The organism is Methylophilus sp. Q8 (assembly GCF_000800115.1).
Taxonomy (GTDB): domain Bacteria; phylum Pseudomonadota; class Gammaproteobacteria; order Burkholderiales; family Methylophilaceae; genus Methylophilus.
This window is the reverse complement of sequence record NZ_JUHE01000001.1, coordinates 515,700-573,370: the sequence shown is the minus strand read 5'-3', so window position 1 is coordinate 573,370 and position 57,671 is coordinate 515,700. Positions and strand designations below refer to the sequence as shown.

Here is a 57,671-nt window from a genome sequence, read left to right as displayed (position 1 = left end):
TTTTGTGTCACTTTCCATGCCAGTGCGTGCTCACGACCGCCAGAACCAATCACTAAAATTTTCATTTTGTATTACCTAATTGAGTTTGAGCCACAGAGGACACAGAGATCACAGAGGAAAACATGATTAAAGAAGTTCTCTGTGATCTCTGAGCCCTCTGTGGCTATAGAATTAATGTCTAAAGTGGCGAATACCAGTCACTACCATGGCCAAGCCACGTTCGTCTGCGGCGGCGATGACTTCTTCGTCGCGCATGCTGCCGCCTGGATGAATGACGCAGCTGGCACCCGCGTCGGCCAGCACATCGACGCCGTCACGGAACGGGAAGAAGGCATCTGAAGCGACCACGGAACCTTGCAGGCTCAGGCCTGAGTTTTGTGCCTTGATGGCAGCGATTTTGGTGCTATCGACACGGCTCATCTGGCCAGCGCCCACGCCCAAGGTCATGCCATTGCCACAGAAAACGATGGCGTTGGATTTCACATATTTGGCTACATTCCAGGCAAACAACAGGTCTTGCAGTTGTGCCGGGGTCGGTTGCAGCTTGGTGACGATTTTGATATCGGCCAGTTGTAAATCGTGATTGTCTGCTGATTGCAGCAAAATGCCGGAGCCTACGCGCTTGGAGTCAACCGCGTTACGGCCCTGTTCCCAGGCAGTATTGCCGCCTTGCGGTAAAGCAATTTTCAACACGCGCACATTGGCTTTGGCCGTGAAAATGGCCAGCGCTTCTGGTGTAAAGTCCGGTGCGATCAGTACTTCTACAAACTGTTTAGACACGGCTTCGGCGGCTGCACCATCCAGCGTACTGTTAAAGGCGATAATGCCACCAAAGGCCGAGGTCGGGTCAGTTTTGAAAGCCTTGCTATAGGCTTCCAGCGCGTTCGCGCCCAATGCCACGCCACATGGGTTGGCATGTTTCACAATCACGCAAGCCGGGCCAGTGAAGGATTTTACGGCTTCCCAGGCGGCATCAGCATCGGCGATATTGTTATAACTGAGCTCTTTGCCTTGTAACTGTTGCGCGGTGGCCAGGCTGCCCGGTGCCGGGTACAAGTCACGGTAGAACGCCGCTTGCTGGTGGCTGTTTTCACCGTAACGCAGATCCTGCACTTTGACAAAATTGCTGTTCATCTGGCCAGGGAACTGGCTCAACACTGGCTTGCCAGCGGATTCTGTTTCAGTAAAGTCGATGGCGGACAGATAGTTGCTGATCGCTGCGTCATATTGTGCAATGCGGTTAAACGCAGCCACAGACAATTGAAAGCGTGTTGCTTTGGAGACGGCACCGTTATTGGCTTTCAGCTCATTGACGACTTCAGCGTATTGCGCCGCATCGGTCAACACCGCCACGTCATTCCAGTTTTTGGCCGCGGAACGCACCATGGCCGGGCCGCCGATATCGATGTTTTCAATCGCATCTTCTAATGTGCAGTTGGCTTTGGCAACGGTCGCTTCAAACGGATACAGGTTCACCGCCAGCAGATCAATATTCTCAATGCCATATTGTTGCATGGCCGCTACATGTTCAGGCAAATCGCGACGACCCAGTAAACCGCCGTGTACTTTCGGGTGCAAGGTTTTGACGCGGCCATCCAGCATTTCCGGGAAGCCGGTAAAGTCACTGACTTCCTTCACGGGGATATTGTTGTCACGGAACAGTTTGGCGGTGCCGCCAGTAGAAAGAATTTCTACACCAAGCTGGTGCAGGGATTGTGCCAGTTCAAGCACACCGGTTTTATCGGAAACACTGATAAGCGCGCGTTTAATCGTCATAATGAATTTGAGTGGAATTGCGTGATAAAGAAAATGAAAAGGCCTGATGATGAAATGTCATCAGGCCCGGTGTAGTTTATTCCAGACCGTAGGCGGCCATTTTTTTTCTCAGGGTATTGCGGTTAATGCCCATCATGTCGGCAGCTTTACTCTGGTTGCCACCGACCTTGTTTAATACGTATTCCAGCATGGGTTTTTCGACACAACCCAGTACCATGTCGTAGATGGCATGCGGCGGTTGCCCATCGAGATGCGTGAAATAGTCGTCCAGTGACTCGCGCACAGCGAGACTCAATTTACTATCGTTTTGCATTATGCTGCCAACTCCTCATCACCGTTCTCCTCGTTGTCGACATAGACCAGTCGGTCATTCTTCGCTTTGAGTTCGGCAAAAAAGTCGTTAATAGCTTGTAATTGTAATTCTATGGTTTGCAGCGTATTCATGTTGTGGCGGAAAGCAGCCGAGCCTGACAAGCCTTTGGTATACCAGGAAATATGCTTGCGGGCGACGCGCATGCCGGTGAGGTCGCCGTAGAAGTCATACAGGTCATGCAAATGCTCCAGCATCACCTGGTGAATTTCATCTACAGTGGGTGCCAGCATATGTTCGCCGGTGTTCAGGAAATGCTCTGTTTCACGGAAAATCCATGGACGGCCTTGTGCGGCGCGGCCAATCATCACCGCATCGGCTTTGGTGTAGTCGAGCACAAATTTGGCTTTTTCTGGCGTGGTGATGTCACCGTTAGCAATCAATGGAATGTTGATCGCCTGTTTGACGGCAGCAATCGTATCGTATTCTGCGTCGCCATGATAAAGATCGTTACGGGTGCGGCCATGAATAGTTAGTGCCTGCACGCCAAGATCCTCGGCCATTCTGGCAATCTGGATCGCGTTTTTGTTTTGTCTGTCCCAGCCAGTGCGGATTTTGAGGGTCACCGGTACATCAACGGCATTGACCACCGCCCTGAGGATCTGTGAGACCAATGGCTCATCACGCAGCAGGGCAGAACCTGCCATCACGTTACAGATTTTTTTGGCCGGACAGCCCATATTGATGTCGATGATTTGCGCGCCATTGTCGACGTTGTGTCTGGCGGCTTCGGCCATCATGGCTGGTTCGGCCCCTGCAATCTGTACTGAAATCGGGCTGACTTCGCCTTCGTGGTTGGCGCGGCGTTTGGTTTTTTCACTGCCATACAATAAGGAATTGGATGTGACCATCTCCGACACGGCCAATCCGGCGCCCATTTTTTTGCACAGCATACGGAAAGGCCTGTCGGTCACGCCCGCCATGGGTGCGACAACCAGATTGTTTTTCAGTATGTGTGGGCCGATTTGCATGTGATTGATAAATCAGTGAAAAGACCGACTATTTTAACTGCAAATCGCGGATCAGGGAATCCGTAAACAGGAATTTTTGCTTATTTTTTACGCAGCTTGATATGTGTGTCTATGAGTTGCAAGGCGTGGTCACGAAATAAAGTGCCTTCGGTGTCTTTCACCCACATATGCAGCAGGCCGGAGAAGAACAGGTGCGAGTCCATGGCAAGTTCGGCGGCGGTCAGCTGAATGCCAACCTGGCCAATTTCCTGGGCTTTGGCATAAGCCTGTTCCATTTTGTGCACCAGTCCGCTACAGTTACTTAAAATTGATTTCAATACATCGGCAAACTCATCGACATATTCGCATTTGGTCATCATGACTTCATAGGTCGCACGCGTGGTTGGGTCATCGTCCAGAATGAGAATGGTGCTTGCCATATATTTGCGGATACGGCCCAGCGGGTCACTATTGGCTTCCTCGCTATTGCCGAGCAGGGTATCGTCCATGCGGTCAATCAGAGGGAGATAGACCTCTTCGCGCATCGCGTGAAACAGTTCAGCTTTATTTTGAAAGTGCCAGTAGACGGCGCCACGTGTCACGCTGGCGTGTGTGGCAATTTGTTCCAGGCTGGTGCGACTGACGCCCTTTTGCAGGAACATTTCTCGCGCAGCATCAATAATGCGCTGGCGGGTGATTGCGGCATCCTCTTTGGTTTTACGTACCATAAGTTTCTATCGCTCTTTCATATTCATTAAAGTTTCTTGTAGGTTGTGTATTTTACCAGTTGTGACCGCTGACTCGTTTTTGGCAGCTTGTACGGCAAATTTTTTGCAAAACCCATTTACATACATTCGTGTTTGTATATAATATACATCCAAGATTGTATGTAATCAAGTCTATTTTAAAAATTTTTAGAGGATAACATGTTGATTTCACAGACTATCCAGCCTCGTCGTACGCTGCTTGTGCTTGCTTTGGGCGTTGTACTGAGTGCTTGCGGAAAATCATCCAACGAACAAACCCCTGCGGCGGGCGGCATGCCAGCCATGCCAGTGACTGCACAAACAGTCACGGCAGAAACGGTGCCAGTGCAAACCGAAGTCGTGGCGCAAACCGAGGGTGCCAAACAAATTGAAGTCCGTCCACGTGTGGGCGGTATTGTCTTGAAGCGTTTGTATCAAGAAGGGGAGTCGGTAAAAGCCGGTCAGGATATGTTTCTGATTGACCCGGTGCCTTTCCAGCTGCAAGTTGAACAAGCCAGGGCGCTGATTGCACAGCAAAAAGCCCGTATCGAACAAACTGCACGTGAAGCGCTGCGTTTAAAAGGCTTGCTGGAAACTAAATCCATCAGCCAGCGTGAATATGATAACGCGGCTTCTGATAACACTGTCGCTTCTGCGACCTTGTTGCAATATCAGGCGCAACTGCGTGAAGCGGAGTTAAACCTGTCATACACCCATGTTAAAGCGCCTGAAAGTGGTATAGCGGGTCGTTTTGTCTTATCCGAAGGTGCGCTGGTGAATGCGAATACCAGTTTGCTCAGTACTATCGTGCAAGTATCGCCAATTTGGGTACGTTTCAGTTTGTCTGAGTCTGACTTGCTGGCATTGGGCGGTCATTTGAGCCCGGGCCGTGTGCAAGATGTGAGACTGATTCTGGCTGACAACAGCGAGTATCCGCAATCGGGCAAAATTAACTTTTCTGCCAGCCAAATCGATCCGGCATTAGGCACGCAACAACTGCGGGCCGAGTTCCAGAACCCTGACCGTGCATTGTTGCCAGGGCAGTTTGTCCGCGTGCGTTTGATCACGGGCAAGCGCGATGGCGTCTTCCTGATTCCGCAAACAGCGGTGCTGACTGGTCAACAAGGTAAATTTATCTTTGTGGCCGAAAAAGACAAAGAAGGCAAAACCGTCGCGGCTGTGCGTCCTATCGTGGCGGGTGGCTGGTTCAATGATCGCTGGATCGTACTTGATGGCTTGAAAGCCGGTGACCAGGTGATTGTTGATAACCTGATCAAAGTCCGTCCGGGTGCACCTGTGGCGCCGCATGCGGCAGATGCTGCACCTGCCGCGCCAGCTAAAAGCTAATTTGGTCATAGCCTTATTTGCTAAATGCTTAGTTTGTTTTTGATTTAATCATGTTATCTGGGGCCTGAGTTCAATATTCAGGCCCGTCTCAGGGAAAACGATATGACCCGATTTTTTATCACACGGCCGATTTTTGCCAGCGTGCTGTCTATCATCATCGTGTTGGCAGGGTTGGCAGCGGCATTTAAATTGCCGATTGCGCAATATCCGCAAATTGCGCCGCCAACTGTGCTAATTACGGCCAGCTATCCTGGTGCCAGTGCTGAAACACTGTCTAAAACCGTGGCAGCACCGATTGAAGAGCAGTTAAGCGGGGTGGAAAACCTGCTGTACTTTAACTCCAGTTCTGACAGTAGCGGTACTTTAACCATTACCGCCACGTTTGATATTGGCACCAATGTTGACCAGGCGACTTTTAACGTCAGCAACCGCGTTAACATTGCTTTGCCGCGTTTGCCGGAAGATGTACGCAGAACCGGTGTCGTGGTGCAAAAGCGCTCCAACGATATTCTGTTGGTGGTGATGCTGATCTCCAAGAAAAAAGAACATGACCGTTTGTTCTTGAGTAACTACGCCACGCTGAATGTGCTGGATGAGTTCAAGCGCATCAAAGGCGTGGGCGATGTCACTATTTTTGGTGGCCAGGATTACTCCATGCGCGTCTGGTTGCGCCCTGATCGTATGGCGCAGCTGGGTGTGTCTACCAGTGATATTTCTGCCGCGATTGGTGCACAAAACGCGCAGTATGCTGCCGGTAAAATTGGTGCCGAGCCTGCCACGCCGAATCAGCAGCTGGCGTTTACGGTAACAGCCAAAGGGCGCTTAATTGAGCCTGAAGAGTTTGGTAATATTATTATCCGTGCGCAAGGCCCGAACGGCGTCTTGCGCCTGAAGGATGTGGCGCGTATTGAGTTGGGCGCACAAACCTATAACGTGGCTTCTGCACTGAATGGGCAGCCTGGTGTAGCGTTACCTATCTTCTTGCAAAGCGGCGCCAATGCGCTGGAAACTGCCGAAGCCATCAAGGCCAAAGTGGACGAACTGAAGCTGAAGTTTCCGGAAGGCATGGATTACAACATTCCTTACGACACCAGCGACTTTGTGAAAGCCACCATCAAGGAAGTGTTTCATACCTTTGGTGAAGCGCTGATCCTGGTGGTGCTGGTAGTGTTCCTGTTCCTGCAAAGCTGGCGCGCGACGCTGATCCCGATGATTGCCGTGCCAATTTCGATTGTGGGTACGTTTGCCGGCCTCTATCTGTTTGGATTCTCAATCAACCTGCTGACGCTGTTTGCCATGATTCTGGCGATTGGTATCGTGGTGGATGATGCGATTGTGGTGCTGGAAAACACCGAACGCTTGATGAAGGAAGAAAACCTCAATCCTTTACATGCGGCGATCAAATCTATCGCCCAGGTACAAGCGGCGGTGGTGGCGATTGTGCTGGTGCTGTGTGCGGTGTTTGTGCCGGTGGCTTTCCAGGGTGGTATCGCCGGTGAGTTGTATCGCCAGTTTGCGGTCACGGTGGCTATTTCTGTGGTGATTTCAGGCGTGGTAGCGTTGACGCTGACGCCAGCCCTGTGCGCCATGATTTTGAAAAATGGTCACCATGAAAATGCTTTTTTCAGGAAATTTAACCGTGGCTTTAGCCGCTTGACCAACCTGTACACCGGTACCGTTAACCTGACCCTGCATCACAAGATTATTGGTGCCGTGGTGTTTGGGGCCATGGTGGTGGTCATGATTTTCCTGTTCCGTGCAGTACCGGGTGGGTTTGTACCACCAGAGGATCAGGGCTATGTGATCAGTATCGTCGTGATGCCAGATGGTGCAACCTTGAAGCGTACGTCACAAACCACGGAAAACATCCGCGCGACTATCGCTAAAGATCCGGCAACGGCGCATGAGTTTGCGGTGAACGGCTTTGAATTGCTGACAGGCGCGAACAAAACCAATGCTGCGACCATGTTTGTGCGTATGACAGACTGGGATCAACGCACCACCAATGCTGATCAAATGGTGGGTAAATTGATTGGCATCGGCATGAGTCAGCCAGATGGCTTGAGCTTTGCCGTGAACCCGCCTGCGATTCGTGGCTTGGGTTCTGCCGGTGGTTTTGAAGTGTATGTACAAAGCCATGGCGATACCGATCCGATCAAGTTAGCGCAGGTCATGAATAACTTTATGGATGCGATGCGTGCGAGTCCGCAATTGACCGGTATTAACAGCTTCTTCCGGCCGACCGTGCCTCAGTTGTTTATTGAGGTTGATGAAGCCAAAGCGCTGTCACAAAACGTGAAAATTGCGGATATTTACGCCACCTTGCAAAGCACCATGGGTTCGCTCTACGTCAATGACTTTAACCGTAGTGGCCGTACCTATCGTGTGCAGTTGCAAGCGGAGGCTGAGTACCGCATGAAGCCGGAAGACTTGGGCAAAGTGTATGTGCGTAGCCAGCCAACGGCCGAAAATCCGGATGGCAATATGGTGCCTATGTCGGCATTGGCGAAGGTCAGCAATATTGTCGGTGCCGAGCAACTTGAGCGTTATAACGGCCTGCTGTCTGCCAAAGTGTTTGGTAGCGGTGCGCCTGGTGTGAGCTCGGGTGATGCGATCAAGCTAGTGGAAAAAATTGCCAAGGAAAATCTGCCAGATGGCTACCAGATTGCCTGGACTGGCCAAGCCTACCAGGAGAATCGTACTGGTTCCGCTGCGCTGGTAGCCTTTGCCTTCGCGACCATTATGGTGTTCCTGATCCTGGCCGCGCAGTTTGAGACCTGGGCATTGCCATTGGCGGTGATTATGGCGATTCCATTTGCGATGACAGGTGCGTTGATTGCCGTGCTGACACGTGGCATGAACAATGATATCTACTTCCAGATTGGCTTGATTACACTGATCGGCCTGGCGGCGAAAAACGCCATCCTGATTGTGGAGTTTGCGTCACAGAAAATGGAAGAAGGCATGCCGTTGGCTGAAGCGGCACTGGAAGCAGCCCGTCTGCGTTTCAGACCGATCGTGATGACGTCGATGGCGTTTATGCTGGGGATTATCCCGCTGGTATTCGCGACCGGTGCAGGTGCGGCAGCCCGACAGTCTATGGGTACTGGTGTGTTTGGCGGTATGTTGCTGGCAACGTTTATTGCCACCATCTTTATCCCGTTATTCTTTACCTGGTTGACCAATGAGAAAAAGGTTCGTCACCATGGGCACATTGTAGAAGAGGAATCGGTATGAAACCGACAATGAAAATTGCATTAAAACCGTTACAGCGATCATTGCTGCTGGGGTTGTTGACCTTGTCCATGACCGGTTGCCAGATGCTGGGTGATTTGTATTCGCGTCCTGCACCGCAGTTGCCAGACCAATATGGCGCTGCGGGTGCTGACACACTCAGTACCGAGCAGCAACTGGCGTTGCAGCAATGGTGGACACTGTTTAATGACAGCCAGTTAAACCAGCTAGTAGACACTGCGCTGGCCAAAAATAATAACGTGCAACTGGCTGTAGCACGCATTGAAGAGGCTGACGCGCAAATGCGTGAAATCGGCGGTAACTTGTTGCCTACCGTCACCGCAACCGGTTCCGGTTTACGTAACCGTGTTACCGAGTCCGGTGTGTTCCCGGTGTTTGGTAACAACCCGCGTAAAACCTACAAAGTCGGCTTGAACGGCAGTTATGAGCTGGACCTGTGGGGCAAACTGCGCCGTGCCAATGAAGCTGCGCGTGCGCAACTGCTGGCAACGCGTTATGCCAAAGAGGCGGTGACTTGGTCGTTGTCCAGCCTGGTGGCCAATCATTACCTGATGATACGCAGTTTGGATGCGCAATTGCTGGTCAATACGCAAAACCTGAAAACCGCACAGGACAGCCTGGATCTGGCCAAACGTCGGGTTGAAGGTGGTGTGTCTACCATTCTGGACGCACATCAGGCGGAGCTGGTCGTCACCACGCTGCAAACGCAGACGCTGGAATTGAAGCGCTTGCGCGCCTTGAGTGAGCATCAGATCGGTTTGCTGACCAATGATCTTGGCCTGAAAATCGCGGCGGGTGACCTGATGGCGATGCCAACCCCACCAGTCGCGCCAACCGGTCTGCCTTCAGCCCTGATGGAAGCACGTCCGGACGTGCGCCAGGCAGAGCAGGACATGGTGTCAGCCAATGCCAACATTGCCGTGGCACGCGCCGCGTTTTACCCAAGTATCTCGCTATCTACCACTTATGGTGGTGAAAGTATCGCGCTGAATAACTTGCTGAAATCGCCTGCACGCGTCTGGTCACTTGGTTTGGATATCAGCATGCCGATTTTCAACGGCGGCCGCTTGAATGCACGTCTGGATCAGGCGACAGCGCAGCAAAAACAAGTACTGGCAACTTATCAGAACACCTTGCAAACTGCGTTTACCGAAGTTAGCGACGCACTGGTGAATGCGCAACAATACCGTGAGCAAGAAGCCTTGGCCGAGTCCAAGGAAAAAACCACTGGCAATATTCTGCGCGTGGCGAAAAACCGCTATGAGGCAGGCTATACCAGCTACCTGGAAGTGCTGGATGCACAGCGTAACCATAATGAGGCTACGCAGGCTGTGGTGCAGAGCCGCCAGAATACGCTGACCGCGTCGGTGGACCTGTTCAAGGCACTGGGCGGTGGCTGGAAGCCTGAAAGTGTCACTGCCGAGGCTGAGGAGGCTAAGAAATAATGTCCTAAACAGTCATTCTTTGAGTATGTGTGAGCTAGCCGGGGTAACGAGAGATCGTGACCCCGGTTTTTTATTGGCTAGGCAAAACCTGGCGACAGCCTTAAGATGCCTGCATGACGACACCTTCATTAAAGCATATCGCCTTTGCCAGTTTTATCGGCACCGCCATCGAGTTTTATGATTTTTATATTTATGCCATGGCCGCTGCGCTGGTGATCGGGCAAGTATTTTTTCCTGCCAGTGATCCGGCCATACAATCGCTGAATGCGCTGCTCACCTTTGGCCTGGCTTTTATTGCGCGGCCAGTAGGCGCATTATTATTTGGCCACTTTGGTGACCGTATTGGCCGTAAGTCGACACTGGCTGCTTCATTGCTGGTAATGGGGAGCGCCACTTTTTTGATTGGTCTGCTACCAGGCTATGCCAGCTGGGGCGTCTGGGCGCCAGTCGTGCTTTGCTTGCTAAGGTTCGCACAAGGTATCGGCCTGGGGGGCGAATGGGCGGGGGCGGCCTTACTGGCCACCGAGTATGCGCCTGCAAACAAGCGTGGCTGGTATGGCATGTTTCCGCAACTGGGGCCGTCGATCGGTTTTCTGCTGGCCACGTTGACATTTTTAGCCCTGAGTCTGGGCCTGAGCGAAGCCCAGTTTGAACAATGGGGTTGGCGTGTGCCGTTTATCATCAGCGCGGCGCTGGTGATGGTGGGCTTATATGTCAGGTTTAAACTGGCTGAAACGCCGGTATTTGCACAGGCGCAGTCCGCACAGCATTTACACCGCTGGCCGTTGAAAGCCTTGTTGCTGCAACATGGGCGCGCCATTGTATTGGGCGCGCTGGCCATGGGCGTGTGTTATCACCTGTTTTACACGGCAACGGTGTTTTGCCTGAGCTATGGCACACAGACCCTGCATATCGCGCGGCCAGTATTTTTGGGCATGTTATGCGTGGCCGTCATCGGCATGGCACTGGCGACACCGCTTGCGGCCTGGTGGGCAGACCGTGTTGGCAGGCGCCCGGTGCTGATGTGCGGGCAAGTACTGGCACTGTTGCTGGGCTTTGCACTGGCGCCACTGTTGGGGAGCGGCGACTGGTTATGGATATTGCTGTTTTTATTCTCAGCGTTGTTTTTGATGGGGGTGACGTTCGCCCCCATGGGCGCATTTTTGCCCGAGCAGTTCCCGGTCGCCGTACGCTATAGTGGTGCCGGCCTGAGTTACCAGTTGGGCGGTATTTTAGGCGCGTCTTTTGCGCCAGCGATTGCGCAATCCCTGGTGCAGCAGGGAGGCTTACCTTGGGTGGGCGCCTATATGTCGCTGATGGCGCTTATCAGCCTGTTAGCGGTGTGGCGAATGACATCGCCTGCAGCGCTGCAAGACGTCACTGCGTAGGCGTGGCGAGCAGGTATAATGCAGTTTTTTTCACGGTGATACGGCATGTTTATCCATCCGGGCTTTAACCCCATCGCATTGCAAATTGGCAGTTTCGGTATTCATTGGTATGGCCTGATGTACCTGGTCGGCTTTTTTGGCGGCTTGTGGCTGGGGCAATACCAGGTCAAGCGCTTGCGCAAGCTGGATTCGGCCTCCCCCTGGCAGGAACGTGACCCGGACGATATGCTGTTTTACATTGCGCTGGGTGTGGTGTTTGGTGGTCGTTTGGGCTATGTGCTGTTTTATCAACCGGCTTATTTTCTGCAACATCCGCTGGAGATTTTTGCCTTGTGGCAGGGCGGTATGTCGTTTCACGGCGGCTTTATTGGCGTAATGGTGGCAATGGCGCTGTTTGCGCGCAAGCGTGGCGTGATTTGGTTGCAACTGATGGATTTTGTAGCGCCTTTAGTGCCGATTGGCCTTGGCGCGGGGCGACTGGGTAATTTTATCAATGCCGAGTTATGGGGGCGTCCGACCAACGCCGATTGGGGCATGGTGTTTCCTGCGGTGGATCAGGTGGCCCGCCATCCGTCGCAGTTGTATGAATTTGCGCTGGAAGGCATTGTGTTGTTTCTGGTGTTATGGACGTTCGCGGGTAAAAAACGCCCCATCGGCGCAATCTCTGCCTTGTTCCTGCTCTGTTACGGCAGCTTCCGGTTTATTGTCGAATTCACCCGTGAGCCGGACAGCTTTCTAGGCTTGTTGTCTCTGGGCCTGAGTATGGGGCAGTGGTTATGCGTACCCATGATCCTGGTCGGGCTGGGCATGATGCGTTGGGCCTACCGTAAACCCTAATGGCCAGGCGTCTCTGGCTGGGTCGCCAATTCTAGTGCACTCAGCCAGCGTATGGCATATTCACGCGGCTGTTCGGCATCGCCGCACATTTCCAGGCTGGGCTGCAAGCCGCCACAAAAATCCGGGCGCTCGGGTTGACCAAACAGTTTGCACCTGAATAAGTCGTCCAGTTGAATGCAGGCCACCCCCGCCGGTTTACCATCAGGCATACCGGGGATCGCACTGGTAATCGATGGTGCAATACAACATGCACCGCATTGCGGGCGGCAATCCATCGCGATTTATACCTCTACCCAGGGGTAGCCAAGCGCCGACACGCCAGCTTTCAGGTCTTGCATGGCCTGTTTGACCAATGCACTTTGTCCTTTCATGCCGACCTCAGTGGTGCGACGCTGATTGGTGCGCGGCAGGCTGAACAATTTCAGCATGGGATACTGGCTTAACATCTGGTGCATTAAATCAATCAGGTCACTTTCCCCCGCCTCGGTGACAACGATGGCTTGTTCCAGGTAGTCTGCCGTATGAAACAGGTCGCTGTAATACGTCTCGAGTACCCATTCCACCATGGGGTGGGCCATTTCAGGAAAGCCCGGCACAAAGTAATGCTGATTCAGGCTGAATCCGGCCACGCGATTAATTGGGTTGGGAATCAGGTCGCAGCCTTGTGGAAAGTCGGCCATCAGCACCCGCTTAGGGTAAGCGCCTGCGCCATACTGCGCCTCGATATTGGCAACGGCGCCTGCATGGCGCTCAATCGTCACGCCTGCGGCTGCGGCCGCACATTGCCGCGTATGGTCATCCGGCGTGGCACCAATACCGCCAAAACTGAACACGACATCACCGCGAGCCATACTGGCTTTGAGGTGACTGGTGATCTGGTCGGGGATATCACCAATAAAATGTGCCCAACTCAATTGCAAACCGCGGGCTGACAACAGCGAAATCACTTTGCCAAGATGCGCATCCTGGCGTTTGCCGGACAGGATTTCATCGCCAATGATATAAATGCCGAACTGATTCATGGTTAATTTGCGTAAATGTGTTTTGAAAGTGTTTTTCAAGGTCATCATAATACCAGTGAGCGCTTTTAAATTTATGTCACTGTGATGCATGCACACTAAATTCAATTAGCGCCAGCCGTGAGCGCTCAGATACGGTAATCGATCCGCGCTCCACACCCTGATAAAGTCACCATGCGTGATTGGATACCAGCAATTGACGAACTTTTTGTTTGAAGTTGTGAGTCCAGCAGGTTCTATCATTCTGTCCCGTTACGAGGGATGGATGGTGGTGTTGTCTTATTTCATTGCTGCAATAGCCTCTATATTGGCCATGTACCTGGCTGATCTGGCCCCCCAATTCCAGTTAAAAAGAGACCAGAAAATTGCGCTATTGAGCGGTGCCACGGTATTAGGCGCGGCGGTCTGGAGCATGCACTTCCTCGGTATGCTGGCATTCGAGCTTTGCGTCACCGTTAAATACGATCCGCTCATCACTTTGCTCTCTATCTGGCCTGCTTTTGTCGCTTCCTGGGCTGCCATGCGCTGGATCTCACGCGCTGAAAAAGGCGTTAAGCATTTATGGTTAAGCGGCATGATTATTGGACTGGGGATTGGCATCATGCACTACAGCGGCATGTTGGCCATACGTACCGCCGCGACCATGACATTCAAACCATGGTGGGTCCTGATTTCTGTGGTGGCTGCCGTGTTGCTTGCGGTGCTTGCATTATGGTTTGGCCAGCAATGTGAACGATTGCAACGGCTGCGTGCCTGGCGTCATGTCGTCAGCGGGCTGGTGATGGGCGCGGCCATTACGATTATGCATTATATCGGGATGGCGGCTGCAGCATTCGTGGGGGTAGCCGAGTTTGTCCGGCCCGTGCCGACGGTCGATCGCTGGTATTTGTCGACGCTGGTGACATTGGGCACGATGATTTTGATCGGTGCTGCTATTGCGCAAAATATGCTTGCCAGGCAGCGCCAGCTTGCCCGTGATTTGCAGTTCAAGGAACACCAAATGCGGGTCATCTTTCAAAATGCGATTGATGCCATTGTGATTACCGATGCCAAAGGGTTTATCAAAATGGTCAATCGCGCGTTTGAAGGCATGTTTGGCTATCAGGCACAGTTAATTATCGGTAAACATATCTCAAAAATGATTCCCGACTGGAAACAATTAAATGCCTATGCCAGAAAACGCAGGCAGCAAGATACTTCTGAAAAAATTGTGGCGGAACGTCATGGATTTCATGCTGATGGCCATGAAATCCCGCTGAGGATTGCGCTGACGCGGGTCATGGAATATGAGTCGAATTTTTGCATCAGCTTTCTGATGGATATGACGGCGTTTCACACGCAGCAAAATGCGCTGGAAAAACTGCTGACCGAAGATCCATTGACCGGATTGTTTAACCGGCGTGGCCTGCTGAGCCTGATGCGCGGTATTGCCAGTGGCGCCCACGCACACAACGTCAGCCGTGGCATGATCTTGCTGTTTCTGGATTTAGACGGCTTTAAGTCAGTCAATGATACGCTGGGGCATGCGGCAGGGGATGAAGTCTTGATTACGGTGTCGCAACGTATCCCGAAAGTATTGCGCGAAGACGATATGGTGTGCCGGTTTGGGGGTGACGAGTTTGTGATTCTACTCACATTTACTGACCATCCACGCGTCCTGGCCACCAGGATTGCAGAGAAACTGATCGAATCCATTCAACAGCCGATCCGCTTTCAGTCCGGGCAGGAAATCACGGTGGGTTGCAGCATAGGTGTGGCATTTGCATGGCCACGGAAAAAAGAAGAGATTGAGGCCTTGCTTGAAAAGGCAGATGCCGCCATGTATTTGGCTAAAAAAGGTAATGCTGGAAAAGTAGTCTTTTCCAGCATTTAGTATTTAGTCTGGTACTGCGTGATGCGTCTAGGCGGACCTGAGCAAGCGTGAAATGAAAATCAGGAACACCGCGCCGATAGTGGCCACGATAATACTACCCACCATGCCGCCGCTGGCACTGAGGCCAAGCAAGCCAAACAGCCAGCCGCCAACGACTGCACCGGCGATGCCCAAAATCAAATCCCAGATCAGGCCAAAACCATCGCCCTTCATAATCAAACCGGCCAACCAACCTGCAATAATGCCAACTACAATCGTCCAAAGCATGTGAATCTCCCTTGTTGTTGTGATGAAATCGTATGCTAACCAGAACTTCTGGTGTGATCTGTCAGCGGGCGCAGTAAACGTCTGTCAGAAAAGACTGGCAAACGTGGGTGATTGGCCAGCGTTATTTTTTCAGGCCAACCAGCACCATTGCCACACCGGCCACGAGGACGATGATGCTGAGTGCTTGCGGAATCTCGACATCTTTAGTGATTTCCGCACTGGCTTCTAACGAGCCGATTTTAGCCACGGTTTCTTTGCTCTCGTAACTAAAGCCTTTGAACACTAATCCGGCCGTACCAAGTGCTATCAAAATAATACCGATCATAAGCGACGATTTCATCGCGAGTCCCCTGTGTGTGATGGATGTATTACCTTAACATATGGCGTGCATTTAATGCGCGCTTTCCCAGTTGCTACCGCTGCCCACTTCGGCCAGTAAGGGCACATCCAGTGTGGCGACATGCTGCATCAGTTTGGGCAAGGTGGATTTCACCAGTTCAAGTTCGGCCTCCGGCACTTCCAGTACCAGTTCATCGTGTACCTGCATGATGAGTTTGGTTTGCAGTTTTTCTGCTGTCAGCCATTGGTCGACCGCGATCATGGCCAGTTTGATCAAGTCGGCGGCGGTGCCTTGCATCGGGGCATTGATCGCGGCGCGTTCGGCGCCATTGCGCCGTTGTACGTTAGCGCTGTTGATCTCCGGCACCCACAAGCGACGGCCAAAAATGGTTTCCACATAGCCTTGCTGTTTGGCCAGCTCGCGCGTATCGCTCATATACTGCCGTACGCCGGGATAGCGGGCGAAATAGCGCTCGATGTAATTGGCTGCGGCGCTACGTTCGATATTGAGGTTTTGTGCCAGGCCAAAGGCGCTCATGCCGTAAATCAGGCCGAAGTTGATCACCTTGGCGTAGCGACGTTGTTCGCTGTCGACTGCCGCGCGCTCCACGCCAAAAATCTCTGCGGCAGTGGCGCGGTGAATGTCTTCATTGTTGGCAAATGCGCTCAGCATGCCAGCATCTTGTGACAGATGCGCCATAATACGTAATTCAATTTGCGAGTAGTCCGCAGAGACAATATGCGAGCCAGGTGGCGCCACAAAGGCTTCGCGGATACGGCGGCCTTCAGCTGTGCGCACCGGGATGTTCTGCAGGTTGGGGTCCGAGCTCGCCAGGCGGCCGGTGATGGCAACGGCCTGGTTGTAATTGGTATGCACGCGTCCGGTTTGCGCATTAATCATTTTCGGCAGTTTGTCGGTGTAAGTCGACTTCAGTTTGGCCAGGCTCCTGTGTTCCAGAATCACTTTTGGCAAAGGGTAGTCCAGCGCCAGTTCCTGCAACACGTCTTCGTCAGTCGATGGCGCCCCTGATGGCGTTTTTTTCAACGGCTTGATCCCCAGTTTGCCGAACAAAATCTCTTGCAATTGCTTGGGGCTACCGAGGTTAAACGGTTGTCCGGCCAGTTCGAATGCCTGTTTTTCAACCTCCATCAAACGCAGGCCGATTTCATTGCTCTGTCGATTGAGCATATGGCTGTCTATCAGTACGCCGTTGCGCTCCATGCGTTGCAGCACCAGCATGCTGGGTAATTCAATCTTTTCATAAATGAAATTGAGTTTGTCAGAGGTGGTCACTTGTGGGTATAAAGCCTGGTGCAGTTGCAGTGTAATGTCCGCATCCTCGGCGGCATATTCTGATGCCTGCTCGACGGTGACCTGGCTAAAGCCGACTTGTTTGGCCCCTTTGCCCGCCACGCTTTCGTAGCTGATGGGCGTAATATCCAGATGACGCTCACTGAGCTCATCCATGCCATGGCCTTTGTGGCTCTCGAATACATAAGATTCCAGCAGGGTGTCATGCGCCACGCCTTGCAGCTGGATGCCATGATTGGCCAGCACATGCATGTCATATTTGAGGTTCTGACCGACTTTTCTAATGGCCGGATTTTCCAGAATTGGCTGCAACTTGTTCAAAGTGGCCTGCAAAGAAAGCTGCTCTGGCGCATCAAAATAGTCATGCGTGAGTGGCACATAAGCGGCTTCGCCGGGAGTCACACTAAAAGATACGCCGACAATTTTTGCCTGCATGGCATCCAGCGAGGTGGTTTCGGTGTCAAAACACACTAGCTCGGCTTGTTGTAGTTTAGCTAGCCAGCTATCCAGGTCGGCATCATTTAGAATCGTCTGGTACTGACGACGTGTGTCAGGGGTATACGTCGTGGCGGGGGCTGTACTCAGTGAATCTACTGTGGAGGCAGTCGGATTTTCACTCGTGGGCGCAGTCGCACCGTCCGGCAGCTTGTCCAGTTCACGCTTCCAACTACGAAACTCAAAGTGGTCAAACAACGCCAGCAGTTTTTCTTTATCCGGCGTTTGCGCAATCAGTTCGTCAAAACTCTCACATAAACCGATATCGCAGCGGATGGTAATTAGCTCGCGCGCCGTCGGTAGCCAGGGCAGGGCCTTGCGCAGGTTCTCGCCGACCACGCCTTTGATATTGTCGGCATTGGCAATAATGTTATCCAGCGTGCCGTATTCGGTCAGCCATTTGACGGCGGTTTTCGGGCCGACCTTTTCCACACCGGGCACGTTGTCTGCGGTGTCGCCGACCAGCACCAGGTAGTCGATAATTCTGTCAGGCGGGATGCCAAACTTATTTTCAACACCGGCAATGTCCAGCACATCATCGGTTTTGCGGAAAGCATCGCGCATGGTATTGACCACCGTGATGTGGTTGTTGACCAGTTGTGTGATGTCTTTATCACCCGTGGAGATGATGGTTTTGATGCCTTCTTTTTCGGCCTGCTTGGCCAGCGCACCTATGACGTCATCGGCTTCCACGCCTTCTTCAATAATCAACGGCCAGCCCATGGCGCGTATGGTTTCATACAGCGGTTCGATTTGCGCCCGCAGGTCATCTGGCATGCTGGCACGATTGGCTTTGTATTCCGGGTACAAGTCGTCGCGGAAGGTTTTGCCTTTGGCATCGAACACACAGGCGCTGTAATCTGATGGATAGTCTTTATGCAGTCGGCGCAGCATGTTAAGCACGCCCTGAATCGCGCCGACTGGCTCATTGGCCGAATTGCGCAAATCCGGCATGGCGTGAAAGGCGCGATAAAGGTAACTGGAACCGTCTACCAGAAGCAAGGTTTTCATTGTGCGTTCTCGTGAATCAAATCAATGGCGTATTTTACGCATTTCAAAGCGACTTCATGTACACTAATTTGGTTTGTGATTTGAAGGATAGATGTATGAGCAGTCAAAAACTACCAAGCATGGTGGAGCCAGAATTATTGGATGGCGATGATGTCAGCCATGAATCCTGGCGGGCATTTGAGATTATGGCCGAGTTTGTCGGCGCGACCGAAAGCCTCAAAGCCATTATGCCTGCCGTGTCTATTTTTGGCAGTGCGCGTACCAAGCCTGATCATCCTTACTACCTGCTCACTGAAGAAATTGCGCGTTTGCTGTCAGATTCCGGTTTTAGTGTGATTTCCGGTGGCGGCCCTGGCGTGATGGAAGCTGCCAACAAAGGGGCGTTCCCGGGCCGTGGTGCCAGTGTTGGTCTCAATATCAGGTTGCCGTTTGAACAACATGGCAATCCGTATCAGGACATTGGCATTAGCTTTAAATACTTTTTTATGCGCAAGGTCATGTTTGTCAAATATGCCAGCGCGTTTGTGGTGATGCCAGGTGGTTTTGGCACGCTGGATGAAGTGATGGAAGCGATTACGCTGGTGCAAACCGGCAAGAGCCGCAAGATTCCGATTATCCTGGTTGGCAGCAAGTTCTGGGCCGGCTTGGTTGACTGGTTGCGCAATACGCTGGTGGCGGAAGGCATGGCGTCGCCCGAGGATATGGATCTGATTCAGATCATTGATGAGCCGCAACAGATTGTCGATGCGATTTTCAAGCATTATGAAACCACAGGCTTTGAGCTGACCCCAGCCGAACGCAAGATGCAGCTTTATCTGTAATTGTTTGCCCTGGTGTTGTTAGCCGGGCAGTATGATGCAAAGTTTATTATGTATGCAGTGACCGCCAGCGCGTGGGTTTTTGCTAGAATAGTCGTTAATGACTAAGGAGTCTTCCATGCGTGATTTTTCCCGTTTATTGCTGGCAGGTATCTGCATCGCTGCGATTGCGATGCCGGTGTGGGCTGCAGCCCCCAAAGATGCCGAGCTGCTTGAAGAAGTGCCACCACCACCCAAGGTGATTGAAGGGCAACCGATTGACCAGCCTAGCGTCAATAAACGCAAAGATGGCGAGAATGACGTCGAGGAGTACAGCCTGAACGGCGAGGTGTATATGGTGAAAGTGACGCCGCCAAGTGGCAAATCTTATTACCTGCATCGCGAAGACCGTAATGGTGACTGGGTGCATGATGGCCCGACCCGTCCACTGTCCGTTCCCAAATGGATTCTGTTCCGATTCTAATTCTGATCGCCTGCCATTGCTGGCAGGTTAGCAAATAAACATGTCTGTTTTTACCACTCTGAGTTTGGATGAAGTGCGCCAGTGGCTGGCGCCTTTTAATGTTGGCGAGCTGCACACCTTGCGTGGTATCGCTGCCGGTATCACCAATACCAATTATTTCGTTGAAACCAGTCAGTCGCGTTTTGTGCTGACCGTGTTTGAAAAGAATGACTTTGACGAACTGCCTTATTTCGTTCATTTGATGACGCATTTGTCCCGGCATGGTATTCCTTGTCCCAAGCCCATTACGGACCAGAATAATACGGCTTTGCACCGTATTCACAGTAAACCGGCCTTGATGGTGAGTTGCCTGAAAGGCAGCGATGTCAGCCAGCCCAATGTCAAACAGATTGAGGCCGTGGCGAGAACCTTGGCGCGCATGCATGTGGCCGGGCTGGATTTTCATGAGCAGTCACACAATCAACGTGGGCAGGGCTGGCGCGTGATGACCGCGCAGCAGGTGATGCCTAAATTGGCACCGGTACAGCAACACCTGTTGCAAGAAGAATTAGAGTTCCAGCATGGCCTGGATTTGTCACGTTTGCCACATGGCGTGATCCATGGTGACTTGTTCCGGGACAATGTGTTGTTTGATGGCGATGTGCTGGGTGGCTTTATTGATTTTTACTATGCCTGCCACGATGTGCTTGCCTACGATGTGGCGATTGCTGCGAATGAGTGGTGTGTCGATGCCGCCGGAAACTTTGTGGATGAAAAACTGGCGGCATTTATGAATGCTTACCAGTCCGAGCGCCCATTCACCGTGGCCGAAAAAATCCACTGGCCTGCCTTGTTGCGCCGGGCAGCATTGCGTTTCTGGTTATCGCGCCTGTATGATTTTTATTACCCGGTCGCGGGCGAGCTCACGCATGCCAAAGACCCGGCGCATTTTGAGCGGGTACTGCTGAATCGTAAAGTGTTGACTTAAGGAAACGCGGAGTAAGTGAGCGAGCGATAAAGTGCAACGCAGCAATGTGTCCGCGCAGCCACTTATTCTGTGTTGCCTGGAAAAGATAAAAAAGGGAGACGTATGACAGAAACCGGAAGCCAGCGCGGTGTACGCTGGGTGAAAGAAAGCCTGGCCTTGTTCCGCACACAGCCGCATGTCTGGATGTTGTGTTCACTGGCCTATATCGTGATTTTCATGGTGTTGCCCTCATTGCCTTTGCTCGGGTTTTTGGGCTTGGTCTCGGTGGTGATCTGGCCAGTGTGTATGGCCTTGATCGTGCTGTTGTATCGACAGGTAGATTTGCAGGGCAGCATGTCACCGCCAGCCGTCTGGCAGCAATTGCAGTTGCACTTCAAACCGCTAGTGCTGTTGGGTGCCAGCTGCCTGGTGTACGCTGTACTGGCGACCTATCTACTCAGTAGCGACCTCGCTTCACTGATTTCGCACGCGCCGACCAAAGCGGGCATGACAGAATCACAAATGACGCTGTTTTTGGAAAACACACTGTCTTTTATCGTCAAGGTATTGCTACTGCTGTTACCTTTGTTTATTGCCACCTGGTTCTCACCGATGCTGATTGCCCTGAATGGCTACCCCTTGCTCAAAGCGATTAAATCCAGCATTGCCGGGATGTTGCAATACACGGTGCCAATGAGCGTTTCCTGGCTGGTGATGACCGTTGGCATGCTGGTGGTGATGCTGGGGTTGGGGCTGGTGATCGGCATTCTGGGTGCGTTAATTCCGATGCTGGCGCAACTATTGATGCCACTGTTGGTGTTTGCAGCCTTGCTGGTGATTAATGCCCTGATGTTTGCTTTCCAATATATCAGCTACAAGGATGTGTTCAGGGCTGCGCCACAAGTCGAAGCCTGACCATATAGGTTAAGCGCTTGCGGATAGCTTGCGCCGCTCAGTAAACAGGCTGTTGCCTATGGTCTTTTTGGCCTGTTTTTTAGCATTGCTCATGGCGCCAGCCACTTCGTGATGGCTGGCAAATGAATCCGAGCAAGCCCGCACAGCGCCGATGGACAAACTACCAAACGGGTAAAAATGCTCGTTACCCAAACGGTCTTCTATGCGAATGCCGCCAAGTTGTACGTCTTTCAAGTCATAAAAGTCCGGCATCACTTTGGCAATGGTCTCCAGGATGTCATGACAAACGGCTTCCCACTCTTCGCTTTGAAAAATCAGCACAAAGTCATCGCCGCCAATATGGCCGACAAAGTCATGTTCATTGTTGACCATGCTACTCAATAAGCGGCCGACAAACTGAATGACCTCATCGCCACGGCGATAGCCATAGGCATCGTTAAATGGTTTGAAGTGGTCTAAATCACAATAACAGGCCACAAACGGGATACGCCGCTCCAGCAATTTATCAATATGGGCATTGATGGGCACATTGCCTGGCAGTAACGTGAGCGGGTTGGCGTAGCGCGCGGCGTGAATTTGCATATTGGTGACTTCGCGTAGCAAGGCATGCCCGCTACCCATGCCAACATAGCGCTCGCCATCGACAATCATGAATCCATTGAGCAGATATTTGGGATCTGCCGCCAGAATCAGTTCGCTCAATGCCAGAATGGTCATGTTTTTTTGCACCATCAGGCACTGGGTATCCATAAAGGTCGTACAAGACTTTTTGCCATGTAGTTCTTTTTGGTAGCGGCGTGCAAAGCGGTCTATGGTGTCGTAGCGGCTGATCAACCCTAACGGTATTCCCTGCTGATTAATCACCGGAATCGAGTTGAGCGTGGTGTCACTGTTAAACCAGTTGTATACCTCTTCATTGGTCATGTCTGGCATGGCGGCAGTCTGGTAACTGGTTAAGCCGACCACGGTGGCCTGTTTTGACGCATGACTTTGCTGGTCAGCAAACAGGCGGACAATGTTTTTATTCAGCAGGTTATGCACCTCTTCGGTGAGGGCATATTGAAACTTGGGGAACGGCCGTCCAAACAGGTAGCCTTGGGCAAAGTCTATTTTCAAGTCTTTGATCACTGCCAGTTCTTCTTTGGTTTCTATCCCTTCGGCAATGGTCAGCGTATTCGATTCAACCGCGATTTTTTGGATGCCGCGCACAAACTCCAGCTTCATCGGGTCGTTGTGTATATTGGCGATAAAGTGCTTGTCGATCTTGACATATTCCGGCGACAGCTCAGACCACAACCGCAAGCTGGACGTGCCTTCACCCAGGTCGTCCAGTGCGATTTTGAACCCTAACGCTTTAAAGCGCAGGATAGCATCCCGCAGCTCGGCATAATCGCGGATGGTAGAGCTCTCGGTGATTTCAATCACGATATCACCAGGTTTGAGACCGCATTTCTCAAGCTGTGTCAGGCCAAAAGACAAATGTCCCTCGTTTAATAGCAGGCAGTCTGGGCTGAAGTTCACAAACAAGGGATGAGACCTATCGGTGCGGCTGTACTCATTGAAGATGACCTCACGCGCCGCGTATTCCATCTCGATATTCAGGCCACATAAACTGGCGGCATTAAACAGCGCAATCGGCGAATGCAACCTGGATTCCACCGGGCCCCGGATCAGTGCTTCATGCGCAAATACACGGGCGTGTTTAATATCAACGATAGGCTGAAACAGCGGTAACAGATTTCTCTGCGCCAGGATGGCTTCAACTTCGAGCTGGGGAGGGGCGTATATCATGCAAGCAGTATCGACGGTTTTAACTGCTTCTTGATTAAGTTGTGCAAATGGCCGATGAAATATTTATGACAGCCTTCAGCGCAGCTGTGTGTACTGTTGGTTATTTAGACTGCACTGGTGGAGTGGCTTCGGACGCTTGCAACAATGAGATCAGTCGCGGAATATGCTCGGCGGGCATCTTTAAAATTTCTAACTGGATATCTATACCGATGATGCGGTGAAGAGATCGCAGATGCTGCAGTGCTTCCGCGTGTCTGTGATTCATATCTAGCAGAATGATCAGGTTGAGGAGAGGGCGGCGAAGCGGCATAAATCTGACGGCGTTCTCCACTATCGGTAGCTGGTTTGCCGCTTGACTGCTGACAGGTGTCAAAAAAGTAGCCAGTACCAATTCGGCGCAGGGTGCGAGCAGCGTGTGCTGATCCACCCACAGCATCTCTTCAACCAGCTTTTGCTTTTGCGTGATAGTCATCACTGGCTGGGTGGCGACCGCAATCTGTTTTTCCAGCTTGGCGTATCCAATCCACATAACAGTCAGTTGTTGTAGGCCATAAAGGCCGATACACAGGACGGAGATACGCAGCCACTTTTTTAGGCCAGGGCTGCTGGAAGTGAGGCTCAGGGTATGAACGTCTGCAGCGCCCATCAAAAAAGCGGTGATACCTAAGAAAAATGCATACCACAATGGGTATTCAAGCATGCTGTGTATACCTATCGTAGTCATGACCGACATTACCCACCAGCCTTCAGGTTGCAGGCCTTGCTTTCTGAGAAAACTGACAAAACAGAAAAGCACGCCCAAACATACTATTAGCGGCGCAATCAGCCCCAGTTCGGCCAGCAAATTAAAAACGATATTATGGGCATGCTCAAAAAACAAATGAGCAGGGTTGGCCTGCGCATCATTGACGAGCAAAAAGGTCTGCCACCGCATCTGGCCCATGCCGACGCCCATGAGTGGCGACTGTTTAAACAGGTAAAGACTGGTTTGCCAGAACTGCCAGCGTAGTGATTGTGGATTCGAGGTCAGTAGCTCCGCAGCGCGTGCCATCGGCGTGTGTGTGAGTGCCTGAGGAAAATATGTAGCCACGATCAGCTGGATTGCAATAAATGCAGGCAACAATCCCAAGCTGATGTATAACAACTGTCTGGTTGCCAGGGTAGGTGCTTGCCGATTGCGTGTTTTAATCAGTAATTGCCAGCTCCAAAAGGCAATTGCGACTAAATACAAAACTGAACTGCGTGAGCCTGAAAGTGTGAACATCACAAGCCCGAGTGCGAGACCCACATACAGAGCCCCTAGGCTGATTTGGACTGTGAGTCTTAGGTAAAGCAGTGAGATCATGGCGAGGGCTGTGATATCTGCAAAATTATTGCTTTGCCCCAACATCCCGTAATTGGGCAGTGTGATGCCGAATTTGAGGCCAAATTGCTGGATAATCTGCAAGCCGACAAAAAATGCATTGACAGCGCCAGCACTTACCAGCGCCCAGGCCAGTGTGCTGGTGAGAGTTTTCCAACCAACTGCAAGCCTAAGATGCTGGCCGAGTACGCACACCAGAAAAGCCCACATTATGTAAGACTGAATCAGTGGCAGACTGGATACACTAGGCGATCTACCAAAAACCACCTGTACATGAGTGAGTATTAACAGAAACAGGAAAATCAGACTGGAGACCGGTAGTCTCGGCGCTTGCCAGAAGCTGGCGCTTGAAAGGGAAAATGCCGCCATTACCCCACAGAAAGCAGCGACCCACTCGTTGTAAAAGCTCGCAACTGGAATATGGTGGTAGGCTAGCACAAAGGGCAGGCAGAACATTGCACCTGCACAGAATAGACTTGCCTGGGTTAATGGATCGCTATGAAAACGCTCGAATAATTGCACTGGCCTGGCCTAAATCTTTTCCAGCTTGGCGTATTCCAGCATCAGCGTTTTCAGGCCGGCGCTGCCAAAATTTACCTTAATCGCCAGGTCATTAGCGTTGCCTTCATAGCTCACCACCACGCCCTCACCAAATTTGCCATGACGCACGCTCTGGCCAATCTTAAACGGGTAGCTGGATTGTGCGCTGCTTGCTTGCACTGGCTGCGCATTGTATTGCCCACCTGCGGCATAAGGTTTGGCGACTGGTTTGCTATTCAAGCGCTTGGTCAGGTCGACAGGGATTTCATCGATAAAGCGTGAGGCAATACCGTAACGCACTTGCCCATGCAGCATACGGCTTTGGGCATACGTGAGATAAAGGCGTTGGCGCGCGCGCGTGACTGCCACATACATCAGGCGGCGCTCTTCTTCCAGGCCGCCATTTTCGTAAGCAGCTTGCTCATGCGGGAACAAGCCTTCCTCTACACCGCCGATAAACACGTTGTGAAACTCCAGGCCTTTGGCGGCGTGTACCGTCATCAGCTGCAAGGCTTCATGCCCGACATCAGCCTGATGATCGCCGGCTTCCAGGCTGGCATGGTTTAGAAACTGCGTCAGCTGGTCGGCATCTTCATCCATATTATGGTGATTACCCAAGGCCTGATTGCTAAATGCCACGGCGGCAGTGACCAGTTCTTGCAAGTTTTCGATGCGGTCTTCGCCTTCCTTGTCATTCTGGTAGTGCGCCATCAGGCCACTCAGGTTGATCACCATTTCAGCCATCTCACCTAATGTGATGCCATAGCCATGGTCCACCATCTGCCTGATCAGGGCGACAAAGCCATCCAGCCCCTTGCTGCCCAGTTTGCCCTCGCCGACTTTATTGGTCGCTGCTTGCCATAAGCTGCATTCGTTCTGGCGGGCGGCTTCTTGCAGTTGTTCCAGGCCGCGTGCGCCTATGCCGCGTGGTGGAAAATTGACGATGCGCAATAAGGCGGTATCGTCGTTGGCATTGGCAATCAGGCGCAAATAAGCCAGTGCGTGCTTGATTTCGGCGCGTTCGAAAAAGCGCAGGCCGCCATAAACACGATAAGGGATATTGGCTGAAAACAAGGTGTGCTCAAGAATGCGTGACTGCGCATTGCTGCGGTAGAGCAGGGCCATGTCGCCCAGCGGTACGCCTTCTTTTTGCAGCATGTTTACTTCGTCGACAATAAACTGCGCTTCGTCGGTATCGTTATAAGCCTCATAAATGCGAATCGGCTCGCCCTTGCCCGCAGAGGTCCACAAGTTCTTACCAAGGCGGTTACGGTTATTGGTGATGATGGCATTCGCCGCATCGAGAATGTTGCTGTGCGAGCGGTAGTTTTCTTCCAGCTTGACGATATTCTGCACATTAAAGTCACGCTGGAAATCGCTCATATTGCCAACACGGGCACCGCGGAACGCATAAATACTCTGGTCGTCATCGCCCACAGCAAAAATGCTGTTGTGTGCGCCGCCCAGTAATTTCAGCCATAAATATTGCAGGCGGTTGGTATCCTGGAACTCATCGACCAGGATGTATTGAAAACGCTGCTGGTAATGGGCGCGGATATGCGGTTCGCGCTCCAGCAGTTCGTAGCAACGCAAAAGCAGTTCGGCAAAGTCCGCCACACCCTCGCGGTTACACTGTTGGTCATAGGCAGCATAAATCTCACGCAACTTCTGGCTATGGCCGTCATAGGCATCCACCGTCTCCGCGCGCAAGCCTTCCTCTTTGCAACTATTGATATAGCCCATCACTTGCTTGGGTGGATATTTCTCATCATCCACATTCATGGCTTTCATCACGCGCTTGATGGCAGAAAGCTGATCTGCGGTATCCAGAATCTGGAAGGTGCTTGGCAATCTGGCTTCGCGGTAGTGCGCACGCAACATGCGGTTACATAAACCGTGAAAAGTGCCTGCCCACATGCCGCGTGTGTTGATCGGCAACATGCTGGTCAAACGCGTCAGCATTTCTTTGGCCGCCTTGTTGGTAAAGGTCACGGCCATCAGGCCCATGGGCGAGGTTTGGCCAGTTTGGATCAACCAGGCGATGCGCGTCGTCAGCACCCGTGTTTTACCGCTGCCAGCACCCGCCAGAATGAGCGCAGAAAGATGCGGCAGGGTGACCGCTTGCAGTTGTTTATCGTTGAGACCCTGGAGGAGATTGGTTTCAGATTGCATGTGATTATTATCGCATGATGTGCAGGGGAATTTGATGGATTGTTTGGTCAGATCCTGTGTCGCTAAGGCGTTTGCTGGGTGTGGGATTGTAACAAAAGATTGTTCTATTGGTTTAGGGGTTTCTTTTCGCTTTTTTGGCGAGTTACTTTTCTTTGCTTGAAAAAGTGAAAGGCATATTAGGAGTAAGTTGCTTGCTTATTTAATGAGCGATCTGTTTCGCCTCTCGGCGACCGTTCTTTCTTATGCTTGTCCATAAGAAAGAAGGCAAAGAACAAGACACCCCAACTTCCGCTTGTATCCTGTGCTACTCGAATTGCCGGGCGTCCATCGAAACTCGCCCTGACAAGCCACACAGAGCGTGGCTTGTTGCGGAACTCGGACAGCCGATGGCCGAGACCTCCCGCCAACCCTGCGTTGCTCGGCGCGGCAGATGGGGACCCCGAACACCAACTGAGCGCAACCATTCTTGGTGGTTATCAATAAACCAGAGGAATTATGCTTCCGTTAAACTTTCACTAATGGTTGTTTGGCGAGACAAATCCCATCCCATCACGCTGAGTAGCGGAGACAAAATAAGAGTAGAGGGAGCGACTGTTTGAGCACCGCGGCAGCTTGCGTAATGTGCAAGCTGCTAGGGCGAGTTTCGTGACCGCTTATTTTGTTGAGCAACGCAAGGAAGCCGCAGGCCGTGATGGCTGGGTGCCCTCTTTTTGGTTACTTTTTTGGGGCAAGCAAAAAAAGTAACTCGCCATACAGGCGAAAAAATCAGCGTTTATGAGCAAATGCTGGATGACTAAAGAATGATTTTTTAGCTTACTCGGAGTGCAGATAACTATGCCCATCCGCACCAAATTAGATTTATGGTGATAAGTTATCGGAACTTTTCAAAACGCAGAAGACTCATATCAGCACGATGATGATGAATCATCTTTCCGCTTCTTTCCTCCCTGAGCGGAAGCCTTTACGATGAGGCCTGTTGCCCCGATTTACCCCTTAATCGGGGCTTTTTTTGCCTATTACTTTCACACGCCCCCGGGGAACCCGGTTTGACGCCAGGCTTCATACAGCAAAATAGCGGCTGAGTTTGACAGGTTGAGGCTGCGGCTGTGCGGCAGCATCGGTAGCCTGACGCGATGTTCTGGCGCAAATTGTGCACGGATGTCTTCTGGCAAGCCGCGCGATTCTGGTCCAAACACAAAGACATCTTCATCTTTAAACTGTAAATCAGTGTGTCTTGTACTGCCTTTGGTGGTGAGTGCAAACATGCGTTTGCCTTGCAGGTGCTGTTGGCATTCTGCCCAGTTCTCGTAGACGGTGAGTTCTGCGTATTCGTGGTAATCCAGTCCTGCGCGCTTGAGGTGTTTGTCAGAGAGCTCAAAGCCTAAGGGCTTGACCAGGTGCAGTTTTGCGCCGGCATTGGCACATAAGCGTATGATATTTCCCGTATTGGGTGGAATTTCGGGTTCGAAAAGGACGATATGAAACATTTTTTGCAGCTTGTTTACAAACGTAAGGGTAGAATGTTGGTGATATGATAGACGAAGAAAAGTCTATATAGATAAATAATTACAACGCCATGGCTCGTCCCGAGAAAATTAGATTAGGTGAAATTCTGGTCAGACAGAATTTCATGACCCAAGCTCAGCTCGATCAGGCGCTGGAAGAACAGCGCAAGTCGGGTCGTCGCCTGGGCCGCGTGATTGCTGAAAAAGGCTACGCCAATGAGCGGCAAATTGCCGAGGCTGTCGCTTCTCAGTTGAATATTCCATTTTTGGATCTGGGCCAGTACGAACTGGACGTGAAGCAGGTTCAAAAACTCCCTGAAGTTCAGTCGCGCCGTTTCCGCGCCATCCTGCTCGAAGAGCGCCCCAACAGTTTCCTGATCGCGATGGTTGATCCATCGGATGTGTATGCGTATGACGAGTTGGTCAGGCTGCTCAAACGCGACATTGATATTGTCGTCGTGCAGGAAAGTCTGCTTATGCAGACCATTGACCGCTCTTATCGCCAGACCGAGCAAATTTCTTCACTGGCGTTGGAGCTGCAAGAAGACCTCGCCGCCAGCAATGTTGATCTTGCCAGCCTGATGGGCGTGGACCTGGGCATAGATGACGCGCCTGTTGTTAAGCTGTTGCAGACTATTTTTGAAGATGCAGTGCAGGTGCGCGCGTCTGACGTACATATTGAGCCACAAGAAAATAAACTGCTGATCCGTTTTCGTATTGATGGTGTGATGCACTTTCAGACGCAATCGGATAGCAAGATTGCCACTGCGCTGGTGATGCGTCTCAAAATCATGGCTGGTCTGGATATCTCAGAGAAGCGCTTGCCGCAGGATGGTCGCTTTGGCTTTACCGTAAAAGGCCGCGCGGTGGATATGCGTATTTCTACCATGCCTACCCAGTATGGCGAGACCGTGGTGATGCGTTTGCTGATCCAGAATACCGGGCATTTCCAGCTTGATAAACTAGGTATGCCGCCGGACTTGCTGGTGCGTTTCCGTAAAATGATCGGCCGTCCAAGCGGCATGGTGCTGGTCACCGGTCCGACAGGTAGTGGTAAAACCACCACCCTGTATTCTGCGCTGAGTGAGTTGAATACACCCGAGACCAAGGTGATTACTGTAGAAGACCCGGTGGAATATCGTTTGCCGGGCATAATCCAAACTCAGGTCAACGAAAAGATTGAGCTGGACTTTCCCAAGTTATTGCGCGCTATTTTGCGTCAGGACCCGGACATCGTATTGGTGGGTGAGATGCGTGATGAGGAAACTGCGCAAACCGGTTTGCGTGCCTCTATGACTGGTCACTTGGTGCTGTCAACATTGCATACCAATGATGCTTCCACCGCCCCAGTACGTTTGATCGATATGGGCGTACCGCGTTTTATGGTCGCCATGTCGCTGTTAGGCGTGTTGGCGCAGCGGCTGGTGCGACTTATTTGCCCACATTGTGCCGTCGAGCATACACCAACTGAGTCAGAGTCGGTCTGGTTAAATCAGGTCATACAGCAACCGGATGTGGTGACGAATTTCCGTCATGGCAAAGGCTGCCAGCACTGTAACCGCACTGGCTATTTGGGGCGGGTTGGTTTATACGAATTTTTAGAGATGACTGATGAATTGGCCATGGCAGCCAACATGCCAGATACCAATGTCTTCATCAAAAAAGCGCGTGAGCGGCTAAAAGGCAAAACCCTGCGCGATCAGTCATTGCAGCTGGCGATAGATGGTAAGACTACGCTCGATGAAATCATGCGTGTCGATAATCAGTTTGAAGAGTAAGCCTTTTTAAAGAACGCCGCCTATGCCGATATTTGAATATAAAGGACGTACCGACGATGGCATGATGGTCAGTGGCGTACAAGAAGCAGCCGACCTCGACGCGTTGGGTGCAGCACTTATCCTCTCCAGAATTACCCCGATTGAAATCAAGCAAAAAGCGGCTGGTGCCGTTGCCTTTAATTTGTTTGAAGAAAAAGTCACCAGCCTCGACGTCATGCTGTTCAGCAAGCAGATGTATACCTTACTTAAGGCCGGTATACCGATTATGCGTGCCTTAGCGGGTATTCAAAGCTCGGTTGGCAATGCCAAGCTGGCGCAAGTGGTTGGCCAGCTTAGAGTGAGTTTGGACTCTGGCCGCGAATTGTCAGTCGCCATGACTGAACACCCTAAAGTGTTTGATAACTTTTATATCAGCATGATCCGTGTTGGTGAGGGTACGGGTAACCTGGACAATATCTTTTTGCGCCTAGCCCAACATATTGAGTTTGAACGCTTTATGCGCGGCCAAATCAAGTCTGCGTTGCAATATCCAACCTTTGTACTCATCGCGATGGCGATTGCGATTGTCGTTATTAATGTCATGGTGATTCCGCAGTTTGAAAAAGTGTTCGCCAGCATGCATGCGGATTTGCCATTAATTACAAAAATACTGATCGCATTTTCCAGCTTTATGCGCAATTACTGGTTCGTGTTGATTGGCATGATTGTGGGAGCGGTCTGGATGTTCAAGTCTTACACGAGTACAGCTATCGGGCGTTCTCAATGGGATAGGTACAAGATGCGTATTCCTATTGCTGGAAAAATTATCTTTAAAGGCACCATGGCCAGATTTGCCCGTAGTTTTGCTTTGTCGACGCGTAGCGGTTTGCCAATTCTTTCTGCGCTACGTTTGGTTTCACAGACCGTTGAAAATGACTATCTCGCCGCCAAAATTCTCAGTATGTCTGCTGGCATTGAGCGGGGTGAAACCATACTTAGAACTGCTACGCAGACTGGTGTGTTTAATCCGCTGGTGTTGCAAATGATTGCGGTAGGTGAAGAGTCTGGTTCGCTGGATGATTTAATGCAAGAAATTGCCGATATGTATCAAGCTGACGTGGAATATGACGTTAAAACATTAGGTGCACAAATCGAACCCATCTTGATTATCTTTTTAGGTGCTTTGGTGCTGGTATTGGCCTTGGGTGTGTTTTTGCCGATTTGGGATATGAGTTCAGTGATGCTTAAAGGTAGTTAATCAAAGCTTTGGTTTGATGGAAATCGTTTCAATTTATTTTATGTTCGTTTTGTAATACTTAAAGGTGAGAGACCACTTTAGTCTGGTGTTTAAACAACTGATAAAGATGGACCAAAATTGTCTGGCACACTTTTTGCTGAAAGTTAATTAACGCAGTTATGACCTACCACTGTGACTATAACGGTAGGGATTTTTTGATTAGGAGTCTTGGTAATGAAAAAACAAGCTGGCTTTACATTGGTTGAATTAGTAGTGGTCATCGCAGTATTAGGTATTTTGGCAGCAACGGCTTTGCCACGGTTTGTGAATGTGCAGTCTAACGCGCGTGTTGCAAGTATGAATGGTTTAGCTGCATCGGTGCGTTCGGCGGCCAGTATGGCAAGGGCAGCATGGGTAGCTGCGGGGAGTTCAGGGACAACAGTGTCTATGGATGGTACTAACAACGTTACCGTGACAACAACAGGAACTACCCCTGGGTATCCAACTGCAGCTACGGGCGGGATTGAGGCTGCACTGCAAACGTTAGATTCTGCCAACTTTGCTGTTACTCACGGCGCATCATCATCTACTTTTAAGGCTGCCAATAATGCATCCTGTTCATTTACTTATGACCCAGCTACTGGTGCGGTAAATACAGGCTCATTACTACCGGCCAATTGTCAATAATTGTATTAGGAATATGAGGCTTTATAGTGGCTTCACACTTGTTGAACTGGTGGTTGTTATTGCCTTAACCGGTATTATGGTCGCAGTGGCAACCCCTCGGTTTGCCAATGGCGATATCTTCGAAACCCGCGGTGACGCGGGTTTACTTTCATCTACGCTGCGTTATGCGCAAAAAACGGCGATTGCCCAGCGTAAGAGAGTATTTGTGATACACAACGATGCAGTCGAGCCCAATACGGTCAGTTTATGTTTTGATCCTAATTGCGGCGCGGCGCAGATGGTGATTAACCCGGAGACCGCAGGGGCGTATGTGCTGACTTTTTCGCGTAGTGTTGTCGTTCAATCTTCTAATAAAGGATTGGGGTTTGATGGCTTGGGCCGTGCGGTCCCCGATGAGTTGGCTACTTATACCGTGACTAATCGCAAAAATGCCTTACAGTCTGTGGGCATTTCGGTCGAAGCAAACACAGGCTATATTCACTAACTAAGCCATCTGGTTAATGGCCAGATGACGCATATGACTAAAACAGGTAACCACAACAATAATAAACACATGCCGCCCAGCATCAGAAACAATCATGGTTTTTCGCTGGTTGAGATGGTCGTGTTTATTGTGATTGTGACGACCGCCATTGCCGGTGTGATTGGTGCCCTGGCTTTCATGAGCGGACACTCCGCCGACCCGCTTGCACGCAAACAGGCGATTGCGATTGCTGAGTCGCTGATGCAGGAAATCCAGCAAATGCCTTTTACTTTTTGCGACCCGGATGACCCCAGTGCTTCTACCGCAAATAGCGCGGCGGACTGCTCGGCAAATTCGCAAGCCAGCTTAAATGGCCCTAGCCCGGCGACCGAGAGCCGTTACAGTGCAACTAATCCCTTTGATAATGTCGCTGATTATGGCGGTTTTACCATGCCGGGTGGTGGCTGCACGGGTATTTGCCGTATTGGGGATGCAACCGCAATTGCAGGTTTAAATGCTTATTCAGCTTCTGTCGCTATCGCACAAGCCGGGGGGGCTGGCGCGTTTGCCGGGCTGCCAGCCGATGCTGTGTTGCAAATCGTTGTGACAGTGAACGGGCCAGCCAATACGGTGATCCGCCTCACGGGTTTTAAGGTTCGCTATGCGCCGCGCATTTAAGCAGCCGGGTCTTTCTATGTCTGGTTTCACCTTGGTGGAGCTGGTCATTGTCATTGTCGTCATGGCCATTCTGGGCGGTATCTCAGTCAGTTTTATTAAAAACTCTGTCCTGGCATATGTGAATTCTGAAGCTTATTACGAGCTGGCCGACCGTGCCGATATTTCCTTGCGCCGTATGTCGCGCGATATTCGTAATGCGTTGCCTAACAGCGTGTGGGTGCCGGGTGGCTCCGGTAGTTATGTGCAGTTTGTGCCGATTAAAGCCGGTGGCCGTTATCAGCAGGAGGACTTCGATGCGGGCAGTCTCACACTGGATGTATTAGGGCCGATGGTGAATGTGGATGCCAATGACCAACTGGTGATTTATAACATGGGCATAGCGGGGGCCGATGTGTATGACGGCACCAATATTCGGCCAGTGAGTGCTAACGCAAGTTCGGTCACATATACTGGCGCACTTTTCCCATTTGCGTCACCGGGCGGCCGATTTTACGTGGTAAATGGCGCCGTGATTTATGCCTGCGATCTTGCTAATCGCCGATTGGTGATGTATTCAAATATCCCTATCACCGCCGGGCGTGTGGCTAACTTTAATGGACTGACGGCCAATGTTGTTGCTGAGGATGTGACTGAGTGTAGTTTTACCTATACGGAAGGCGTGATGCAACATTCCAGCGTGGTCACCGCGCAATTGACGCTCGCCAAAAACGGCGGCGTTGCCAGATTGGTTAACTTGATTAATGTGGTGAATTCGCCATGAAAAGCATTGCTTATCGCGCAAAGGGATTTATGTTGCCTGTGGCAATATTTTTACTGGTGACTCTTGCAGCACTGGTTGGGTATTCCATGCGGTTGTCGTTGCTGGCGCAAATGGGCACGATTCAGGATGTGCAAGGTGCCAATGCTTATTTGGCGGCGAGGGCAGGGGTGGAATGGGCTGCTTTTCAGGTGTTGGGGCCGGGTACAAATGCCATGAAATCCTGTATTGCTTCTCCAACAACTTTGACAATTAATAATTTTACTGTGTTGTTAACATGCAGCCGAACCGTACCAAAAGACAAAGGCAATACACAGGATATTGGCATGTATAGCATCACCTCCACTGCCTCGATAGGCGGGATAGGTGCACAAGATCGTATAGAGCGACAAATCGCTGTCACACTTAGTCGATGCTTATACCTAGATCCTGGCGCCCCTCCAGGCACGGTGGCAGAAGAGTGTAATTAACAGGAATTGATTATGAACAGATTGATTAAATATGTATTAATCAATTTATTGTATGTTGTGGTATTTGCCTTTACCGGGAGCGTGCACGCAACTGTAAGAGTGCTTAACAATGGTGGAGGTACTAACGCCAGTAATGCGTTAGAGGTCACTATTGCCGATTCAACGCAAATGCAAATTAAACGGCTTGGTTCCGGGCAATTGTATCAACCAGGTACTTATCCAAGTGGATCCTATCCCTACAATTCATTATTAGATAATGGCGTGTATATTCGATATAACAATCGAATATATGGCGCTAACCATTTTGCCTATAGTGCCGCAACAATTTACAACAGTTTTAGCATCTCATCAGTGCAGCCAGGGAGCACTTCGCAAGGCGTGACACAATCGACGACCTCCAGTCTGTCGCTCACCTCTTCAATCTTAAGTAGTCCAACGGTGAGTATTGCCTGGAAGTATACGTATCCCCTGGACTACATCACTGCAGAAGTGACCGTCACCATCCCAGCAACAGCAACAGTCAGTACCGGTAATCCAATCCGCTATTATCATGCGGTGGATACCTATTTAGGGGGTAACGATAATGGGTGTGGCGTTCGGTATACCGATACTAATGGCAAGCTAGTAGTGGGTACCTACCCTTTAACGAATGGTACATGCCCTTCCAGTACTTCACTTCCTGCCAATTTGGATGTGGTTGAATCATTCCGTGAACGTAACGGTAAGTTTGACCATCATTGTGTTGGCTACTGGAGTGATTTCTGGAGTACTGCAACGTCAAACCCGCCCGCGTGTTCAATTAGTAAAAGCGGTAGCCTTGGTGACTCCATCACCACGACTTATCAAGATACCGGTGCTGCGATTGAGTTTGATTTTACTGCGCCTGGAATCTACACGTTTAGTTACGACTTTGTCGTTGGCTCCACTTTTGTGCCTAATTACGACCATTTCGAGATTCGTCATGCGGGGACTGCGACACTCTGCCCAACCGAAGTAAAAGTGCTGGCATGCTTATCCTCCACTGTGCCTTGTCCGGACGATCAACTGGTTAGTTCGGGTGAATTAAAAGGTAGTCTGACAGTGTCACCAACGACACCAACAGTGACTGATACGCCTGATCCGTTCACATTGGGGTCAAATCAGTCCATTGGAACTGTCACGATGCAAGGTAGTGCCGCAGCCACCTATACCTTGGGTGTGAGTGGGCTGACTAAAACGCCACTGAGTGGCGTGAAGTGCTGGAACACGACCACTAGTTCACAGAGCTGTAGTTTTACCTTTACCAACACGCCTTGCGTAAACACGTTTGAGTGTATGGAGAACTCACTGACGTATAACAATCGCACGACCAATAGCTCCTTGCGCAATCCGCTTTATACTAAGGTAATCGGAGCTGATTTTGATATTGATGTGGTCGCGTTGCTGGCAAACGGCAATCAATCAGCATATAACTCAACCACAGGTTTAACTGTGCAGTTGGTGAGTGATAATGCGGGTGCATGCGGTGCTACCGTCGTTGCAACCAAGGCTCTGACTTTCGCAGCTTCTGATGGCGGCCGTAAAAAGGTTACTTTCAGTGCCAGTGATATATTAAGGCCGCACCCTAACTTACGATGCAAGGTTACTGATGCAGGGTTAGCTAAAACGGGATGTTCGTCTGATAACTTTGCGATACGTCCAACATCTTTATCCGTGACTAGTGTGAGTCCGCAACAACTGTCACCGAGCCATACATCTGCCCCTGTTCGTAGAGCTGGAACTGATACTTTTAGTGTGACGGTTTCAACCAATGAGTTAACTTATACGGGGACGCCAAAAGTGGATAGCGGAAAGTTGGAGACCCATGTGGCAGGTGTGACCTCTGTCGGGCAAGTGAATGGTACCTTTGGTGCAGCGAATTTGGGCGTTAGTTCAGGGTCAACTTTTACTTATTCTGAGGTTGGTCATTTCAGGTTCAAAGTAGAGGGTATTTACGATGATACTTATGCGGCCGTTGATAGTGCCAATGGTGATTGCGAGAACTCTTTTGCAGATACCGATGATACTAGAACACCCAAGAAATTAGGTTGTAAGTTCGGCAATAAGACTGTAAGTAATTATATCGGCCGTTTTATTCCAGATCATTTTAAAGTGACTGCGGGTACTAGTTATACAGATGGCTGCGGAACTTTTACCTACTATGATCAAGACCCTGGCTTGATCACGCCATTCGTTCTGGAGGCTAAAAATGCGGCTGATGTTACTACTCAATATTACACTGGAAACTATGCCGTATTTGGCCTGAGCAACTGGAATAATTATTCGTTTCAGATGAAAACTGATGCGGGTACACCGATAACGAGTGGCGCGACGATAGCTGCCAGTAGTGTGAGCCCATCGGGCACCTGGGGGGCTGGCATTGCAAATGTGCAAGCAGGGCATAAAGTCACTCGCCCTGCGAGTGCTGTACCACCAGAGATGATTAGGATTTCTGCGCAGCCAAGCGGTGTTGATGGTGGGGTCACGGTAAGTAGTGCAACCAGAGTAGATGTGTTCACTCTCTCAGCTTCTAATCCTACTTACCCAGCATTTAGGTTTGGTCGCTTGGCTGTGACCTCTGCGCATGGATCAGAGTTGCTGCCGTTGTCAGTTCCCATTGAGGCACAATACTGGAATGGAACTGGGTTTAAACGAAATATCAATGACAGTTGTACAACGATCCCGCTCTCAAGTATTGTCATGACCAATTACAGAGGTAATTTGAATGCCTGTGAGACTCAACTCACTGGTGCGTCTTCTATGAACAAAGGTGTGCTCTATATGCGTTTAAGCGCGCCTGGAATTACTGGAACGACTCCCAATACTGGGAGTGTGGACTTAGAGGTAAATCTGAGGGCGGCTGGTGGCGGCGAGATGACATGTAATAGCGCGTCTCAATCAGCCGCGACCAGTGGTTCAATTCCGTGGTTCGGTACCACGGATCCTATTGGCCGAGCCACCTTCGGTATCTACAAAGCGCCCATTATCTACATGCGAGAAAACTTCTAGCGATCACAAAACCACCTAATCAGGTGGTTTTGTTCTTTTTATCATGGGTTTAAACCATAGGCTCAGGCACTAAAGTTGCTATTGTTAAAATGAACTATCAAGCGTTAACAAAGTGGTATTCAGGCAACGTATGAAATATCAGTTATTTGGCGCAGTGGGTGATGGCTTCACCTGGGGGATTTTTTGTGTATACTAATCTCCGATAAAGCTTGAAGTTGTGGTTGTTATACTTTGATTTTAAATAAAAAAATATTTAGAAAGTCAGACTTACCTCTATGGAATGGTTTAAACGACAAAAGAACAAGCAGCAAGTGGGTATCAGCTACACCGATATGCATGTCAGCACTGTCGCCTTGACGCCGCCATCCGAAGGGGCCAAGCCGGTGGTGTCATTTGCCGCTGTTGAGCAGGTACCACTGCATGCGACGTCCACATTGCGTCACTTTGTGACCAAAAATGACCTCAAGACCTTGCCGTGCAACCTGGTGCTCAATGTTGACCAATACAATATTGTGCAGATTGATAAACCGAATATGCCGGACAACGAAGTGAAACCTGCGTTGCGCTGGAAATTGAAAGGCTTGCTGGACTATTCGGTCGAGCAAGCTGTCGTCGATGGCATTGATGTGCCGGTAGACCCTTCTTACGCTAATCGGCAGCCATTGATGTTGGCAATTTGTGCTAAAAAAGCCATCGTTTCTGCGGTGGGTAATCAATTATCCGAGGCGGGCTTTAATGTGAAGTCAGTCGATGTGCACGCACTGGTACAACGCAATATTGCCCATCTGCTCGAACACGAAGACCGTGCGCTGGTGACGCTCAGCATTTTGCCACGCGGATGTTTGCTGACGTTTACGGCCAAAGGCGAGTTGTATCATGCGCGCCTGATTGAGCTCGATCGTGATTTTCTGAATGACCGCGGCGAGCTGTTCAAAAGTAACTTTGACAAACTGGTGCTTGAGTTACAACGTTCGCTGGACAGTTTCGACCGCCAGTTCCCTTACCTGAGCCTGAATCGCCTGGTGGTCGCGCCAGTGGCGAATCGCGACTACCTGGTCAGCGGCTTGAGTTCCAGCCTTTATGTGCCGGTGAATGTCTTTAACCTGGAAGATATTGTCGAGCTACCTGCCGACCAGGACTTCTCCAGCCTGGAAAAACAAGCCATGCTGTTGCCCGCTTTAGGCGCTGCCTTGCGTCAGGAGACGGCGGCATGAGTCAGCAGATTAACCTGTTTGAAGGTGGGCTGGTTAAATCCAAAGACTGGTTCAATTTACCTTTTGTCGTCGTCATTTATGTGCTGGCAGCTGGCGTGATGTTTTACCTGTTTACTGGCCTTGAAGCAGAAAATGCTGCCTTGCAAACGCAGCGCAATCAGGCCGTAACGCAATATGAAACCATGCAGAAGAAGGTGGATCAGTTTGCGCAGCGCGTAACGCCAATTGATAACAGCAAACTTGAAGCTGAGTTAAAAACCCTCAAAGGCCGCTTTGAGATGCAGTCGCAGATTCTGGCGATTTTCCAGCAATCCATCTCTGACAAGGCGAATCATCTGGTTGATTACATGCGAGCGCTGACAGCACAGCAGCAGCCAGGGCTGTGGTTGACGGGTTTTCGCATTGAGCCTGCTGCACAACATGTGACATTGAGCGGACAGGCGCTGCATTCTGAAGACATCCCTTTATATCTGGACTTGTTATCTGCGCAGCGTATTTTTGAAGGTACGCAGTTTTCCGGCATTCAGTTCAAGCAAGTAGAGCTACACCGGACGCAAGCGGCCGCAACGTCGGCCCCGACCCCGCAGGCAGTAACGCCACCGCCTGCACCAGTCGCAGAAGCTGCTGCTGGCAAAAGCGCTGCCGAGGGCGCAACGAATACGAGTTCAGCATCGGCAACGCTTCCTGCTCCGGTGGCGCCTGTCGCGGCAGAAGTCGTCTTGCAAGTGTATGCTTTTGAGGTAAAGGGCCAAGATCTGCAAAACAAGGCCAGGCGTGAAAATACGGTTAGTTGGGATGAGTTTGTCCGCCAAACAACGCAATCACCAGCCAAGCAGCCTTAGAAAGAATGATGCATGCGATTTGAACAATTACAAACAGTCAGTCATAAATGGCTAGCGCTTTCCCAGCGCGAGCGCTGGATGATTTTTGGTGCCGGTTTGTTTGCCGTGGTTGGCTTGATGGATACTTTTTTGCTGGAACCTCAGCGCGCGCAATTGGCGAGCACCAAGCAAGAGATCGTTAAAATCCAGAACGATACCGCCACGCTGACTGAGCAAATGACGACCATTGCCAACCAGGCTGCACCGCAGCCAGCGAGCAATGCTTTTCAGCATGAGATTGACGAGACCAAGCAGAAAGTCGCCAGCCAGGCAGCTGATTTGGTCAAGCTGTCTTCTTATATGGTGCCGCCACAGGAAATGGTGGCTTTGCTGAAAAAGTTGCTGCAAAAACACACCGATGTGCAAGTGGTTGAAATGCAGACACTGCCTGTGGTCGACTTTATTGAGAAACAGAGAAAACAATTACAGACACAAGCCGACACTGCGTCAGGCGGTGCCCCTGCCAACGCTGAAGAGGTGTGGAAGAATGTGCCGCATGTATATCAGCATGCGGTGAAGATGCGCCTGAAAGGCAAGTATTTTGCGTTGATGGACTATGCCCAGTCGTTAAAAGCGATTGGCCAGACCCTGGCTTGGGAAAACGCAGAGTTGAAGGCCGAATATCCGGAAAGTGAATTAACGGTTCAGGTGTATACCCTGAGTGGTGAAAATGCATGGTTGGGGATTTAGCATGCGCTTGTTGATAACAACAATGTTGATGACAGTCATGACGCAGGTGGCGGTGGCAGATGACGTAGTGGGTGGCTTGGTTGATCCAACCAAGCCACCTGTGTCGGTGATGGCGTATTTTCCTAATGCCCAGGCTCAAACAGAGCGGCCTTGGGAACTAACCGCCATACAAGAAAATGGTAAGTCAGGCTTTGCGGTTGTGAACGGCCAAATGGTACCGGTAGGCGCTAGCTATGAGGGGTTTAAACTGACTTCGGTGAAAAACCGGCAAGCGGTGTTTATCAGCAAGGTAGGCGAGAAAAAAGTACTAGGGATGGGCTTGGCTAGCTTTATGGAGCATACAACACCCCAAGCCAGTGCGAAAAAAGACAAACAGGCCAAAAAGATTAAAAAAGCAGGCCAGAAGACTGTGAAATAAAGTGACAAACACTTGCAGGTCCCGCTTAACGGGGTAAGCAAGGGAACATCAAAGAGAGACTGCTATGAAAATATTTGTGAATACTTTGGGTTTGATGATGATAGGCGCCGGATTGGCTGGCTGTACCAGCAATCCGTTTGCGCCACCCAATACATCGATTAACCCTAAAATTCAGAACGAATTAGCGACAGCGGTGGCCAAGGCACAAGCGCAGGTGACGCCACCGCCGAAAGAGGTCACAGATGAATTGTTCGAACCACTCAAGATTGAGCCGCCCAAGGCATTAGCCAAACGCGTTGAGCCCAGGTTTGACCTGGTAGTGAACAAAGCACCTGCCGCTCAGGTATTGATGGGCATTGTGTCTGGTAGCCCTTACAGCATTGCACTGAGCCCAGAGCTTAAAGGCGAGATTTCAATCAACTTGCGCGACGTGACTTTATTTGAAGCACTCAATGCCTTGCGTGATTTGTATGGCTATGAATACAAAATGAACGGCAAGCAGATTTTTGTCGAGCCACAAACGATTCAAACCCGCGTGTTTCAAGTGAACTACATTACAGGCGCGCGTAGAGGCACTTCTGCGACCCGCGTGACCTCAGGCACCGCCAGTGGTTCAGGCGCTGGTGGCGCGGCAGGGGTGGCCGGCCAAGCTGCGGCAATGAATAACTCAGGTACCGGTACTGGTACTGGTGCCGCTACCGGCAGTGGTAGCTCCGGCGCCTCCAACTTGCAAGTGTATGCTTCCGATGTGAGTATGCGCACCAACAATGACTTCTGGGAAGAAATTGCCAGTTCGCTCAGTAGTCTGATTGGAGAAGAGAGTGGTCGTAAAGTCGTGATTAACGCCCAGTCTGGATTGATTATGGTGAAAGCCATGCCTAAAGAAATCCGCCAGGTTGAGAAGTTTTTGAGCCTGATGCAAGTGACCGTAGATCGTCAGGTGATTCTGGAGGCCAAAATCATCAAGGTACAGTTAAACAGAAACTCGCAACAAGGCATTAACTGGGCAGCAGTCAGACATACACGTGGCCGTGACGTCACGTTTGGAAACGTCAACGGTAATACTTCTTTGAGCCAGGATGGTACGTTGACCAACGGCACGATTACTAATGATGATATCGGTTCTTTAAGCAATGCCTCCCCAGTCTCGATTGGCGGGTCAATGTTCGCTTTGGCAGTGCAAGGCAAAGGCTTTGCCGCGTTGCTGAATTTCCTGGAGACGCAGGGCAATGTGGAAGTGCTGTCTAGCCCACGTATTGCGACCATTAATAACCAGAAAGCCGTGCTCAAGGTGGGTAATGACGCTTTTTATGTCACTAACGTGAAAACCAATGTGACAACAACAACAGGTGGCGCGATTGTGACACCAGATATTCAGCTGCAACCATACTTCTCTGGTATTTCACTGGACGTGACACCGCAGATTGATAAAGATGACAATATCACATTACATGTGCACCCGTTTATCAGTGATGTGACGCAAGTGAACCGGACTGTGACCTTGTCCAGTGCCAACGGCGGCACTTACACGATCCCAACGGCGTCGTCTAACATTAACGAAACAGACAGCATTGTGCGTACCAGAGATGGCAGCGTGATTGCCATTGGTGGCCTGATGTCTGAAACGGTCGACAATACCCGTACCAAAGTGCCTGGCCTGGGGGATGTGAAGTTCCTGGGTAACTTATTCCGCCAGAAAGATCTCGCCAGCACCAAAACTGAACTGGTTATTTTGCTGAAATCGACCGTGGTGCGTAGTGGCGAAAGCTGGGCGCAAGATATGCTTGATAGTCAGGACCGGGTTGATAAACTGAAGAGTGATACCAGTTTTTAGGAGCGGGCATGTACCTGCAGCATTTTGGGTTGAAGGAATATCCGTTTACCATCACCCCGGATACCAGTTTTTATTATGCAACGCGTAGCCTGCAAGAGGCGCTGAATACGCTATTGATTGCGATTCAGTCCGGCGAAGGCTTTGTCAAAATTACCGGTGAAGTGGGTACCGGTAAAACCTTGTTGTGCCGCCGCCTGCTCAAGGCGTTGGCGCCCAGTTGCAAGGTGGCATTTATCCCCAATCCTTACCTTGATCCACATGCCTTGCTGATGACGCTGGCGACTGAGTTTGGCGTGGCGTTCAAGCCTGATTTTACCCATCACGACATGATTGATGCGCTTAACCGCAAGCTACTCACGTTTGCTGATGAAGGCCGCCACGTGGTGGTGTGCCTGGACGAAGTACAAGCCATGCCGCTGGAAACACTGGAAGCTTTGCGCCTGCTGAGCAACCTCGAAACCGAGAAGCGCAAATTGATACAAGTGGTGATTTTTGGCCAGCCCGAGTTGGAAGAGCGCATTAATCATCCCTCGATTCGCCAGTTACGTCAGCGTATTGGCTTTGAGTATCACCTCAAAGGCCTGCAGTGGTCCGAATTGGGGTTTTACCTGAATCATCGTATGCATATTGCTGGGTATCAGGGGGGCATGGTGTTTACGCCTGCCAGCCTGCGTTTGCTCTACCGCTATGCCAATGGCATTCCCAGGCTGCTGAATATTCTGGCGCATAAATCTTTGCTGTCGGCATTTGGGCGTGGTCAGCAAGGCGTCTCTGCAGAAGATGTCAGGGCTGCCATTATGGATACCCAGGCAAGCGTCAAGGCGCAGCATCGCTGGTTAGGGCATGGCTTTAAATGGTGGGTGACATTGCATACGGCCATGGCAGGTCTGGGTCGTTAGTTAACTATTGGGGAAGCACTTGAGCTTAATTAATCAGGTATTGCAAAATGTTGAGGCCCGCCAAGGCGGGGCAACGCTTGATGCCAGCGCTGGCAATGCCTGGGCTGGGCAGGTCAAGCCAGTGTTATCCCATTCAGGATCTGTTGCCACGGCCTGGATCGGTAAACTGGTATGGGGGCTGTTGCTCTTGGCGTTGGTCGGCGCATTGCTGGTCAATTGGCCAATGCTGGTGGCGCGCCTTGATCCGAAGCCAGTGGTCGAACAGCCAGTGCCGTCAGCGGTAGCAATCCCTGTGGTGCCAGCCGCCGGGGCAGAGATCAGCACGGTGGCCACGCCTGCCACTGCCGACAGTCCAGCCTGGTCGCATCCGCAGTTTACCAAAGCATTATTTAGTGCGTGGCAAGCGCCAGTGAAAGATATTGCACAGCCATCCCTTAAGCCGGCGGTGACTAAACCGGTCAGCGCTAAAACCATACCGCCGCAAGTGGAGGGGGAGTTTACGATTAACCCCGCTGAAGGTACGGCAGCCAACCCTGTAGTGACTGCCATTGAGCAAGGCAATGCCGTCAAACTCGCTAAAAACAGTGAGGAAGAGTCAGGCCCTCGCGGCGTGGTAAACAAGCAGATACGTCCCGAGCAAGAAGTGAACTTGCTGATTCAACGCGCTGTAGACCAAGAGCAAAAAGGGCGTTTGAATGAAGCACTGATTATCTTGCGCCAGGCGTTAACGACTTATCCGCAGTCAGAGGATGCGCGACAGTTGCTGGCAACTTATTTGTTCGAGTCCAAGCAGGAGCCGGAAGCGGTGGCTGTACTGCAAGCCGGAATCAAGCAGTTTCCCGGGCAAATTGGCTTATCCAAGTCACTGGCCAAATGGCAGCTGTCGCACGCCCAGCCTGAAGCCGTATTGCAAACGCTGAAGCCGGTTGCCAACCTGTTGATACAGGATGCAGAGTCGCAATGGATGCTGGCCATGGCCTATCAGCAGACCGGGCAACATGCCGCCGCTTTACCGCACTTTGATCGCGCCAACGTGTTGCGGCCCGGGCATGCACAGTGGATTGTGGCTTATGCTATTTCTTTGCAAGCGGCGGGCCAGCCTGCACAGGCCTTGCAGCAGTTGCAACAAGCTTATAACTTGCCGTTAAGTGATCGTCTGTCAGAGTTTGTCGGGCAGCGTATCCGCCAGTTGGGTGGCGTTGCAGTCGTGCGTAGCGAGTAATATCAGTCACGCTTCATTTTTCAAGGTGCGGGCCAGCACCAGCGCCGTCACCTGCGTTGCCCCAGCCTGCTTTAATACTTTGGCCACCGCGTGCATGCTGGCGCCCGTGGTCATCACATCATCCACAATCATCACATGCTGGCCTTGCCAAGACCTGTGCGTGGCAAACGCGCCGCGCAAATTACGTGTTCTGGTTTTCATATCCATGCCTGCTTGTGTCGGCGTATCAATCACACGTAAACAGCCTTCAATATCTAAAACGATGCCACAGTGATGATGCACCTGTTTGGCTAATTCCAGCGCATGATTAAATCCGCGCTGTTTAACGCGGTTGATGTGCATGGGCATGGCCATCACCACCTGTGGTCGTGCGGTCTCTGCGAAAATCGACACTTGTGTGAGCAGGCTGTTTGCCAGCACATTGCCCAAAGACAATTGTTGATGGTATTTGAATTGATGCAGCAGGCGATTCAACGGATAAGCGTACCGGAATGGCGTAAGCGTATGATCAAAGGCTGGCGCATGTTGCAGACAGATGCCGCACAGTGCGCCTGATGAGGTGGGGAGTGCGCATTGCGGACAGCGTGGCGAGGTATACCAGGGCAGCAAGTTAAAGCAGTGACTGCAAAGTGCTGACTTGCGAGCGCTATCTGCGGTGGCTGGTGCATCACACAGTACACAGGGCAAGCTTGAACCAAGCCATTGCTGTAGTTGCTGGTAAAGTTGGATGTGATTAAATTTTAATCTATTGTAAAATTTTTTCACGTCATATTTTAAACAACATATAATTCGCCCGGATTATTCATACAATTTCATTGCGTGGTATTTATGGAACAACAAACCTCTGCTGCCGCTTGTGGCAGCGAAATACAAACCTCTATCATCAACCTGGATGGCTTGAAACCTTCGGCTGCGTGCCACCCGACGGTTGAGCGCTGGCGCGTAGAAGACATCATGGCACTGTTTGAACTGCCATTCAATGACTTGCTGCACAGAGCCCAGGCGGTACACAGAGAACACTTTGACCCGAATGCGGTGCAAGTGAGTACTTTGCTATCGATTAAAACCGGTGGTTGCTCTGAGGATTGCGGCTATTGCCCGCAAGCCGCGCGGTACCATACCGAGGTGGAAAATGAGCCATTGATGAAGCTGGACGACGTGCTGGCGGCGGCCAAAGCCGCTAAAGACAGTGGTGCCAGCCGTTTCTGCATGGGTGCCGCCTGGCGTGGCCCCAAACAGCGTGACCTGGATCCGGTGTTAAAAATGATTTCTGAAGTGAAAGCCATGGGCCTGCAAACCTGCGCCACCCTGGGTATGCTCAAAGACGGCCAGGCCGAGCAGTTGAAAGAGGCCGGGTTGGACTACTACAACCACAACCTGGACACTGCGCCAGAATTTTATGGCGATGTGATCACTACACGTACTTACCAGGACCGCCTGGACACGCTGGACCGCGTACGCAGCATGAATATCAATGTCTGTAGTGGCGGCATCATCGGCATGGGCGAAAGCCGTGCGCAACGTGCAGGCCTGGTCGCACAATTAGCCAATATGGAGCAGCCACCAGAAAGCGTGCCAATTAACTTGCTGACACAGGTAGAAGGCACGCCATTACATGGTACAGATCCATTGGATCCGCTGGAGTTTGTACGCACGATTGCGATTGCGCGTATCACCATGCCAACCAGTTTTGTGCGCTTGTCAGCAGGCCGCCAAAGCATGGGCGAAGCGGTACAGGCTTTGTGCTTCCACGCGGGTGCCAACAGTATTTTCTACGGTGAAAAATTACTCACGACAGGTAACCCGGAAGTGGAGTCGGATAACGCTTTATTCAGCAAACTTGGCCTGAAGAAGATCTAATGAGCGATTTGCTGGAGTCTTTACGCGCCGACCTCGATAAGCGGCAAACACTGGGCCTGATGCGTCAGCGCCGTTTGCTGGATTCGCCGCAGGCCGAGCATATTACTGCCAATGGCCAGCCATTTCTGTCATTTTGCAGCAATGATTACCTGGGCCTGGCGAACGATACTGCGCTGGTGACTGCGCTGCAAGAAGCTGCGGCAGAGGCGGGTGTGGGCAGCGGGGCTTCCAACCTGATTACCGGCCATCACCGTTACCATGACCAGTTGGAGCAGGCGCTGGCGGCGTTTGTCGGTCAACCGGCGGCATTGCTGTTCTCGACTGGCTATATGGCCAATATTGGCGTTATCAGTGCCTTGATGGGCCGTGACGATGCGGTGTTTTCCGATAAGCTTAATCATGCTTGCCTCAATGATGGCGCGTTTTTATCACGTGCCACGCATCACCGCTTTGCGCACAATGATGTGGCAGCGCTGGAAAAACTACTGCAAGCCAGCACGGCACGCCACAAACTGGTGACGGCCGATGCGGTGTTCAGCATGGATGGCGATATCGCGCCACTGGTTGCTTACCTGGCACTCTGTGAGCGCTACGATGCTTATCTCTACGTAGATGATGCGCATGGTTTTGGTGTGCTGGGCCCACAAGGCCGCGGTTCGCTCAAGCATTTGGGATTGCAGTCACCACGATTAATCATGATGGGCACGCTGGGCAAGGCCGCTGGCGTCGCTGGTGCGTTTGTCGCCGGTGAAAAGATTGTTATCGATTACCTGATTCAGTATGCGAATAGCTATATTTATACCACCCCGGCACCGCCGCCGCTGTCAGCCGCATTGCTGGCTTCGGTCAAGGAAATCGAGCACGGGGATGCGCGCAGAAAGCAATTGTTTGACATGATTGCCTTGCTCAAAAGTGAGCTGTCACTCTCACGCTGGCACCTGCTGCCGTCGGAGACGGCGATTCAGCCACTGGTGGTGGGTGATACCCACGAGGCGCTGGCACTGAGTCAATATTTACAGGCGCGCGGTATTCTGGTGCCTGCCATTCGTCCGCCAACCGTGCCTGCGCATACCTCGCGTTTACGCATTTCTCTGTCGGCTGCGCATAGTGAGGCGAATGTACGGGCACTGATTGCTGCATTGCATGCCGCAGAGCGTGAGATTCCGGCCGGGACGCAGCCATGAGTTGTTTTATCGAAATCATGGGCCAGGGCAAGCCATTGGTTTTGTTACATGGCTGGGGCATGAATAGTGCGGTTTGGGAGCGCGTGGTCAAACGCCTGTCTGCCAACTACCGTTTGTTCCTGGTTGACCTGCCCGGCATGGGCCAAAGTCGTCCTGTTTATCCTTACCATTTGCACAGCCTGGCTGAAGCGGTGGCCGAAGAGATTCCGGGCGTGTCTACCATCCTGGGCTGGTCATTGGGCGGCCTGGTGGCGCAGCAGATTGCACTTAACCAGCCGGACCGTGTTGAAAAACTGATTCTGGTAGGGACCAACCCTTGTTTTGTCAGCAAGCCTGATTGGCCAAACGGCATTGCGGCCAGACATTTTGAACAGTTCAATGAGCGCTTCGAGCAGGATTTTAATGCCACCTTGCTGAACTTCCTGACCTTGCAATGCATGCATGCTAAAGACGCGCGTAGTACTGTACGCCAATTACGCACAGCCTTTGCGGCCAAACCCACGCCGACACAGGATAACCTGAACCAGGCGCTGGATATTTTGTTGCAAACGGATTTGCGTGAAGAGGTTGGCCGTTTGTTCCAGCCGACCTTACTGATCCATGGTGACCGTGATACTTTGGCGCCTCTCTCAGCGGCCCACTGGCTGGCCATGCATATGCAGCGCGCCCAGTTACGCGTGATTGCCGGCGCCGCGCATGCACCGTTTTTGTCACATGCGGATGCTTTCTGCGAGTCTGTAGAAGCATTTATGGCTGACGACCTGACATCACCGCCAGTGAGTAGCTAAATGCAGGACGTTTACCAGATCGACAAGTCGCGCATGCGGCAGTCGTTTCACCGTGCCGCCAAACAGTATGATGCGGCTGCTATTTTGCAGCGCCAGGTGCGTGAAGAAATGCTGAGCCGCCTGGACGTGGTCAAACTCGAGCCTGAAGTCATCCTGGATGCCGGGTGTGGTACCGGCCATGGCTTGCATGCCTTGCTCGGGCAGTTTAAAAAAGCACAGGGCATTGCGCTGGATATTGCCGAAGGCATGCTGGCGCGTAGCCGCACATTATTTCCCTGGTATCAATTCTGGCGGGCCAAGCCACGTTTCGTCTGTGCCGATATTGAATCGCTGCCCTTGGCTAACGCCAGTGTGGATATGGTGTGGTCCAATCTTGCTGTGCAATGGTGTAATGATCTGGATGCCGCGTTGCAAGAATGGCGCCGTGTATTGCGCCCGAACGGTCTGCTGATGTTCGCCACGCTGGGGCCGGATACGCTTAAAGAGTTACGTGCCGCCTCAGGTGCTGACCATACTCACGTCAGCCGGTTTATTGACATGCATGATATCGGCGATGCGCTCACACGCGCCGGTTTCAGCGCGCCGGTACTGGATGTGATGCATTACACCTTGACCTACGATACGGTGGAATCCTTGATGCGTGACCTCAAGGCCATAGGCGCACACAATGCCACCGCCGGGCGTGCCAAAGGCTTGAGCGGAAAAGGATTTTTACAGCAATTGCGGCAAGGCTATGAAGCGTTCCGCCGCGACGGTAAATTGCCTGCCACCTATGAAGTGGTATTTGTCCATGCCTGGACTGGCAGCCAGCCTTATACCGCGCCGGGCACCAGCACGGTACAGTTTATGCCGCGCAAAGCGGCGCATCCGGATTAAGCATGCGCACCTTGCCACGCCATTTTTTTGTCACCGGCACCGATACCAGTGTAGGCAAAACGACGGTCACCGTGCGCTTGATGCAGCAACTGGTAGCGCAAGGCCTGACCGTGATCGGCATGAAACCAGTGGCTTCTGGCTGTGAGTGGGTGGATGGCCGCTGGCAAAATGACGATGTATTGCAATTAACGGCGGCTTCCAATGTCAGCGCGCCGCCTGAGCTGATTAATCCCTATTGTTTCGAGCCAGCCATTGCCCCACATATCGCCGCCGCCCAGGCGGGGGTTGAGATAGATTTTAACGTCATTCAAGCGGCCTACACACAGCTGGCCACTATGGCAGATGTGGTGATTGTTGAAGGCGCGGGCGGATTGCTGGTGCCACTTGACGCCAGCCAAACCATTGCCGATTTAATTCAGGCACTGAATCTACCAGCATTGGTGGTGGTGGGCATGCGGCTGGGCTGTATTAACCATGCCTTACTCACGGCGCAGGTGCTCAAGCAGCGAAATATTGATTTTTGTGGCTGGGTAGCGAACAGCATAGACCCGCAAATGTCACGACCACAGGAAAACCTGCAAACCCTGATAGAGGGGTTGCAACAACCACCTTTGTTAGAAGTCCCTTTTCAGGAGTCACTTCACTAAATGGATCAGTCACTGCTCACCCGTATTGAGTTACGCGCACCAGTCCCGCCGATGACGCGATTGCTGATTATGTTGAATGTGCTGGTGTTCGTCGTCATGCTGTTTGGCGGCGCTGGCTTCTGGCATTCTCCGAATACCGTACAACTGACCTGGGGCGCCAACTTTGCCCCGGCCACGGCGGATGGACAGTGGTGGCGGTTGGCCAGTGCCATGTTTTTGCACTTTGGCGCCTTGCATCTGGGCATGAATATGCTGGCCTTGTGGGATGGCGGCAAACTGGTCGAGCGCATGTTTGGCGCCCTGCGTTTCCTGCTGATTTATCTTATCAGTGGCGTCGGCGGCAACCTATTGTCTTTAGTCATACAAGGTAACGATGCGGTGTCTGGCGGTGCTTCCGGTGCTATTTTTGGTATTTATGGCGCTTTGCTGGTCTATGTCTGGTTTGGCCGGCAGCAAATGCAGGCACAGGAATTCCGTTGGTTGTTCTGGGGTGCGTTGCTGTTTTCTGCCCTGACCATTGCCATGGGCTACATCATTCCAGGCATTGATAATTCGGCGCATATTGGTGGCTTTGTCACTGGCATGGTGATGGCAACGCTTTTGCTACCGGTCACCATCGTTCCCAGTAAACAATTAACACTGACGCAATGGTTGGCGGCCGTATCATGGGTGGTAGCGCTGTTTGTCTTGGTGACCCATTTGCCTACGCCCAAATATCGCTGGCAACAAGAAGTCGCGATACAAAAGCAGGTGCAAAAGCTCAATCAGGTGGACCAGAAAGCGCAGCAGAAATGGCGGCAGATCATACTGGAAGGCCGTGAGGGCAGTGTCAGCTTTGATGACATGGCGGCGCAGATTGACGCACAGGTCGCCACGCCTTATGAAGAAAGCTTTGAAAAGCTATCAGCGTTACCGGAAGATCCTAATTTGCCGTCTGCGGCGTTGTTAGAGCAGGCTAAAGCCTATGCCTTGCAACGCAGTGAAGCCAGCAAAGCGGCCGCAGACAAGTTACGCAATGTGCCGTTTATGCCGGGTAAACCGGCTACGCCATAATGTGTTTGCCGACTGTGGATGGCGACGCAATGATATTGGCTTCCGGATGGGCGATTTGAGCCGCCGCCATGTGTTGCACAAATGCTTTGGCGTTGTCTGACCAGTGCTCTGTGACTAACAGGGGCTCTGTGGCTAACTGGCGCAGCATATCCAGTAATGTGTGATTCAATTCCGTCTGGCTAAAAGGCTCCGCCAGTACTTTACCTGCTTGGGCTTCTGCCACATACCCCGCATAACCGCATACCCCGCTGACCAGTAATGGCAGGCCCGCGGTCATGGCTTCAATCAGTACAATCCCGGCCAATTCAGAGCGCGCAGCATGGATCAGCAAGTCACAACCCAGCATCAGGGCTGGGATATCCGGCCTGCCTCCTGCTTCTATGCAGCGTTCGGCCACACCGCGTTGCGTAGCATAAGCTTGCATATTGCTGCTGGACTCAAATTCACCGACAGCCAATAACCAGCAACGTTGTTTCAGCGCATCTGGCAGGCTACTCAAGGCATCAATCGCGCGGTCTACCCCTTTGCGTATAAATGCCGACCCTACAGTCAATAACACAATTGCATCATCTGGCAGGTTAAACGTGTTGCGCACATACGTGCGGTGATCCTGGGCCGCCTGGCTGTTAAAACGCTGCAGTGGAATATTGGGTGGGATCAGGTGAAAACGCGCATTGTCTGTGCCATACCAGCGCTGAAACATAGCCTGGTCATGCTGGTTGAGTAACAAAATATGGGTAGAAGCCTGTTTGCCAAACACGGCATTTTCCATGGCCGAGAAAAACCGATAGCGGCCAGACAGTTTTTTGTACCAGGGCTCGTGGTACATGCGCTCGGCATAGCAGGGGTCGGCGGCAAAATAGACATCCAGGCCGGGCATGCGGTTAAAGCCCACTACACGGTCAAAACCGTGTTGCTGCACGGCGTGTTGCATTTGCCTGATTAACGACTGGTGTCTATGGTGGTTCAGCCAGCCTTTGGCTTGTAACAGGTGAACGGTGATATCTGACGGCAAATCGCCACGCCATTCGCCGGTGAAGATGGTGACCTCATGGCCGAGGGCGACGCAGTCTCTGGCAATGCGCAACATATCGCGCTGCACACCGCCGTAAGGAAAGTATTTGAATATAAGAAACGCAAACTTCATGCGATGGCATTGTATGCGAAAATAGCGGCCATGAAACGCATCCTGATTGTCAAAACCACCTCTATGGGCGACGTGATCCACGCCCTGCCTGTTGTTGAGGATATCCTGCAACACTTTCCTGATGCGCATATTGACTGGCTGGTAGAGGCCAGCTTTGCCGATATTCCACGTCTGCATCCGCGTGTAGCGCAAGTGTTTACTGTCGCCGTGCGTCGCTGGCGCAAACAGTGGTGGCGTCGCCAGACCTGGCGTGAAATTGCCGCCGTGAAACAGGCCGTCGCTGCTCAGCCTTATGATCTGGTGCTGGATTTACAGGGGTTGGTGAAAAGCGCCGTGATGGCGACTTGGGCCCGTGGGCCGTGTCATGGTTACGATAAGCACTCCATTCGCGAGCCATTGGCCAGCCGGTTTTATCAGCATCGGTATGCTATTAGTTATCGCCAGCATGCTGTCGTGCGTATGCGCACGCTGGCAGCGCTGGCGCTCGGCTATGCCGTGCCGCAAAATAAGCCTGCTTATGGGCTGGCAGGCCTGGATCAGCACGCGCCAGCCGAGGCTTTTCTGGCGCTGCATGCGACTAGCCGCGATAGTAAGTTATGGCCTGAAGAGCACTGGGTGGCTTTGGGGCAGCACTATGCCAGGCAAGGTTTGCATATGTGGTTGCCTTGGGCCAGTGATAGCGAAAAAGCGCGTGCTGAAAGAATTGCAGCACTGGTCTCGCAAGCCCAAGTACCGCAAGCGCTGGTGCTGCCTAAGCTCAGCCTGCAACAACTCGCCAGCCAGATGCCGCAAGTGCGCTTCGCTGTGGGGGTGGATACCGGTTTATCACACCTGGCTGCGGCGCTGGATATCCCCATCGTTGCTATTTATACCGATACCGAGCCTGCATTTACCGGCGTGGCTGGTGGGCGTGTGGCAGCTGCCGTCAATTTGGGTGGCAAAGGGCAATTGCCTGCTGTGGCAGAGGTGATTGCTGAAGTCTCTGCTATGGTGCGTTCAGTTTCTGGCCACATTTAAAAAATCACACACAAATTCACGCTTTACCCTTGAAATCAGTAGGGGCATCCCCAACCTTGGAAAGATATTGAGAGAAAAATGTTTCTATTGACATCTCTCACAGTGAATAGTGTTGAATAAGAAGGGGAGCCCCATGCAAGAACCAAATACACCTTCCGAGGTGCCCGCAAACGAATCCGCTGTGCATGAAGAGGTGCAAGCCAGCGTGACTGATGCACACGAAGCACGCATTGTGGCCCTGGAAGCCGCGTTGGAAGAAGCCAAAGCACAAGTGTTGTATGTCAAAGCCGAAGGTGAAAATATTCGTCGCCGTGCTGCGGATGATATTGATAAGGCACGCAAGTTTGCGCTGGAAAAATTCAGTGGTGAACTGCTGGCAGTGAAAGATAGCCTGGATGCGGCCTTAGCGGTTGAAAGCGAAGAAGTGGCCAGTTATAAAAACGGCGTCGAGCTGACAGCCAAGCAACTGCTCAGCGTGTTCGAGAAATTCAATATTGCTGAAATTAACCCGCTGGGCGAAAAGTTTGACCCGAACAAGCATCAGGCCATCAGCATGGTGCCCGCCGAAGGTGAGCCGAATACCGTGTTGAGCGTACTGCAAAAAGGCTACAGCCTGAATGAGCGTGTATTGCGTCCAGCCTTGGTCACGGTGATTCAGGCCAAGTAAAACTAAAAACCATTTAAAGAACAGGGGCTTGAAATCTTTCACAGCATCCCAATGTTCACTGCATCAGCAGATTAAAGATTAACGAATTTAAGGAACATATAATATGGCAAAAATTATCGGTATCGACTTGGGGACAACCAACTCCTGCGTCGCCGTGATGGAAGGTGGCAAGCCACGCGTGATTGAGAATGCGGAAGGTGCGCGTACCACGCCTTCTATCATCGCGTATCAGGAAGATGGCGAAATTCTGGTCGGCGCCCCGGCAAAACGCCAGGCAGTGACCAACCCTAAAAATACCCTGTTTGCGGTCAAGCGTTTGATCGGCCGTCGTTTTGACGAAAAAGAAGTGCAAAAAGACATCGACCTGATGCCTTACACCATTGCTAAAGCAGACAACGGTGATGCATGGGTAGAAGTGCGTGGCAACAAACAGGCGCCACCGCAAATCTCCGCTGAAGTCTTGCGCAAAATGAAAAAAACCGCCGAAGACTACCTGGGCGAAGAAGTGACTGAAGCCGTGATTACCGTACCGGCTTACTTTAACGACAGCCAGCGTCAGGCAACCAAGGATGCAGGCCGTATTGCTGGCCTGGATGTGAAACGTATCATCAACGAACCAACCGCAGCGGCTTTGGCATTCGGTATGGACAAACAGGAAGGTGACCGCAAGATTGCTGTCTACGACCTGGGTGGCGGTACATTTGATATTTCGATTATCGAAATTACTGAAATCGATGGCGAGCACCAGTTTGAAGTGTTGTCTACCAACGGTGACACCTTCTTGGGTGGTGAGGACTTCGATAACCGCATCATCGATTTTCTGGCCGACGAGTTCAAAAAAGAAAACGGTTTGGACCTGCGCAACGATTTGCTGGCCAAGCAGCGTTTGAAAGAAGCGGCTGAAAAAGCCAAGATCGAATTGTCTGGCGCGCAGCAAACCGAAGTCAACCTGCCTTACATTACGGCAGATGCCAGCGGTCCTAAGCACTTGGTGGTGAAAATCACCCGTGCCAAACTGGAGTCCCTGGTTGAAGAGTTGATTGAGCGCACCATTGCGCCATGTAAAACCGCATTGAAAGATGCTGGCGTGTCTCCTTCTGACATTTCTGATGTCATTTTGGTTGGCGGTCAAAGCCGTATGCCAAAAGTGCAAGAAAAAGTGAAAGAGATTTTTGGCAAGGAACCACGTAAAGATGTGAACCCGGACGAAGCCGTAGCGGTAGGTGCTGCGATTCAGGGTGGCGTATTGAAAGGTGACGTTAAAGACGTGTTGTTGCTGGACGTGTCTCCATTGTCACTGGGGATTGAAACGCTGGGCAGCGTGATGACCAAGCTGATCAAGAAAAACACCACGATTCCTACCAAGGCGTCACAAGTGTTTTCAACTGCTGAAGACAACCAGAACGCCGTGACCATTCATGTGCTGCAAGGTGAGCGCGAAATGGCGTCCGGCAATAAGAGCCTCGGTCAGTTTAACCTGAGTGACATTCCACCGTCACCACGCGGCATGCCGCAAATTGAAGTGACGTTTGACATCGATGCCAACGGTATTCTGCATGTGTCTGCCAAAGACAAAGCGACTGGCAAAGAGAACAAGATCACTATCAAGGCCAACTCCGGTTTGTCTGAAGAAGAAATTCAGCGCATGGAAGAAGATGCGGCTAAATATGCTGATGAAGACAAAAAACTGCGTGAACTGGTCGATGCCCGTAACCAGGCTGACAGCGTATTACACAGCGTGAAAAAATCGCTGGCTGAACATGGCGACAAGATTGAAGCCGATGAAAAAGCCAAGATCGAGGACGCGATTAAAGAGCTGGAAGCGGTGGCCAAGGATGGCGATGACAAAGAAGTGATCGAAGCCAAAACCAATGCCTTGATGGAAGCTTCGCAAAAACTGGGTGAAAAAGTCTACGCTGAACAACAGGCGCAGGCTAACACCGAGAGCGCACAGCAAGCGGAAGGCGAAAAAACGGTTGAAGGCGATGTGGTGGATGCCGAGTTTGAAGAAGTGAAGAAAGACTAAGCTTGAAAGAGGCGAGTATTTAGGTGCTCGCCCTTTTTTCAATGATGCCGGCAAACACACTACGCTGATCGCGGGTGTGTTTGTCTTTATGGCGCAAGCGCATTAAACGGAAAAACTATGGCAGCCGCAAAAAAAGATTATTACGAAGTGTTAGGTGTAAACCGTGATGCCAGCGAAGAGGAAATTAAAAAAGCCTTTAAGAAGCTGGCCATGAAGTTTCACCCTGACCGTAACCCGGATAACCCGAAAGCTGAAGAAAGTTTTAAAGAAGCCAAAGAGGCTTATGAGATTCTGAGCGACGACCAGAAGCGTGCCGCCTATGACCAGTATGGCCACGCCGGGGTTGACCCTAGCATGGGTGGTGGTTTTGGCGGCTTTAACTCCGGCAATTTCAGTGACGCATTCGGCGATATTTTTGGTGATATTTTCGGCGGTGCGCGTAATCAGCGTTCTAATGTGTATCGTGGCGCTGACTTGCGTTACAACCTGGAAATTTCACTCGAAGATGCCGCCAAAGGCACCGAAACCAAGATTCGCATCCCGGTGCAAACCAGCTGCGAAACCTGTCATGGCTCGGGTGCGCGTCCAGGCACCTCGCCTGTCACTTGTACCACGTGTAATGGTCATGGCCAGGTGCGCATGCAGCAGGGTTTCTTCTCTGTGCAGCAAACTTGCCCTAAATGTCATGGCACCGGCAAAATGGTGAAAGAGCCTTGCCCGACCTGCCATGGTGGCGGCCGTGTGAAACAAAATAAAACCTTGAACGTTAAAATCCCGGCTGGTGTCGACGAAGGCGATCGTATCCGCCTCAGCGGCGAGGGCGAGGCGGGTGTCAATGGTGGACCAACCGGTGACTTGTACGTTGTCGTGCATCTCAAAGAACATCCGATTTTCCAGCGCGAAGGCGCAAACCTGCATTGCGAAATGCCGATCAGTTTTAGCACGGCAGCGTTGGGTGGTGAAATTGAAGTGCCGACGCTGGATGGCGCAGCCAAGATGAAAATCCCGGTTGAAACACAAACCGGTAGCGTGTTCCGCTTACGCGGCAAAGGTATCAAACCGTTACGTTCCAGCGAGCATGGTGACCTGATGGTACATGTAGTGGTTGAAACCCCGGTGCGTCTGACAGAAAAACAGAAAGACCTGTTGCGTGAATTTGAAAGCAGCACCCAGGCTGATGCGGGCAAACACAGCCCCAAGAATAAAAGCTGGGTAGATAAAGCGCGCGA

At 51.5% G+C, this 57,671-nt stretch carries 51 protein-coding genes (2 of these 51 cut by a window edge); 35 read left to right on the top strand and 16 right to left on the bottom strand.

Going from position 1 to position 57,671, the window contains the following annotated elements; all coding sequences use genetic code 11:
• From purD to GQ52_RS02805, 5 genes are all read right to left on the bottom strand, one after another.
• A protein-coding gene (gene purD, locus GQ52_RS02825; RefSeq protein WP_024929387.1) for a phosphoribosylamine--glycine ligase crosses the window boundary here: on the bottom strand, window positions 1–65 show its beginning. The gene continues 1,204 nt to the left of window position 1, outside the view; only the first 65 of its 1,269 coding nucleotides appear in the window; it begins with the start codon at window positions 63–65; its stop codon lies off the left edge, out of view.
• Between the two features lie 106 nt (window positions 66–171).
• On the bottom strand, window positions 172–1,776 hold the full coding sequence (purH, locus tag GQ52_RS02820) for a bifunctional phosphoribosylaminoimidazolecarboxamide formyltransferase/IMP cyclohydrolase (protein ID WP_047514991.1): 1,605 nt from the start codon (window positions 1,774–1,776) through the stop codon (window positions 172–174).
• A gap of 76 nt (window positions 1,777–1,852) precedes the next feature.
• The gene (locus GQ52_RS02815) at window positions 1,853–2,089 is read right to left on the bottom strand and encodes a helix-turn-helix domain-containing protein (protein WP_019881273.1); all 237 of its coding nucleotides are present in this window, start codon (window positions 2,087–2,089) and stop codon (window positions 1,853–1,855) included.
• A complete protein-coding gene (gene dusB / locus GQ52_RS02810; RefSeq protein WP_019881274.1) occupies window positions 2,089–3,117 on the bottom strand; it encodes a tRNA dihydrouridine synthase DusB in 1,029 nt (342 codons plus the stop codon). The genes GQ52_RS02815 and dusB overlap by 1 nt, the downstream gene beginning before the upstream one ends.
• Before the next feature lie 80 nt (window positions 3,118–3,197).
• The gene (locus tag GQ52_RS02805; protein ID WP_024929389.1) at window positions 3,198–3,824 is read right to left on the bottom strand and encodes a TetR family transcriptional regulator; all 627 of its coding nucleotides are present in this window, start codon (window positions 3,822–3,824) and stop codon (window positions 3,198–3,200) included.
• A 198-nt stretch (window positions 3,825–4,022) separates the two neighbouring features.
• Between GQ52_RS02805 and GQ52_RS02800 the strand changes: the two genes are divergently transcribed.
• From GQ52_RS02800 to lgt, 5 genes are all read left to right on the top strand, one after another.
• The gene (locus GQ52_RS02800) at window positions 4,023–5,189 is read left to right on the top strand and encodes an efflux RND transporter periplasmic adaptor subunit (RefSeq protein ID WP_019881277.1); all 1,167 of its coding nucleotides are present in this window, start codon (window positions 4,023–4,025) and stop codon (window positions 5,187–5,189) included.
• A 102-nt stretch (window positions 5,190–5,291) separates the two neighbouring features.
• Window positions 5,292–8,426 carry an efflux RND transporter permease subunit gene (locus tag GQ52_RS02795; RefSeq protein WP_019881279.1) on the top strand — a complete coding sequence of 1,045 codons (3,135 nt, stop codon included), beginning with the start codon at window positions 5,292–5,294 and terminating at the stop codon, window positions 8,424–8,426.
• 8 nt (window positions 8,427–8,434) lie between these two features.
• Window positions 8,435–9,889 (top strand): efflux transporter outer membrane subunit, encoded by a 1,455-nt coding sequence (locus tag GQ52_RS02790; RefSeq protein WP_047514982.1) that lies wholly within the window; start codon window positions 8,435–8,437, stop codon window positions 9,887–9,889.
• Between the two features lie 113 nt (window positions 9,890–10,002).
• Window positions 10,003–11,277: an MFS transporter gene (locus GQ52_RS02785; protein ID WP_047514979.1), complete on the top strand. Its 1,275-nt coding sequence runs from the start codon at window positions 10,003–10,005 to the stop codon at window positions 11,275–11,277.
• Between the two features lie 45 nt (window positions 11,278–11,322).
• Complete coding sequence (lgt, locus tag GQ52_RS02780; protein WP_047514977.1) at window positions 11,323–12,114, top strand: prolipoprotein diacylglyceryl transferase; 792 nt, start codon at window positions 11,323–11,325, stop codon at window positions 12,112–12,114.
• On the opposite strand, the gene GQ52_RS02775 is transcribed toward lgt, so the two are convergent.
• Entirely contained in the window at window positions 12,111–12,389 is a 279-nt protein-coding gene (locus GQ52_RS02775; protein ID WP_081979305.1) for a YkgJ family cysteine cluster protein, read from the bottom strand. The two genes, lgt and GQ52_RS02775, sit on opposite strands and share 4 nt — an antisense overlap.
• 6 nt (window positions 12,390–12,395) lie before the next feature.
• On the bottom strand, window positions 12,396–13,136 hold the full coding sequence (locus GQ52_RS02770) for a molybdopterin-binding protein (RefSeq protein ID WP_024929393.1): 741 nt from the start codon (window positions 13,134–13,136) through the stop codon (window positions 12,396–12,398).
• Between the two features lie 193 nt (window positions 13,137–13,329).
• Here GQ52_RS02770 and GQ52_RS02765 point away from each other — a divergent pair, with 193 nt between their 5' ends.
• Entirely contained in the window at window positions 13,330–15,006 is a 1,677-nt protein-coding gene (locus GQ52_RS02765; RefSeq protein WP_235272937.1) for a diguanylate cyclase domain-containing protein, read from the top strand.
• 27 nt (window positions 15,007–15,033) lie between these two features.
• Here the strand turns inward: GQ52_RS02765 and GQ52_RS02760 are convergent, their stop codons facing one another.
• The 3 genes from GQ52_RS02760 to polA all read right to left on the bottom strand — a co-directional run bounded on the left by GQ52_RS02760 (window position 15,034) and on the right by polA (window position 18,430).
• Window positions 15,034–15,273 (bottom strand): GlsB/YeaQ/YmgE family stress response membrane protein, encoded by a 240-nt coding sequence (locus GQ52_RS02760; RefSeq protein ID WP_019881289.1) that lies wholly within the window; start codon window positions 15,271–15,273, stop codon window positions 15,034–15,036.
• 121 nt (window positions 15,274–15,394) lie between these two features.
• On the bottom strand, window positions 15,395–15,613 hold the full coding sequence (locus GQ52_RS02755) for a hypothetical protein (RefSeq protein ID WP_024929395.1): 219 nt from the start codon (window positions 15,611–15,613) through the stop codon (window positions 15,395–15,397).
• Window positions 15,614–15,664: 51 nt separating this feature from the next.
• On the bottom strand, window positions 15,665–18,430 hold the full coding sequence (polA, locus tag GQ52_RS02750; protein ID WP_047514966.1) for a DNA polymerase I: 2,766 nt from the start codon (window positions 18,428–18,430) through the stop codon (window positions 15,665–15,667).
• 95 nt (window positions 18,431–18,525) lie between these two features.
• Between polA and GQ52_RS02745 the strand changes: the two genes are divergently transcribed.
• From GQ52_RS02745 to GQ52_RS02730, 4 genes are all read left to right on the top strand, one after another.
• Window positions 18,526–19,251 carry a TIGR00730 family Rossman fold protein gene (locus GQ52_RS02745; RefSeq protein ID WP_024929397.1) on the top strand — a complete coding sequence of 242 codons (726 nt, stop codon included), beginning with the start codon at window positions 18,526–18,528 and terminating at the stop codon, window positions 19,249–19,251.
• 115 nt (window positions 19,252–19,366) lie between these two features.
• Window positions 19,367–19,711 (top strand): DUF2782 domain-containing protein, encoded by a 345-nt coding sequence (locus GQ52_RS02740; protein ID WP_024929398.1) that lies wholly within the window; start codon window positions 19,367–19,369, stop codon window positions 19,709–19,711.
• A 40-nt stretch (window positions 19,712–19,751) separates the two neighbouring features.
• Window positions 19,752–20,678 carry a homoserine kinase gene (locus tag GQ52_RS02735; RefSeq protein ID WP_019881297.1) on the top strand — a complete coding sequence of 309 codons (927 nt, stop codon included), beginning with the start codon at window positions 19,752–19,754 and terminating at the stop codon, window positions 20,676–20,678.
• Between the two features lie 102 nt (window positions 20,679–20,780).
• On the top strand, window positions 20,781–21,572 hold the full coding sequence (locus GQ52_RS02730; RefSeq protein WP_019881298.1) for a BPSS1780 family membrane protein: 792 nt from the start codon (window positions 20,781–20,783) through the stop codon (window positions 21,570–21,572).
• 9 nt (window positions 21,573–21,581) lie between these two features.
• Here the strand turns inward: GQ52_RS02730 and GQ52_RS02725 are convergent, their stop codons facing one another.
• From GQ52_RS02725 to trmL, 4 genes are all read right to left on the bottom strand, one after another.
• Complete coding sequence (locus GQ52_RS02725; RefSeq protein ID WP_047514963.1) at window positions 21,582–23,363, bottom strand: GGDEF domain-containing protein; 1,782 nt, start codon at window positions 23,361–23,363, stop codon at window positions 21,582–21,584.
• Between the two features lie 100 nt (window positions 23,364–23,463).
• Window positions 23,464–25,248, bottom strand: coding sequence for a PglL family O-oligosaccharyltransferase (locus GQ52_RS02720; protein ID WP_152604410.1), 1,785 nt, complete (start codon window positions 25,246–25,248; stop codon window positions 23,464–23,466).
• Between the two features lie 9 nt (window positions 25,249–25,257).
• The gene (gene uvrD / locus GQ52_RS02715; RefSeq protein WP_047514957.1) at window positions 25,258–27,438 is read right to left on the bottom strand and encodes a DNA helicase II; all 2,181 of its coding nucleotides are present in this window, start codon (window positions 27,436–27,438) and stop codon (window positions 25,258–25,260) included.
• A gap of 1,022 nt (window positions 27,439–28,460) precedes the next feature.
• Complete coding sequence (gene trmL / locus GQ52_RS02710; protein WP_047514955.1) at window positions 28,461–28,925, bottom strand: tRNA (uridine(34)/cytosine(34)/5-carboxymethylaminomethyluridine(34)-2'-O)-methyltransferase TrmL; 465 nt, start codon at window positions 28,923–28,925, stop codon at window positions 28,461–28,463.
• 143 nt (window positions 28,926–29,068) lie between these two features.
• Between trmL and GQ52_RS02705 the strand changes: the two genes are divergently transcribed.
• The 15 genes from GQ52_RS02705 (at window position 29,069) to GQ52_RS02635 (ending at window position 45,177) form a co-directional block, all read left to right on the top strand.
• The gene (locus GQ52_RS02705; RefSeq protein ID WP_047514944.1) at window positions 29,069–30,721 is read left to right on the top strand and encodes a GspE/PulE family protein; all 1,653 of its coding nucleotides are present in this window, start codon (window positions 29,069–29,071) and stop codon (window positions 30,719–30,721) included.
• A 22-nt stretch (window positions 30,722–30,743) separates the two neighbouring features.
• Window positions 30,744–31,958 (top strand): type II secretion system F family protein, encoded by a 1,215-nt coding sequence (locus GQ52_RS02700; RefSeq protein ID WP_047514941.1) that lies wholly within the window; start codon window positions 30,744–30,746, stop codon window positions 31,956–31,958.
• A gap of 213 nt (window positions 31,959–32,171) precedes the next feature.
• A complete protein-coding gene (locus tag GQ52_RS14305) occupies window positions 32,172–32,624 on the top strand; it encodes a type II secretion system protein (RefSeq protein WP_047514938.1) in 453 nt (150 codons plus the stop codon).
• A gap of 13 nt (window positions 32,625–32,637) precedes the next feature.
• Window positions 32,638–33,108, top strand: a complete 471-nt coding sequence (locus GQ52_RS02690; RefSeq protein ID WP_047514932.1) for a prepilin-type N-terminal cleavage/methylation domain-containing protein — start codon at window positions 32,638–32,640, stop codon at window positions 33,106–33,108.
• 33 nt (window positions 33,109–33,141) lie between these two features.
• Window positions 33,142–33,765, top strand: coding sequence for a type II secretion system protein (locus GQ52_RS02685; RefSeq protein WP_047518487.1), 624 nt, complete (start codon window positions 33,142–33,144; stop codon window positions 33,763–33,765).
• 16 nt (window positions 33,766–33,781) lie between these two features.
• Window positions 33,782–34,525 carry a prepilin-type N-terminal cleavage/methylation domain-containing protein gene (locus GQ52_RS02680; RefSeq protein WP_047514930.1) on the top strand — a complete coding sequence of 248 codons (744 nt, stop codon included), beginning with the start codon at window positions 33,782–33,784 and terminating at the stop codon, window positions 34,523–34,525.
• On the top strand, window positions 34,522–34,992 hold the full coding sequence (locus tag GQ52_RS02675) for a hypothetical protein (protein WP_019881310.1): 471 nt from the start codon (window positions 34,522–34,524) through the stop codon (window positions 34,990–34,992). The genes GQ52_RS02680 and GQ52_RS02675 overlap by 4 nt, the downstream gene beginning before the upstream one ends.
• A gap of 12 nt (window positions 34,993–35,004) precedes the next feature.
• On the top strand, window positions 35,005–38,019 hold the full coding sequence (locus GQ52_RS14205; protein ID WP_235272934.1) for a DUF6701 domain-containing protein: 3,015 nt from the start codon (window positions 35,005–35,007) through the stop codon (window positions 38,017–38,019).
• A 275-nt stretch (window positions 38,020–38,294) separates the two neighbouring features.
• On the top strand, window positions 38,295–39,233 hold the full coding sequence (locus GQ52_RS02665) for a hypothetical protein (protein WP_019881312.1): 939 nt from the start codon (window positions 38,295–38,297) through the stop codon (window positions 39,231–39,233).
• On the top strand, window positions 39,230–40,075 hold the full coding sequence (locus tag GQ52_RS02660; protein WP_047514926.1) for a PilN domain-containing protein: 846 nt from the start codon (window positions 39,230–39,232) through the stop codon (window positions 40,073–40,075). The genes GQ52_RS02665 and GQ52_RS02660 overlap by 4 nt, the downstream gene beginning before the upstream one ends.
• Window positions 40,076–40,087: 12 nt before the next feature.
• The gene (gene gspM / locus GQ52_RS02655; protein ID WP_047514925.1) at window positions 40,088–40,804 is read left to right on the top strand and encodes a type II secretion system protein GspM; all 717 of its coding nucleotides are present in this window, start codon (window positions 40,088–40,090) and stop codon (window positions 40,802–40,804) included.
• A gap of 1 nt (window position 40,805) precedes the next feature.
• On the top strand, window positions 40,806–41,222 hold the full coding sequence (locus GQ52_RS02650) for a hypothetical protein (RefSeq protein ID WP_235272933.1): 417 nt from the start codon (window positions 40,806–40,808) through the stop codon (window positions 41,220–41,222).
• Window positions 41,223–41,286: 64 nt separating this feature from the next.
• The gene (gene mshL, locus GQ52_RS02645; protein ID WP_047514921.1) at window positions 41,287–43,056 is read left to right on the top strand and encodes a pilus (MSHA type) biogenesis protein MshL; all 1,770 of its coding nucleotides are present in this window, start codon (window positions 41,287–41,289) and stop codon (window positions 43,054–43,056) included.
• 8 nt (window positions 43,057–43,064) lie between these two features.
• Window positions 43,065–43,955, top strand: a complete 891-nt coding sequence (locus GQ52_RS02640) for an ExeA family protein (RefSeq protein ID WP_019881319.1) — start codon at window positions 43,065–43,067, stop codon at window positions 43,953–43,955.
• A gap of 19 nt (window positions 43,956–43,974) precedes the next feature.
• On the top strand, window positions 43,975–45,177 hold the full coding sequence (locus GQ52_RS02635) for a M48 family metallopeptidase (RefSeq protein ID WP_047514918.1): 1,203 nt from the start codon (window positions 43,975–43,977) through the stop codon (window positions 45,175–45,177).
• A gap of 6 nt (window positions 45,178–45,183) precedes the next feature.
• On the opposite strand, the gene GQ52_RS02630 is transcribed toward GQ52_RS02635, so the two are convergent.
• Window positions 45,184–45,864, bottom strand: a complete 681-nt coding sequence (locus GQ52_RS02630) for a ComF family protein (RefSeq protein WP_235272932.1) — start codon at window positions 45,862–45,864, stop codon at window positions 45,184–45,186.
• A gap of 141 nt (window positions 45,865–46,005) precedes the next feature.
• Between GQ52_RS02630 and bioB the strand changes: the two genes are divergently transcribed.
• The 6 genes from bioB to GQ52_RS02600 are packed head-to-tail and all read left to right on the top strand — an operon-like array spanning window position 46,006 to window position 51,585.
• On the top strand, window positions 46,006–47,037 hold the full coding sequence (bioB, locus tag GQ52_RS02625; RefSeq protein WP_052179002.1) for a biotin synthase BioB: 1,032 nt from the start codon (window positions 46,006–46,008) through the stop codon (window positions 47,035–47,037).
• Entirely contained in the window at window positions 47,037–48,221 is a 1,185-nt protein-coding gene (gene bioF / locus GQ52_RS02620; RefSeq protein WP_047514914.1) for an 8-amino-7-oxononanoate synthase, read from the top strand. Before bioB ends, bioF begins: the two co-directional genes overlap by 1 nt.
• The gene (gene bioH, locus GQ52_RS02615) at window positions 48,218–49,009 is read left to right on the top strand and encodes a pimeloyl-ACP methyl ester esterase BioH (protein WP_047514911.1); all 792 of its coding nucleotides are present in this window, start codon (window positions 48,218–48,220) and stop codon (window positions 49,007–49,009) included. Before bioF ends, bioH begins: the two co-directional genes overlap by 4 nt.
• Window positions 49,010–49,885, top strand: coding sequence for a malonyl-ACP O-methyltransferase BioC (bioC, locus tag GQ52_RS02610; RefSeq protein WP_047514908.1), 876 nt, complete (start codon window positions 49,010–49,012; stop codon window positions 49,883–49,885).
• Window positions 49,886–49,887: 2 nt separating this feature from the next.
• Entirely contained in the window at window positions 49,888–50,532 is a 645-nt protein-coding gene (gene bioD / locus GQ52_RS02605; protein ID WP_047514904.1) for a dethiobiotin synthase, read from the top strand.
• Entirely contained in the window at window positions 50,533–51,585 is a 1,053-nt protein-coding gene (locus GQ52_RS02600) for a rhomboid family intramembrane serine protease (protein ID WP_047514901.1), read from the top strand.
• On the opposite strand, the gene GQ52_RS02595 is transcribed toward GQ52_RS02600, so the two are convergent.
• Window positions 51,575–52,732, bottom strand: coding sequence for a glycosyltransferase family 4 protein (locus GQ52_RS02595; protein WP_047514897.1), 1,158 nt, complete (start codon window positions 52,730–52,732; stop codon window positions 51,575–51,577). The genes GQ52_RS02600 and GQ52_RS02595 overlap by 11 nt on opposite strands.
• A 3-nt stretch (window positions 52,733–52,735) precedes the next feature.
• Between GQ52_RS02595 and waaC the strand changes: the two genes are divergently transcribed.
• The 4 genes from waaC to dnaJ all read left to right on the top strand — a co-directional run.
• Complete coding sequence (gene waaC, locus GQ52_RS02590) at window positions 52,736–53,749, top strand: lipopolysaccharide heptosyltransferase I (RefSeq protein WP_047514894.1); 1,014 nt, start codon at window positions 52,736–52,738, stop codon at window positions 53,747–53,749.
• A 133-nt stretch (window positions 53,750–53,882) separates the two neighbouring features.
• Window positions 53,883–54,416, top strand: a complete 534-nt coding sequence (grpE, locus tag GQ52_RS02585; RefSeq protein WP_047514891.1) for a nucleotide exchange factor GrpE — start codon at window positions 53,883–53,885, stop codon at window positions 54,414–54,416.
• A 103-nt stretch (window positions 54,417–54,519) separates the two neighbouring features.
• A complete protein-coding gene (gene dnaK, locus GQ52_RS02580; protein ID WP_019881334.1) occupies window positions 54,520–56,442 on the top strand; it encodes a molecular chaperone DnaK in 1,923 nt (640 codons plus the stop codon).
• 117 nt (window positions 56,443–56,559) lie between these two features.
• Window positions 56,560–57,671: the 5' portion of a molecular chaperone DnaJ gene (gene dnaJ, locus GQ52_RS02575; protein WP_024929426.1), read on the top strand. Its footprint extends 13 nt past the window's final position; 1,112 of the gene's 1,125 nt are visible here — the first part of the coding sequence; the start codon lies at window positions 56,560–56,562; the stop codon falls past the right edge of the window.

Excerpts from the sequence above, each read along its gene's own strand:
- purH (WP_047514991.1), bottom strand. The coding sequence starts at position 1,776 with ATGACGATTAAACGCGCGCTTATCAGTGTTTCCGATAAAACCGGTGTG.
- GQ52_RS02815 (WP_019881273.1), bottom strand. The coding sequence starts at position 2,089 with ATGCAAAACGATAGTAAATTGAGTCTCGCTGTGCGCGAGTCACTGGAC.
- dusB (WP_019881274.1), bottom strand. The coding sequence starts at position 3,117 with ATGCAAATCGGCCCACACATACTGAAAAACAATCTGGTTGTCGCACCC.
- GQ52_RS02805 (WP_024929389.1), bottom strand. The coding sequence starts at position 3,824 with ATGGTACGTAAAACCAAAGAGGATGCCGCAATCACCCGCCAGCGCATT.
- GQ52_RS02800 (WP_019881277.1), top strand. The coding sequence starts at position 4,023 with ATGTTGATTTCACAGACTATCCAGCCTCGTCGTACGCTGCTTGTGCTT.
- GQ52_RS02795 (WP_019881279.1), top strand. The coding sequence starts at position 5,292 with ATGACCCGATTTTTTATCACACGGCCGATTTTTGCCAGCGTGCTGTCT.
- GQ52_RS02790 (WP_047514982.1), top strand. The coding sequence starts at position 8,435 with ATGAAAATTGCATTAAAACCGTTACAGCGATCATTGCTGCTGGGGTTG.
- GQ52_RS02785 (WP_047514979.1), top strand. The coding sequence starts at position 10,003 with ATGACGACACCTTCATTAAAGCATATCGCCTTTGCCAGTTTTATCGGC.
- lgt (WP_047514977.1), top strand. The coding sequence starts at position 11,323 with ATGTTTATCCATCCGGGCTTTAACCCCATCGCATTGCAAATTGGCAGT.
- GQ52_RS02775 (WP_081979305.1), bottom strand. The coding sequence starts at position 12,389 with ATGGATTGCCGCCCGCAATGCGGTGCATGTTGTATTGCACCATCGATT.
- GQ52_RS02770 (WP_024929393.1), bottom strand. The coding sequence starts at position 13,136 with ATGAATCAGTTCGGCATTTATATCATTGGCGATGAAATCCTGTCCGGC.
- GQ52_RS02760 (WP_019881289.1), bottom strand. The coding sequence starts at position 15,273 with ATGCTTTGGACGATTGTAGTTGGCATTATTGCAGGTTGGTTGGCCGGT.
- GQ52_RS02755 (WP_024929395.1), bottom strand. The coding sequence starts at position 15,613 with ATGAAATCGTCGCTTATGATCGGTATTATTTTGATAGCACTTGGTACG.
- polA (WP_047514966.1), bottom strand. The coding sequence starts at position 18,430 with ATGAAAACCTTGCTTCTGGTAGACGGTTCCAGTTACCTTTATCGCGCC.
- GQ52_RS02745 (WP_024929397.1), top strand. The coding sequence starts at position 18,526 with ATGAGCAGTCAAAAACTACCAAGCATGGTGGAGCCAGAATTATTGGAT.
- GQ52_RS02740 (WP_024929398.1), top strand. The coding sequence starts at position 19,367 with ATGCGTGATTTTTCCCGTTTATTGCTGGCAGGTATCTGCATCGCTGCG.
- GQ52_RS02735 (WP_019881297.1), top strand. The coding sequence starts at position 19,752 with ATGTCTGTTTTTACCACTCTGAGTTTGGATGAAGTGCGCCAGTGGCTG.
- GQ52_RS02730 (WP_019881298.1), top strand. The coding sequence starts at position 20,781 with ATGACAGAAACCGGAAGCCAGCGCGGTGTACGCTGGGTGAAAGAAAGC.
- GQ52_RS02725 (WP_047514963.1), bottom strand. The coding sequence starts at position 23,363 with ATGATATACGCCCCTCCCCAGCTCGAAGTTGAAGCCATCCTGGCGCAG.
- uvrD (WP_047514957.1), bottom strand. The coding sequence starts at position 27,438 with ATGCAATCTGAAACCAATCTCCTCCAGGGTCTCAACGATAAACAACTG.
- trmL (WP_047514955.1), bottom strand. The coding sequence starts at position 28,925 with ATGTTTCATATCGTCCTTTTCGAACCCGAAATTCCACCCAATACGGGA.
- GQ52_RS02705 (WP_047514944.1), top strand. The coding sequence starts at position 29,069 with ATGACCCAAGCTCAGCTCGATCAGGCGCTGGAAGAACAGCGCAAGTCG.
- GQ52_RS02700 (WP_047514941.1), top strand. The coding sequence starts at position 30,744 with ATGCCGATATTTGAATATAAAGGACGTACCGACGATGGCATGATGGTC.
- GQ52_RS14305 (WP_047514938.1), top strand. The coding sequence starts at position 32,172 with ATGAAAAAACAAGCTGGCTTTACATTGGTTGAATTAGTAGTGGTCATC.
- GQ52_RS02690 (WP_047514932.1), top strand. The coding sequence starts at position 32,638 with ATGAGGCTTTATAGTGGCTTCACACTTGTTGAACTGGTGGTTGTTATT.
- GQ52_RS02685 (WP_047518487.1), top strand. The coding sequence starts at position 33,142 with ATGACTAAAACAGGTAACCACAACAATAATAAACACATGCCGCCCAGC.
- GQ52_RS02680 (WP_047514930.1), top strand. The coding sequence starts at position 33,782 with ATGTCTGGTTTCACCTTGGTGGAGCTGGTCATTGTCATTGTCGTCATG.
- GQ52_RS02675 (WP_019881310.1), top strand. The coding sequence starts at position 34,522 with ATGAAAAGCATTGCTTATCGCGCAAAGGGATTTATGTTGCCTGTGGCA.
- GQ52_RS14205 (WP_235272934.1), top strand. The coding sequence starts at position 35,005 with ATGAACAGATTGATTAAATATGTATTAATCAATTTATTGTATGTTGTG.
- GQ52_RS02665 (WP_019881312.1), top strand. The coding sequence starts at position 38,295 with ATGGAATGGTTTAAACGACAAAAGAACAAGCAGCAAGTGGGTATCAGC.
- GQ52_RS02660 (WP_047514926.1), top strand. The coding sequence starts at position 39,230 with ATGAGTCAGCAGATTAACCTGTTTGAAGGTGGGCTGGTTAAATCCAAA.
- gspM (WP_047514925.1), top strand. The coding sequence starts at position 40,088 with ATGCGATTTGAACAATTACAAACAGTCAGTCATAAATGGCTAGCGCTT.
- GQ52_RS02650 (WP_235272933.1), top strand. The coding sequence starts at position 40,806 with ATGCGCTTGTTGATAACAACAATGTTGATGACAGTCATGACGCAGGTG.
- mshL (WP_047514921.1), top strand. The coding sequence starts at position 41,287 with ATGAAAATATTTGTGAATACTTTGGGTTTGATGATGATAGGCGCCGGA.
- GQ52_RS02640 (WP_019881319.1), top strand. The coding sequence starts at position 43,065 with ATGTACCTGCAGCATTTTGGGTTGAAGGAATATCCGTTTACCATCACC.
- bioB (WP_052179002.1), top strand. The coding sequence starts at position 46,006 with ATGGAACAACAAACCTCTGCTGCCGCTTGTGGCAGCGAAATACAAACC.
- bioF (WP_047514914.1), top strand. The coding sequence starts at position 47,037 with ATGAGCGATTTGCTGGAGTCTTTACGCGCCGACCTCGATAAGCGGCAA.
- bioH (WP_047514911.1), top strand. The coding sequence starts at position 48,218 with ATGAGTTGTTTTATCGAAATCATGGGCCAGGGCAAGCCATTGGTTTTG.
- bioC (WP_047514908.1), top strand. The coding sequence starts at position 49,010 with ATGCAGGACGTTTACCAGATCGACAAGTCGCGCATGCGGCAGTCGTTT.
- bioD (WP_047514904.1), top strand. The coding sequence starts at position 49,888 with ATGCGCACCTTGCCACGCCATTTTTTTGTCACCGGCACCGATACCAGT.
- GQ52_RS02600 (WP_047514901.1), top strand. The coding sequence starts at position 50,533 with ATGGATCAGTCACTGCTCACCCGTATTGAGTTACGCGCACCAGTCCCG.
- GQ52_RS02595 (WP_047514897.1), bottom strand. The coding sequence starts at position 52,732 with ATGAAGTTTGCGTTTCTTATATTCAAATACTTTCCTTACGGCGGTGTG.
- waaC (WP_047514894.1), top strand. The coding sequence starts at position 52,736 with ATGGCATTGTATGCGAAAATAGCGGCCATGAAACGCATCCTGATTGTC.
- grpE (WP_047514891.1), top strand. The coding sequence starts at position 53,883 with ATGCAAGAACCAAATACACCTTCCGAGGTGCCCGCAAACGAATCCGCT.
- dnaK (WP_019881334.1), top strand. The coding sequence starts at position 54,520 with ATGGCAAAAATTATCGGTATCGACTTGGGGACAACCAACTCCTGCGTC.